The organism is Mesorhizobium montanum (genome assembly GCF_033977145.1).
GTDB classification, from domain to species: domain Bacteria; phylum Pseudomonadota; class Alphaproteobacteria; order Rhizobiales; family Rhizobiaceae; genus Mesorhizobium; species Mesorhizobium montanum.
Genome location: NZ_JAVIJF010000005.1, coordinates 115,344 through 170,803, shown reverse-complemented (window position 1 = coordinate 170,803; position 55,460 = coordinate 115,344). Strand labels below are relative to the sequence as shown.

Sequence of the window (55,460 nt, the reverse complement as noted above, 5' to 3'; positions counted from 1 at the left end):
AATCGCGGACCGACAGCGACTTCTCGGTGGTCCTGAAGCCGTAGTCGCCGAGCAGGCTGATGGTGCGCGCACGGGTGATGCCCGACAGGAACGTGCCGTTGGCGGCCGGCGTCATCACATGGCCGTCCTTGACCAGGAAAATGTTGGAGGTTCCGGTCTCGGCGACATTGCCCAGCATATCGAGCACCAGCGCATTGTCGAAGCCACGGTTCTTGGCCTCCAGGATGGCGCGGCCATTGTTGGGATAGAGGCAGCCGGCCTTGGCGTTGGTCGGCATTGTCTCGATGGTCGGGCGCCGGAACGGCGAGACGCCGATCGAAAAGCCGGAAGGCGGGATCATCGGCGATTCGTAGAGGCAGAGGCAAAAGCGGGTCGAGGCCGGGTCGGCCGGCACGCCCATATAGCCGCCATGCTCGGCCCAGTACATCGGCCTGATGTAGACGGCGGTCTTGCCGTCGAACTTCTTCAGCCCGTCCCAGGTCAGCCCGAAGATCTCTTCGGCGGTCATGGAAGGCTTAAGCCCAAGCGCCGTCGCCGAGGCATTGACGCGCGCGGAATGAAGCTCGAGGTCGGGCGCCACGCCCTCGAACCAGCGGCCGCCGTCGAAGACGCTGGTGCCGAGCCACATAGCATGGCTGCGCGGACCCAGTATCGCGACATTGCCCTCGTACCAGTCGCCGTCCACATAGGTCCAAGTCGCGGTTTGCGCCGCTGCAGCCAGTGTCATGTTCACCGTCCAGATCGATGATTTGATGCCGTCATTGGACGATGCTTTGGCGGCCGGCGTCAACCGACATGGCCAAAAATCGTTGAGGCCAGCGGTACTTAAGTGCAATCAGCGCTTGCGCGGCGCGCCGGCGCACCGCAAAACTCAAGCTATGCACCACGCGGCTTATGTCTTCGACGCCTATGGCACGTTGTTCGACGTGCATGCCGCCGTGCGCCGCCATGCCGGCGAGATCGGCCCGGACGGTCAGCTGCTCTCCGAAATCTGGCGCGCAAAGCAGCTCGAATATTCCTGGGTCCGGACGCTGATGGGCTCATATGCCGATTTCTGGCAACTGACCGAGCAGTCGCTCGACTTCGCGCTGCGCAAGGTGCCCTCGGCCGACCCGGCGCTCAAGGCCAGGCTGCTCGAAGCCTATTGGCGGCTCGACTGCTACCCGGAGGTGCCTGCCGTGCTGAAGGCGCTCAGGGCTTCGGGCGCGAAGCTCGCAATCCTGTCCAACGGATCGCCGGAAATGCTCAACGCCGCGGTCAAATCAGCCGCCCTCGACCAAATCCTCGACGACGTGTTCTCGGTCGATGCGGTGCGTAAGTTCAAGACCGACCCGTCGGTCTATGACATGGTGGTCACCGGCTGGCGGCTCTATCCGGGCGCGGTGTCGTTCCAGTCGTCGAACCGGTGGGACATAGCGGGCGCCACCAAATTCGGCTTCCGCACGGTCTGGATCAACCGGACCAACCAGCCGGACGAGTACCGCGACTTCCCCCCGGGGCTGATCCTGCCTTCGCTCGATGGCCTGCTGGCCGGCGCCTGACACAGCTGTTGCTGCAGCGCAACAGCTGTGGCGCGGTCACAGCTTCGCCTTTTTCTGTCCACCCTCAGGCCAGAATTGGAACCGCCTATCGCCGCCGACTGTTATGGATGCCGCCGGCGATGTGCCAACGGGTTCATGCTTTCTTGCGAATTAAGACCTAGAAAAGGCAACCATGTCAGACGCTTCCTTCCGCCTCAGCCGCCGTGGCTTCCTCAATTTCACAGCCCTTGGCGCTGCTTCGGCCGCCGTTTCCGCCTGTTCCACCACCGGTCCAGGCCCTGCCCCCATCCAGCCGCCACCGCCGGCCTCTGTCGAGCCGCCGCTCGGCGATTACGAGACGATGTATGGCGCGATGTCCGACAATGGCTTCGACCTGCCGGCCATTCCGGTGAACAAGATCGACCACAGATTCTTGCGCCAGATCGTTCCCGATCCGACCGGGCAGCGGCCAGGCACCATCGTCGTCGATACCACCGGCCACTTCCTCTATCTGGTGCGCGAGGGCGGCCAGGCGATCCGTTACGGCGTCGGCCTCGGCCGCGCCGGCTTCGAATGGTCGGGTGACGCGGTCGTGCAGTGGAAGCAGAAGTGGCCGAAATGGACGCCGCCGGACGAGATGGTCGCCCGCCAGCCGGAACTGACGCAATTCAGCGCCAAGAATGGCGGCATGCCGGGTGGCCTGAAGAACCCTCTCGGCGCCCGAGCGCTCTACCTCTTCCAGGGCAACCAGGACACGCTCTACCGCCTGCACGGGTCGCCCGAATGGTGGTCGATCGGCAAGTCGGTGTCCTCGGGCTGCGTGCGCCTGATCAACCAGGACATCATCGACCTCTACGACCGGGTGCCAACCAAGACGCCGGTCGTCGTGACGGCCAATATCGGCGCGCCGGAAGAGGACATGCCGGAGCGCAAGGCCATCCCGATCGACAACGGCGTGCCGACGGGCTCGATCCTGCTCGGTCCGGTGAAGAAGCTCACCAACGAGATTTTCTAATCTGCAGGGGCGTCGGTTGGCGGCGACAAGCCGTCCTCTGCGTGCATGTCGTTATCCCAAAACCGCTGCGCACTTTTGGGCGACATTGCATTAGCTCCGCAACGCCTCACCGACGGCATCGTCGAGGCGCTCGACGATGGCGTCGATGGCCGCGACGTCGCATATGAACGGGGGCGCCAACAAGACATGGTCGCCGTTGGCCCCGTCGATCGTACCTCCCATGGGGTAGACGAGAAGGCCGTTCGCCATAGCGGCCTTCTTGATACGCGCATGCAGCTTCCGTTTCGGATCGAAGGGCTGCTTCGTCGAACGGTCCTCGACCAGCTCGACACCCATGAACAGGCCGCGCCCGCGAATATCGCCGATGTGGGAATGGTTGCCAAAGCGCTCGCCGAGCCGGCGCGCCAGATGCGCGCCCATGGCTTTTACATTGTCGAGCAGCCTGTCGCGGGCGATGACCTCCTGAACGGCGAGCGCCGCAGCACAGGCCATCGGATGGCAGATATAGGTGTGGCCATGCTGGAAAAGGCCCGAGCCATTCGAGAAGGCGTCGAATATCTTCTGGCTCAGCAAGACCGCGCCGATCGGCTGATAGCCGCCGCCCAGCCCCTTGGCGATCGTCATCAGGTCGGGCGCGACGCCATCCTGCTCGCAGGCATGCAGCGTTCCGGTGCGGCCCATGCCGCACATCACCTCGTCGAGCATCAAGAGCACGCCGTGGCGATCGCAGATCTGGCGGATGCGACGTAGGTAATCCGCTACCGGCGGCACCGCGCCTGCCGTCGCGCCGACGACCGTCTCGGCAACGAAGGCCATGACCGTTTCTGGTCCGAGTTCGAGAATCTTGTCCTCGAGCGCCTGGGCCGCGCGGGCGGCATAGTCCTCGTCCGACTCGCCGGCCTCCTGGAAGCGATAGGCAAAGCATGGATCGATGTGATGCGTCTCGATGAGCAGCGGCCGGAATTGGGCGCGGCGCCATTCGTTGCCGCCGGTCGCAAGCGCGCCGAGCGTGTTGCCGTGGTAGCTCTGCTTGCGCGCAATGATGTTGCGGCGCTGCGGTTGGCCGATCTCGACGAAATACTGCCACGCCATCTTCAGTGCTGCCTCGACCGCCTCCGAACCACCGGAGACGAAATAGCAATGGCTGATGCCGGCTGGCGCGTCGGCGACGAGCCGGTCGGCCAAGGCTTCGGCGACGTCGCTGGTGAAGAAGCTGGTGTGGGCATAGGCCAGCGTGTCGGCCTGCCGGTGCATGGCGGCGATGACATCGGGATGGCCATGGCCGAGGCAGGAAACGGCGGCGCCGCCGGACGCGTCGATATAGGCACGCCCGGTGGTATCGAAGAGCTCGATGCCCTTGCCGCCGCTGGCGACCGGAAGCACGGCTTTGATCTGGCGATGCAGGATATGGGTCATGATTTCCTCCGGCCGCGCGGCGGCAAGATGTGGATGTCGAGTTGGGACAATTGGTCCTCGGTGCGGCGGATGGCGGCAAGCGCCTTTTCCCCACCCTTGCCGGCGATCAGCGCCGCGAGGATTTCTCCGACGACGAAGGCCGGCGACATGGCATGGAAGAAGGACGGACTTTCCGTCGGAACCAGGACCGCGAGCGCGGCCAAGCCAACGAGCGGGGATACGACGCTGTCGGTGAGCGCGATTACCGGCACGCCGTTAGCCGCGGCGCGGCGGGCGAGATCGATGGTCAGCCTGGTGTAGGGCGCGACGCTGACCACAAACAGCACGTCCTCCGCGGTCGCCAGACGGATGGCGTCCGTGCCGGTTCCCGACGCGCCATCCAGCATCACCGCCTTCTCGCCGAGGAAGGACATGACGTACCCGAAATGCGCGACGACCGGATGGCTGGAGCGCAGTCCAAGGCAGAATATCCGGCGCGCGGCGTGGAGCCGCTCGGCCGCCGCGGCAAGGGTATCGAGCCGCTCGGGTTCGCCCAGTTGGGCGATCTGCTCCGACAGCGACCTTACCATCTCGCCAGCCAATGCCCGGTCGCCGACCTCGCACTGGCGGGCAAGCTGCTTGCCGGCCTTGCCGGCAAAGCCGAGCTCGCCCTGCCGCATTGCATTGGCGTAGAGCGAGCGCAGCGGCTCGTAGCCGTCAAAGCCAAGCCGCTTGGCCAGGCGCACCATCGTCCAGGGCTGCAGGCCGGCGCGGCGCGCCTGCTCGCGCATCGACAGCAGCGCGACGTCCTCGGGATTGTCGAGGAGATAGCGCGCAGCGTCCTGGAGTTGCGAAGGCAGCGTGTCGAAGACTTCGACGATGGCATCGGTGAGCGGCGCGCGGATCATGCCGCAAACCATAGACGCGAATGCGCGATCATGCAATATATGTTGCAAATACTTCATTATTGCACCAAATGGAGCTGTCCATGCCGAACCAAAATCGCGTTGCGATCGCCGTGGCGCCAAATGGTGGCAGACGGACAAAGGCCGACCATCCTGCCTTGCCGATTGCCCCGGACGAATTGGCACGCGTAGCTGCGGCCTCACTCGAGGCCGGCGCCGCCATGATCCATGTCCATGTCCGCGACCGCGACGGACAACACCTGCTCGACGCTGAGGCCTACCGGGCCACGACCGCGGCGATCAGGGCAAGCGTCGGCGAAAGGCTTATCGTCCAGATCACCAGCGAGGCACTGGGTATCTATCGGCCCGAGCAGCAGATGCAGGTGGCGCTGGAAGTCCGCCCCGAAGCGGTTTCGCTGGCCTTGCGCGAACTCGTGCCCGACCAGACGCATGAAGCGGCTTTCGCCTCGTTCCTCGAAACGTTGCGAGCGGAGAAGGTCACGCCGCAGATCATCCTCTATACCCCCGAGGAGGCGACCTATCTCGCAGCGCTCGCCGGTCGCGGCCTCATCCCCTTCGACAGTCTGCCTGTTCTCTATGTGCTCGGCCGCTACACGGTTGGGCAGACATCCCGACCCGCAGACCTGCTGCCGTTCCTGGCGCCCGACACTCCGAGCTTTGGCCATTGGATGGTTTGCGCCTTTGGCGGCCAGGAGACGGCATGCGTGACGGCGGCCGCGCTGCTTGGCGGGCATGCGCGCGTCGGATTCGAGAATAATCTCTTCCTGCCCGGTGGTGCCTTGGCTTCCGGAAACCAGGACCTCGTCGCGGCCACCAGGCGGGCAGTCGAAGCCTGCGGGCTCACCCTCGCCAATGCGGACACGCTTAGAGGCCAGTGGGACGGTGCCTGAAGCATCTGAATTTCGCTGACGGGCATCCCCGTCAGGTTCAATCATTGCCGCATGATGCAAATATCAAATGCATTTTACTATTAGATGCAGTTTTGATTTGCGGTACCGGATCGACGGTGCTAGTCTTCCCGGGCAATTCCAACAAAAAGGGGAACCCGAAAATGAAGTTCACACTTGCAAGCCTCACCGCCGCCGCTGCCGTCGCAGCAACGCTCGCTCTCGGACAGCCGGCCTTTGCCGACGACCTGATCGTGGCGACGGACACCGCCTTCGTTCCGTTCGAATTCAAGGAAGGAGACAAATATGTCGGCTTCGACATCGACCTGTGGGCCGCGATCGCCAAGGATATCGGCGTGACCTACACGCTGCAGCCGATGGACTTCAACGGCATCATCCCGGCGCTGCAGACCAAGCAGGTCGACGTCGGGCTGGCGGGCATAACCATCAAGGACGAGCGCAAGAAGGTCATCGACTTCTCCGACGGCTATTACGACAGCGGCTTCCTGCTCATGGTGCCGGTCGACAGCACCATCAAGGGTCCGGAGGATCTCGTCGGCAAGACGCTTGCCGTGAAGACCGGCACGTCGGCGACCGACTACGCCAAGGAACATTTCAAGGGCACGGAGCTGCGCCTGTTCCCGAACAGCGATAACGCCTATCTCGAGGTCGCGACCGGGCGCGCAGATGCCGCCATGCACGACACCCCGAACGTGCTCTACTACATCAAGACCAACGGCCAGGGGAAAGTGAAGACCGTCGGTCCGCAGATGATGGCCCAGCAATATGGCATCGCCTTTCCGAAGGGCAGCGAGCTCGTCGCCAAGGTCAATGCCTCGATCGCCAAGCTGAAGACCAACGGCACTTACGCCGACATCTACAAGAAGTGGTTCGGCGCCGAGCCGCCGAAGAGCTGATCACCGGGGTTCCCTCGATATCCTGGCACGCCGGCATGCCGGCGTGCCTTCCCTGAAGGATGGCTCTCATGGATTTCGACTGGTCCGTCATCTGGCAGGCCTTGCCCGAGTTGTTGAAGGGCGCCCGCCTCACCGTGCTGATCGCGCTCGCCGGGCTTGCCGGCGGCCTTGTCATCGGCTTCGCCGCCGGGCTGGCGCGCGCCTACGGCAACATCGTGCTGAACGCCATCGCCATGATCTACATCGAGATCATACGCGGCACCCCGATCATCGTGCAGGTGATGTTCATCTATTTCGCGCTGCCGATCCTGGCGGATATCCGGATCAACCCGCTGGCGGCGGCAATCATGGCGATCATCATCAATGCCGGCGCCTATATCGCCGAGATCGTGCGCGGCTCGTTTCTCTCCGTCCATCGCGGGTTGCGCGAAGCCGGCCTGGCGCTCGGCCTGCCGTTCTGGAAGGTGCTTGTCTACATCATCGGCCCGCTCGCCTTCCGCCGCATGATCCCGGCGCTCGGCAACCAGTTCATCGTCAGCCTGAAGGATACTTCGCTGTTCATCGTCATCGGCGTCGGCGAACTCACCCGGCAGGGCCAGGAAATCATGGCGGCCAACTTCCGCGCCGTCGAAATCTGGTCGGCCGTGGCGACATTCTACCTGGTCATGACCGGCACGCTCACCCTGATCCTCAGATTGACCGAAAAGAGGATGCGCATCCTGTGAGCATCGTGGAGTTCAAAAAGGTCACCAAGCGCTTCGGCCAGGTCACGATCCTCGACCAGGTCGACCTGTCGATCGAGCCCGGCGAGAAGGTCGTTCTGATCGGGCCCTCCGGCTCCGGCAAATCGACGCTACTGCGCTGCATCAACGCTCTGGAGGAGATCAACGGCGGCGACCTCGTGGTCGACGGCATCAGCGTCAAATCCGGCGGCCGCAAGGTCCGCCTGATCCGCCAGGAGGCCGGCATGGTCTTCCAGCAGTTCAACCTGTTTCCGCAGATGACGGCGCTCGAGAATGTCGCCTTCGGTCCGCGCCGCGTGCGCGGCGAAACGCGGCAGGAGGCACGCAAGCAGGCACTGGAAATGCTGGCCAAGGTCGGCCTCGCCGACCGGGCGCATCACTATCCGAGCGAGCTCTCCGGCGGCCAGCAGCAGCGTGTGGCGATCGCCCGCGCGCTTGCCGTCAAGCCGAAGCTGATGCTGTTCGACGAGCCGACCTCGGCGCTCGATCCGGAACTCAGGCACGAAGTGCTGCGCGTGATGCAGGCGCTGGCGGAGGAAGGCATGACCATGATCGTCGTCACCCACGAGATGGCCTTTGCCCGCAAGGTCGGAACAAGGCTGATCTTCATGGAAGGCGGCAAGATCGCTGTCGACGGCGAGCCGCGGGAACTGCTTGCAAACCCGCAAAACCCTCGCTTGAAAGAGTTTCTCCAGCATGTCGCATGATGCCGGCCGCCGGCTTTCCTTCATCGATGTCGCGGGGTCGCCCCATGATGTCGGAGCCGCCCTCGGGCGCTTCGGCCAGGCGGCGCTCAACGACCATTTCCGAACGTCCGGCGCATGGCGCGAGCTCAACACGCGCCGCGCCGATCCCCGCATCGGCGCGATGGCGGCGATCGTGCGGGAGCGGTTTCCGCGATACTGGGCCGAGTTGCAGGGCCTCGCCGCCGGTCTCGAATTGGCTTTCGACGATGTCTTCCTGTGGAACTGTCGCGGCGACATCTGGGCAATGGCGCCGGATGGCTGCACGACAGTGCAATTGCCTGGTTCCCCGCATGTCATCGGTCATAACGAGGACGGCGACCCGGATTTTGCCGGCGATTGCGCGCTCGCCCATGTCGCATCGGAAGGCGGGAACGAATTCACCGCCTTCGTCTATCCCGGCTCGCTGCCCGGCCATACGTTCGCGGCAACGTCGAAAGGGCTGGTGCAGACGGTCAACAACATCAGGCCGCTGGCCGGCGGCGCGGGAACCCCGCGCATGGTCCTCGCCCGTGCCATACTCGATGCGCCCGATCTGGATGCGGCGTTGGCTGTGCTCAGATCGGTGCCGCGTGCCGGCGCCTTCCACCTGACCCTGGCGCAAGCCGCCGACGAGCGGCTGCTCAGCGTCGAGTTTACGGCGCAAGCGCTGTCGGCCGATCAAGTCGAAACGGCGCGTGTCCATTCGAACCACCTCATCCATGCCGACACCGGCCGCATGTCGCAGATCGTCACCGGTTCGTCCGGCGTGCGCCAAAGGCGAGGCGAACTGCTGCTCGGCCTGACACCCCAGGCGGAACCGAAAGGCCGGGCGCTTGGCATACTTTGGGACGCGGCCGACCCGGAGCTACCGATCTACCGCACCGATCCGGCCGACAGCGACGTCGAGAACACCATGGCAAGCGCTGTCTTCCGCGTCGGGGCTGACAAGGTCGAGTGGGCTGTCTACGATGGACAGCACGAAGCGGCTCGCTTCGACATGCGGGATGGGCTGGTCCCTGTCGCGAGGTGAACAGGAACGATGCCAGAGGAAGCCGTCGCGGAGCCGCCGCGCACCATCGAGGACCTGAGAGCGCTCGCGCTCTCGGTCGGCCGCGACGAAGCAGGGTTTTCGCTGGGCTCCAAGGCGCATGACGTGTTCGCCAAGCTGGTGGAGGCGCCAGAACAGTCGGCCGTCCGTTCAATCTCGGAGCTTGCCAACCAGTTCGGCATCAATCCGTCGACGCTGACCAGATTGGCGAAGCGTCTCGGCTTCGAAGGTTTCAGCGATTTCCAGGCGGTCTTCCGCAAGGCCATCGCCAATGACCAGCAATATTTCTACAGCCGACAGGCGGGACGGCTGATGACGACGCCATCGATAGGTGGCGCCGAAGTCGAGGTCTTCGAGCAGTTGGCGCGGGAAACCGCGGCGAATGTCGACGGCTTCCTCGGCCAATTGGACGGCACCTCGCTGAAGGGCGCGACCACGCTGCTGGCAAGCGCGGGGCGCGTGCGCGTGCACGGGGTTCGCCAGTTCCATTCGCTGGCGAGCTTCCTAACCTATTGCCTTGGGATGGTGCGCTCGGATGTAGCGCTTCTGGATGCGCCGCGCCTCGGTGTCGCCGAAGCGTTGTCGCAGCTCGACCGGGGCGACGTGGTCATCGTCGCAAGCTGCGCGCCCTACACGCGCAGCGTCGCCGAGGTAGGCCGAATCGCGGCGGCGAACGGCCAGAGCGTGATCGCGATCACGGATTCACGATCTTCGCCGCTCGTGCCTCCCGCCGAGCATGCATTCTTCATCCCGCACGCCAGCAGTTTCTACTCGAACAGCATGGGCGCCTATGTCGTCTTTTGCGAAGCGCTGCTCAATCTCGTTGCCCGCGAACTGGGCGACAAGGCGCTGAACTCGCTCGCCGGGCGCGAGCGCCTGATCGCGGAGATGAACATCGAAGTGGGCTGACGCATGGCGGTCTGCTGAGGCTTCAGATCGTCAGCGGTGCTCGCCGAGTATCGTTGCCAGCACCGCAACGCCGCGTCGCAATGCCTCCGCATCAAGCGCGGCGTAACCCAGAATGAACCCGGCTTCGTGCGGTCGGGAGTCGGCCGGATCGTAGAGTGTCGATACGGGATAGAGACCAACCCCGGCGGCGCGCGCCGCCGCGATGATCGCCTCCTCGTGTTCGGCGGCTATACCCTTCATCCAGACAACGACATGCAGGCCAGTCTCGGCGCCCTCGACGACGACCTTCGGACCGAGACGATCAGCCAAGGCCTGCAACAGTACCTGCCTTCGCTCGGCATTCCTTCTGCGGATGCCGCGCACATGGCGCTCGTAGCCGCCGCTCGCCAAAAGCTCGGCCAGCGTGTCCTGCTCCAGCATCGGGGCATGCCGGTCGGTCAAGCGTTTCGCCTCACGGAAGGCCCGGGATAGACCGGCGGAGACGACGAGATAGCCGAGCCTCAAGGTGGGCGACAGCGTTTTCGACAACGTGCCGACATAGACGACGGACTCCGCGTCGAGGGTCTGCAGAGGGGGAATGGGAGCGATGTCGTGACGATATTCGCCATCGTAGTCGTCTTCGACGATACAGGCGCCTCCCGCCCTGGCCCAGGCCAGCAGCGAACGCCGCCGCGTTGCCGAAAGCACGCCGCCGAGCGGAAACTGGTGCGAAGGCGTCACGTAAGCCAGACGGGCCGGCAGCAACGTATCCGTCCTTAGACCGTCCCCATCGACCGCGACCGGCACGGCGACGCCACCTGCCGCCAAGAAAGCATGGCGTGCGAGCACATAGCCCGGGTTCTCGATCACGAACCGGTCGCCGGGGTCGAGCAAAAGCCGCGCGCATAGGTCGAGCCCTTGCTGCGAGCCATTGACGATGACGATCTGGTCCGGTGCGCAGCTGATGCCACGAGCCCGCCAGAGATAGGCCTGGAGCGCATTGCGCAAAACGGAAGAACCCTGCGGGTCGCCATAGCGCAGCCGCGCGGCGCGGCGCAGAATGGCCTTGTTCGACGCGCGACGCCAGGCCAGCACCGGGAAGTCCGCCCCGGACAGGTCGCCATAGCGGAAATCCGCAATCTTGGCCGGCTGATGTTGCGTCGGCGAAGGCAGAGCCAGCAGTCGCCGCGCGAATGCCGAGAGGTTCAGTGGTGAAGCACTCGCGACCGGCGCCTCGCCTGACGCCCTCTCCAGTCCCGCAGCCACGATCGCCCGTGCGCCGTGCCGGATGATCAGATAGCCTTCGGCATTGAGCTGGCCATAGGCAGCCATCACTGTCGTGCGCGACGCGCCCCACTCGGCGGCAAAGGCCCGCGTCGAAGGCAAGCGGTCGCCTGGCCGGTAGGCGCCGCCGTGTATCTGCTCCTTGATCGCCACGATGATCCGTCGCGCGACGCCATCCTGCTGCAACTGGACCATAGAAAACCTACGAAACTGGATATTCTAAGCAAGCCAGATTTCGGGCATTTTCACAAGCAAAGCAAGGAGTTTTGCCATGTACACACCCCCCGCCTTCCGCGACGAGGACAAGGAGAGCCTCAGGGCCACGATCCGCGCCGCGCGGCTGGCAATTCTAGTCACCGCCACGGCGGAAGGCCCGCTGGCAACGTCCTTGCCGCTTTTTCTCGACGAGAGCGAAGGTGAGCATGGCGTGATCTACGGCCATGTCGCAAAGGCAAACCCGCAATGGCGCGTGCCAGTGCTGGGCGATGGCCTGGCGATGTTCATGGGGCCGGATGCCTATGTGACGCCGGCCTGGTATCAGACCAAGCAGGAGAGCGGGAAGGTCGTCCCGACCTGGAACTATGTCGCCGTCCACGCCCATGGCCCGATCGAATTCTTCGAGGATGCCGACAGGCTGCTCGAGGTCGTGACCCGCTTGACCAACCTGCATGAAGGCGAGCGCATGGCCCCCTGGGCCGTGTCGGACGCACCGGCGGATTTCATCCAGTCGCAGCTGAAGGGCATTGTCGGACTGCGCATGCCGATCGCGAGGCTCGAAGGCAAGCGCAAGATGAGCCAGAACCGCAACGCAGCCGATCGCGCCGGGGTGCTGGCCGGCCTGGCGGCAAGCGATCGGCCGTCCGACCGCGAGGTTGCGCCGCTCATTCCGGTATGAAGGGCGCGCCGATTGGGACAGCGTCCTTCTCCGCACCGTTGAGGCGGTGAGGATCGTCGACCGCTATCGAGCTGGTCAGTTCAACGACCCCGAACTGGTAGAACTCCCTGGCCGGGCGCGAGCGGCTGATCGTGGAGATGAACGGTAGGCCGATCGCCGCGGCCGCATGAAGCCAGCGGCAAAGTCAGGTGCAGACCCACTCGCGGATCTTGCACTCCTTCTCCTTGCCGCCACAAAGGGTCAACGCCTTGTCCTCCGCTTCGCGGCGGGTAATGGCCGACGCTGCACCCCAGAATGGCTTGCCGGCGGAAGCATTCTTGCCCACCGAGAGCGCCGCGCAATGCTCGTAGGGAAAGCCGGTGCCGTCGTCATCGTCCCAGTGGCGATGGTTGCGGAACACCTCGACGACCTCGCAACCGGCGCCATCCGCATTCTCGCAATGCTTGAGCGCGATGTCCTCCGCCTCGTCACGCTTGTCGGCGCCCCAGAAGAAGCCGTGCCGTCCGTCGGCCGGTGAAAAGGCGATCGCTCCCCAAATGCCTTTTTCCTCGCCTGTCTGCGTCGGCTCCGGCGCCACCAGGTCCGCGGCGTGGCTCGCAATCGTAAGTCCGGCGAGCGTCGCCAGCAGCGAGAAGGAAAGGCGACGGTTGATCAGCATTTCGTGGCTCCCGATTGCAGCTATTCAGAATCGATGACCGTGCCCGGCCGCTAGAGCGTTTCACCATTTCACCGAAACGGCGAACCGCTCTATCCCTTTGTTTTGACGCAATTCCGGACGGAAAACCGCTCACACTTTTCCTGGAATTGCTCTAACCGCCCATGTGCGCGACCGAGACGACGATGCAGGTGTTGCCCGTGGGGACCAGAAGGGCCTGGCCGCCATTGTTGGCCAGGTTGAAAAGCATCGTGTTCGAAAGATTGTCCGCCAGAAGACTGCCCTTCGGGAGCGTGGCAGCGACATCCTGACAAGAATGCTGGAACGGCGCCACGCGCACGAAGCCGCCCTCGCAGGTCTGGCCGACGGGCGAGGCAAAGACGACGCCGGCGGCTTGCGTTTTATAGTCCGGCAGGTCGTAGCTCATCCCGGCAACGGCTTGCACGGCGTGGGTATCGGGCGAGCCGTTGTCCCATTGTGTCTGGATCGCATAGGTCGATCCCGCGGTCAGAGCCTGCCCGAGCGTGGCAAAGAGATTGGCGCAGGTGCGCAGGCCCGCCTGGCTCACATGCGCCTGAAACGGATTCTTGTTCGCCGAAGCATCCGCCGACATGGGCTTGGCCTCCGCTGGCTTGGCCTCCGCTGGCTTGCCTTGGGCGGGCGCTTGTGCTTGTGCCGAGGCGGTCCCGGCGACGAACGTGCCGAGCGCGGGCGAGAGGCGAAACGAGATGATGACCGCCGCGGCGACCAGGACGGCGAACGCGCCAAGCAACGCGGTGTTTCGCACCAGCCGCCAGGCCGAAGAGCGCACCGGCAGCGAGCCGGCGGGCGGTTCCGGGAGCGGAGCGGACTGGGAGCGCGTCAGGATTCTGTCTTCGATGGATTGGCGGGTCATCTGCAAGTCTCTCTAGTTGATGGCCGACAGCGCGGTCTTGAGCCCCTTGAAGGGGGCATCGAGGCTGACGGTCGCCCCGGAGGGCAAGGAATAGGAAACCTGGACGGTGGTCTCCTTGCCGATCTGCTCGCGAAGCACCGGGCCGACGGGAAGATAACCGACGCAAACCGACGCGTCGCAGGCCTGCAATTGAACGTCCACCGGCTGCTTGCGGCCGGCGAATTTGAGCGAGAGCCTGCTGCCTGCGCCGATCGCGCTGGGGGTCCGCAATATCATGAAGGGCTTGCCCTTCTCGTCAGCCGCCAGCGACCAACTGAAGACCAGCGCCTGGCCCTGATCGATAAAGGACTGGCTGATGTTGCAGACCTTTTTCCTGGCCTGCAGGTTCTCGTCGCAGATCAGCGTCCAGTTCTCGAACGGACGTGTGGTCCGCTGATATTCGCCGAGCTTCACGTCGGGAGGCACAGCGACGTCCGAAGGCTTTATCCGATAGGCGGACGGGACCGCCTCCTGTCCGGCCGCGCGCGGCCCGGACAGGAGCAGGCAGGTCATGCCTATCGCAAAGGCAGAGACTGCTTGCCTGGTCATCGATTCAGTTCAAGGTAAAGCTGACGCCCGCGCCGACACCCCAGTGCCCGCCCGCCGTCGTGCCGGACAGGTTTGCCCGGGCTCGCCCATCCTCGCTGGTATAGCCGGCGCCGAACGCAACGGCGCCCTCGCCGCGCCAGTAGCCGCCGCCGGCTGCCACGCTCAGCTTGCCGGGACGGTCGTCGTAACGCAGCGAAGCAGCCGCTAGTCCGATCGCGGCGGCCTGACGCGCCTCGCCCCGGGCCTCGCCCATGTCCATGTTGAGCTGGCTGAGCTTGGAGTCCGTATAGGCATTGGCCTGCTGGAGCGTCGTGGTCGCCACCTGGTTGGTGTAGGTCTTGGAGTCCGCCAGGTTGAGCGACAATCCATCGGTGAGCTGCTTGACGTTGACCGCGTCGGTGTCGGCGGTGCCGGCGCCGATATTGTGGATGACGACGGGCGCATTCACGTCGCCGCCGACGAGCGTCAGCGAGTTGGACTTGGTGCCGTCCGGGTTCTTGTCATACTGGACGGCGAATTCGTTCAGATCGCCGACACTGCCCTGCACAGCTTCGACGGCCTGGTTCGTGGCGTAGAGCTGGCTGCCGTTGATGGCGTCAGTCGAAGTCTGGCTGATCCGTCCCGCCGCCACATTGGTGACGGTGCGCTCGTTGCCGACGTCGCCGACGCTCACCGTGCTCGTCGGGGTGGTTCCGGCGAAGGTGTAGGCGACGCCGTTTATCGTCGTGCCGGTGGTGGCGACCGCCGCCGCCGTCGTCGAGCCCGCGCCGAGCGCGACACTGCCCGGCTCGTTGGCCGTGGCGCCGGCGCCGAGCGCCATCGACTGGGCGCCGTTGGCGGTCGAGTTCGTGCCTAGCGCGATGCTGTCTGCCGCATTGACCGTCGAGGTCTGGCCGATCGCGATGCCGCCAGGCGCCGTCTGCTGGACGATGGCGCCGTTGCCCATGCCGATGCCGTTGTCGCCATTGACGGTGGTGCGCGGACCGATCGCGACGGAATCGGTGCCGACCGCAAGCGAGTCCGAAGCCGTCGAATTAGCGTGGAAGTACTGGGTCCCGGTCACCGCGAAGGAACTCAGCGCGCCCTTCAACTGACGGAGCGTGACCGCATCCTGGTCCTGCGTGCCGTCGGCCACGTTGATGATCTGGCGATAGGAGGTGGAGGTGCCCACCGAGACGGCGCCCAGCAGGGTCATGTCCGTGGTGTTGTAGGGCACGAGGCCAGTGCCGGAGAGGATCGATCCCGATACGGGCGCGACCGCACGGTCCGAGACGGAGCCGGCGCCGAGCGCCACGCTGCCGAGCACAGTGGCCTGAGTTGCCCGGCCAAGCGCCAGCGCATCGCCAGCGGAGGCGGTCGCCTGGTAGCCGAGGGCGGAGGAGCCGACGCCTTGCGCGAAGGCATCGGTAACAGGCAGCGTGCTGTCGTTGGTGCGCACATAGCGGATGCCTTCGCCATTCGCGTCGGTATAGGCGGTCGAGGTGTCGCCGGCGATGTTGTTGATCGCGTTGCCGAGATTGGTGATGTCGACCGTATTGGCGGCGATGTCGGCGGTGTTGGCGGCGATGTCGGTGGTGTTCTGCGTCACCTGCTGGTTGGTGGCGAAGAGTTGCGAGCCGTTGACCGCGTCGGTCGACGAGCCGTTCAACTGCCCCGCCGCGACGTTCTGGATCTGGCGCTCCGCGCCCACCGAGCCGACCGAGAACGCACCGGCCGGGGTGGTGCCCGCAAAGGTGTAGGTCGTGCCGCCGATGACCGTGCTGCCGACGGCAGTTGTCGTGCCGGAAACCGCGTTGAGACCGATAGCAACATCGCCGGCATTGGTGGCGACGGCATTGGGGCCGATGGCGACCGAATCCGTCCCCAGCGCCTGGGAATCCGCCAGCGTCGAATTGGCATGGAAGTATTTGATGCCCCCGCCGGTGTTGATGTTGTTGATCGTATTGCCGAGAGTGGTGATGTCGGCGGTGTTGGCGGCGATGTCGGTGGTGTTCTGCGTCACCTGCTGGTTCGTCGCGAAGAGCTGCGAGCCGTTGACAGCGTCGGTCGAGGCGTTGCTCAGCCGGCCTGCCGCGACGTTCTGGATCTGGCGCTCGGCGCCCAGCGAACCGACCGAGAACGCGCCGGCCGGCGTGGTTCCGGCAAAGGTATAGTTCACGCCGCCGATCGTCGTGCCGCCGACCGCCGTCGTGGTGCCGGACACGGAATTCAGGCCGATCGCCACGTCGCCGGCGTTGTTGGCCACCGCGTTCGGGCCGATCGCAACAGAATCGGTCCCGAGAGCCTGGGAATCGGGCAGCGTCGAGTTGGCGTGGAAATACTTGATGCCGCCGCCGGTGTTGATGTTGGTGATCGTATTGCCGAGATTGGTGATGTCGGCGGTGTTGGCCGCGATATCGGTGGTGTTCTGCGTCACCTGCTGGTTGGTGGCGAAAAGCTGCGAGCCGTTGATGGCGTCGGTCGAGGCGTTGCCGAGCCGGCCCGCGGCGACATTGGTGATGGTCCGCTCCGCGCCAAGCGCGCCGACGCTGACGGTGCTCGTCGGATTCGTGCCGGCGAAGCTGTAGGCGACGCCGCCGATTGTGGCGCCGCTGGTGGCGACCGCCACGTCGGTGACCGAGCCCGAGCCCAGCGCGACGTCACCGGAGCTCGCGGTCGCTGTCGCGCCATTGCCCAGCGCGACGTTGCCGACGAAGCCGGCAGCACCCGCGGTGGAGCCGTTGCCCAGCGCCACGGAGCCCTGTCCGATCGCCTTGTTGTTGTTGCCGATGGCGACGGCGCCTGCGGCCTGGTTGGCAGCGGTGGCGGTGGCCGTGCCGTCGCTGTTGGCGATGTTGTTGGCGCCGCTGGTGACGGCGCCGGTGCCGCTGGCATAGCTCGGATCGCCGATCGAAACCGCGCCATTGCCATAGGCGGTGTTGCCCGAGCCGATGGAGACCGCCTTGCCGCCGGTCGCAACCGCATTTGTGCCCATGGCGACAGCCTCGGCGGCATCGGCCTTGGCGTTGTTGCCGACGGCGATGGCGCTCGCCGCCGACGCATTGGCGCTGATGCCTAGTGCGGTGCTGGCGATTCCGCTGGCGCTGGCGCTGACGCCGGCAGCGAGAGAATTGTCTCCTGCCGCACTCGCTCCAGATCCGAATGAGGAGGCATTTGCGCCGCTTGCAACGGCGGTGTTGCCAACCGCTGTACTGGCGGCGCCGCTCGCAACTGACGTAGCACCCATCGCGGTGGCGAAGGCGCCGGAAGAGAGTGAATTGGTGCCGATCGCGATACTATTGGGCAAGGCTGTGTTGGCTTGAACGCCCGCCTGCGCGCCCACGCCGAATGCGATGGACTGGTTGCCCCAGGCGCTGGCTGTGTTGCCCATCGCCGTTGCGCCCGTTCCCGTTGCTTTGGTGAGAACGCCTATGGCAACGGTTCTTTGCTGAGATGCCAACACATCCGTGCCAAGGGCGATGGCACCCTGCGCCAGCGCACCTGTTCCCGCGACAGTGCGCCCGCCAATATTGATGGCGTTGATATCGGACGCGACCGCCTGGAAGCCTATTGCTATCGCATTTTGGTTGCTTGCGCTGGCCGAGTTGCCCTGAGCAAACGCATCCAATCCGGACGCGTTCGCCCCGTAGCCGAGGGCAGTGGCACGCAGCCCGCTCGCCACGGATACATAGCCGAACGACGCCGAATTCAGTCCGCCGGCACTCGCGGCCAGGCCAAGAGCGGTGGCGCCTTGGCTCGCAGACGAGTTGACGCCAATGGAGGTTGCTCCGTCCGCGTTGGCATGGGCATTCCCGCCTAACGCGAGAGCATTGACGCCGGTCGCGTTCGCGAAGACACCTATGCCTATGGCGTTGAGGCCATTGACCCCCATCGCATAGCCGATGGCGATCGAAGCATTGCCCGTTGCGGTGACACCGGTGCCTAACGCCACGCCGTCGTTGCCGTTCACTTGGGCGCCATCGCCGATGGCGGTTGAGGCGGAGCCGGTGGCGGTGCTGGCACAACCGATGGCTACGCTTTGTACCCCTGCAGAAGGACTCGTGCAGTTCGCGACGTTGGTCAGAACGCCGTTACCAATGACAACCTGCGCGAAAGCTGCCTGCGGGATCATGATCCCCACGACGGCAAGCTGTGCCCCGAGCACCCGACCGGCGCCGATCATCCCATGCCCCAGCCGGTTGCGCTTCAGGCCGAGCACGCGATGCGCGTTGCGCAGCGCCGCCATCAGGCGCCGACGGAGCGAGCGGCTGCCGGCAGCGCCGGAGACCCAGTTTCCAGCGAAGCGCGCCGACCCGCGCCGTGTGGTTCGTCCTTGCCTGGGGGTCATTGCGAAAGTGCCTCCTTTGGTAGGTCGCTCTCGATGGCAGGTTCCGCCGACCCTGCCACTGACGCGTGTCTGCTCGAAAATGGAATGATCACATCGGCACCGCGCGCCAGCAGCGCATGGCCCTGTTTTTCGCCGATCGCCTCGACGCGATCGAGCGTGTTTTCAAGCCACGCGTCGCCTTCCTCGGGCACGGTCTGGAGCGCTCTTGCGACCCGCTCGTCCGGAATCAGCCGCCCGAGATAGGACCGCACGGCCGCCAGATGGGCGGCAGGCGCATCGCCCGCATGGACAACGGCGGTGAGGCCGTAGAGATAATGAGCCAGCAGCATGTCCTGCTTTGCCATGGGCACGCCGTTTCCGTAGCGCTTCTCGAGCGTCTTCGAGGCCGACTCCAGCCAGTAGCCGATCTCTTCGGATAGGCTGCGGCCGATGGCCGTATCGTCGCTCATGCCCCCTCGCGGTCAAATCAGAATCCGGGACAGCCGGAATTTGCTTCCAAGAGGCCATGCTTTTTGACTCGGGTATTTCAATAAATTGCTGTTCTATCAAAAAATAGTACGTCAAATATCAGTAGTTAACGACGAGTTACTTCAGGAATAGCTTTAATTAGCGGCCGTTCAACTTAGATAGTCGCTAAATTAGAGGGACCTTAATTTTCAGATTTCCGGCGCCGCTGCCTTGTCCGCACCTGTTGAGGTGTCACGTGGCGATACTTCCTCATCACGGTGGTGAAGTGGCTCTGGCTCGAAAATCCGCTCAGATCGGCAATGTCCGTGATCGACATGCGGCTGCCGGCAAGCAGTTTTTCAGCAAGGTCCAGGCGAAGAACCAGAACATACTGATAAGGCGACACACCGAACGTCTTCGAAAAAGCACGGGCGAAATGGTAGGGGGACAAGTCGCATACGGCCGCCATCTCCGCCAGAGACAGCTTGCGCGAGAAGTTCTCTTTCAGGAATTGCTGGATTTGGTGGGTGTGCCTGACCGACAATCCACCCTTGGCGTTTGGCAAGGGAGCCCTGTCGGAAGCGATCTCCGAAAATACGGCTGGCAGATGATCGTCGCGCCGCAACTCGGTCTCCTGATGCCGGCCCCCCCGCCAGTCCTAGTCCAACCTCGACACGTGTGTCCGGTTCCCCAGGCAAAACAATTGTGATCGTGCGTTTGGTTGGTAGCGCCGTCCGGTTTGACCCAACGACACGCACGCCAAGAGCCATGATTTGGGGCATTCGGTATTTCACGAAATTGCGGTTCGACGAGGAAAAACTTCTCTCACGAAAACTTTAGATGATGCTGCTGCTATCCGATTGTTCTCAAGTAAGATTTTTTCGTCGTGAGGTAACAAGGACAGCCTCTGACGCGTCAGGGTGCCATGCAAATTCGCTTGGCGTGGCGAGCGGGAGATCCAACACGCCGAATGCGGAAGTGACTCGCCCGCTACGGCGACCACTACTGCAACGGGACGGACGCCCGTTTGATCTGGCGGGCCAAGAAGCGGACGGCCGCCGCCCCGCGCTACCGCCCCCGAGCCAGGCTCCCCAGGATGCCACGCACGATGGCGCGGCCGACCGATGAGCCGACCGAGCGCACCACCGACTTGATGGCGGCTTCGGCGACGGTCTGGCGGTTGGAAGACCGCCGATTGCCAGACCCCAAGACATCGTCGAAGCCCGGAATGGTCCAGCGCGAGCCGCCGCTGTTTTGCTGCTGCGCCTGGGCCTCGGCGTCCTGCGCCTCCTTGGCCTTTTTCTGCAGGATCTCGAAGGCCGATTCGCGGTCGACGACCTGGTCGTACTGGCCGGTCACCGGGCTCCCGGCGATGATCTTGCGGCGCTCGTCCGGCGTGATCGGGCCGAGCCGCGATGACGGCGGCCGGATCAGCGTGCGCTGGACCATGGCCGGCACGCCCTTGTCCTCCAGCATCGAGACCAGCGCTTCGCCGGTGGCGAGCTGGGTGATGGCGGTGGCGCAATCGAAATCGGGATTGGGCCGGAACGTGTCGGCCGCAGTCCGCACCGCCTGCTGCTCGCGCGGCGTGTAGGCGCGCAGCGCGTGCTGGACGCGGTTGCCGAGCTGGGCCAGCACCTTTTCCGGGGTATCGAGCGGGTTCTGGGTGACGAAATAGACGCCGACGCCCTTGGAGCGGATCAGCCGCACCACCTGCTCGACGCGGTCGATCAGCACTTTCGGCGCGTCCTCGAACAGGAGATGCGCCTCGTCGAAGAAGAAGACCAGCTTCGGCTGGTCGAGATCGCCGACCTCCGGCAGTTCCTCGAACAGCTCCGACATCAGCCACAGCAGGAAGGTGGCGTAGAGCCTGGGATTCATCATCAGCTTGTCGGCGGCCAGAACGCTGATCGCGCCGCGGCCGTCGCGCGTGGTGCGCATGATGTCGGCGATGCGCAGCGCCGGCTCGCCGAAGAAGTTTGCCGCGCCTTGGCTCTCCAGCACCAGGAGCGTGCGCTGGATGGCGCCGACCGACGGCCTGGTGACATTGCCGTAGCGCGCGCTGAGTTCGTCGGCGCGGTCGGCGATGTTGGCGAGCAACGCCTGCAGGTCCTTCAAATCAAGCAGCAGCAGACCCTCCTCGTCGGCGATGCGGAAGGCGATGTTCATGACACCTTCCTGCGCCTCCGTGAGGTTCATCAGCCGCGACAAAAGCAGCGGCCCCATCTCGGAAATGGTGGCACGGATCGGATGGCCCTGCTCGCCGAACAGATCCCAGAAGATGACCGGGAATTCCTGGAACTGGTAAGGATCGAGCTTCACCTCTCCGGCGCGCTTGACCAGGAAATCCTTGGCCTCGCCCATCATGGATATGCCGGAAAGGTCGCCCTTGATGTCGGCGCAGAAGACCGGCACGCCGGCATTCGAAAAGCCTTCGGCCAGGATCTGCAGGCTAACCGTCTTGCCGGTGCCCGTGGCCCCGGTGACCAGGCCGTGGCGGTTGCCGTAGCGCAGCAGCACCTCTTCCGCGCGCTGGTAGGAATCGTCGGGCTTGCGGCTGGCGCCGATGAAGATGCTGGTCTCGTCAACCATGTCCGGTCTCCGCAATCTGTTCCGCTCAAAGGCCTCACCCGAGGTATAGTAACGCCAGCGGCAGGCGGCAATGGCCAGTATCGAGTTTGGGGGCCGGCTCCGAATTCGGCCTTTGGCGCTTGCGGATTTTGCGCATGTTTGGCAATCGGTCAGCTGGCCGCAAGAAAACCCGGCCGGATGACGCATTGTGATATCAGGTTGCTGACCTTAGATTGGCTGGAGCCGGCCGATGCGGCCGAGAAGCGAGGAGAGCGATGGGCGCCGGCGCCTTGACCAGGGATGTCGACCTTCCGAATCCGGACGCCAAGCGTTGGCGGACGCTGGCGGAGAAGGCGCTTGCCGGCGGTTCCTTCGAGGAAAAGCTGGTTTCCCGCACCGATGACGGCATCCGCATCGAACCGCTCAGCCAGCGCTCGACGACCGCAGAGCCGCTACCGCGCACAAATCCGACAGCACCGTGGATCGTCAGCCAGCGCGTCGACGACCCGGACATTGCCCGGGCGAGCGCGCAAGCCCTGGAAGACATCGCCCAGGGTGCGACCGGCCTGTCGCTGGTCTTCGAGGGCGCGCCGAATGCCTTCGGCTACGGCCTGCCGCGCACCGCGGAAGCGCTGGAAACGGTGCTCGACGGGGTGCCGCTCAACCGCGTGCAGGTGCGCATCGACGCGCATCCGTGGAGCCGCGCCGTGGCCGACTGGTTGCTCGCTTTCTTAAGCCGCCGCCGCTCCGATCCGACCAAGCTCAACCTCTCTTTCGGCATCGACCCAGCGGCGATTTTCGCCGGCACCGGGCGGCTGCGCACCTCGATCGAGGCGCTGCAGGAATCGATGCCGCAGTCGCTGGCGCATTTCTTTTCGATGGGCGTGCCGGGCGTGCTGCTCGAGGCCGACGGCCGCGTCTTCCACAATGCCGGCGCCACCGAGGCGCAGGAGCTCGGCACGATGATGGCCTCGGTCGTGTCCTATCTGAGGATGTTCGAGAAGGCGCGCCAGCCGCTGGTCTATGCAGCACCCTATATCGGCTTCGCGCTCAGCGTCGACCAGGACCAGTTCCTGTCGATGGCCAAGCTGCGGGCGTTGCGCAAGCTCTGGGCGCGCCTCCAGGAGGCCTGCTCGATCCCGGCCTCGACCGCCAGCATCCATGCCGAGACCTCCCATCGCATGATGACGATGGCCGACCCGGAGACCAATATCCTTCGTACGGCGATCGCGGCCTTCGCGGCCGCAACCGGCGGCGCCGATTCGATCTCGATCCTGCCGCACACGATCACGCATGGGCTGCCGGCCGGCTTTGCCCGCCGCGTTGCCCGCAATGCGCAGTTGATCATGGCCGAGGAGAGCCATATCGGCCATGTCGCCGACCCCGCCAGCGGCTCGGGCGCGGTCGAGACGCTGACCAACGATCTTTGCGCAGCCGCCTGGGAGGAGTTTCAGCGTATCGAGGCCGAGGGCGGCGTGCTCGCCAGCCTGCAGCAGGGCTATATCCAGAACCGCGTGCAGACGGCCGCCGCCAAGCGCAACGGCGCCTATCGATCTGGCGAACGCGGCATTGTCGGCACGACGCTTTACCGCGCGCCGAACGAGCGGCCGGTCGAGACACTTTCGGCGGAACGGCGGCCGGCGCTGACGGAGGGCGTGGCGACTTGCGAGCCGCTGTTTCCGGTGCGCATCGATCAATCGATCGGAGCCGGATCGTGATCCCGGATTTCAGCCAGATCGGCTGGTCGGCGCCGCGTCACTCTCCCGCGGAGGCCACAGGCCAGCGGATGACGCCGGAAGGCATCGCCGTAAAGCATCTCTATACGCAGGGCGACCTCAAGGGGCTCGCCAATCTCGACACCTATCCGGGCATGCCGCCCTTCGTGCGCGGCCCCTACCCGACCATGTATGTTCAGCAGCCCTGGACGATCCGCCAATATGCCGGTTTCTCGACGGCGGAGGAATCCAACGCCTTCTACCGGCGCAATCTCGCCGCCGGTCAGAAGGGTCTGTCCGTCGCCTTCGATCTCGCCACCCATCGCGGTTATGACAGCGACCATCCGCGCGTCGCCGGCGACGTCGGCATGGCGGGCGTGGCGATCGATTCCATCCTCGACATGCGCCAACTGTTCGACGGTATCCCGCTGAACGAAATGACGGTGTCGATGACGATGAACGGCGCGGTGCTGCCGATCATGGCCCTCTTCATTGTCGCGGCGGAGGAACAAGGCGTCGCCGAGAAAAATCTCGCCGGGACCATTCAGAACGACATCCTGAAGGAGTTCATGGTCCGCAATACCTACATCTATCCGCCGAAAACTTCGATGCGGATCGTGTCGGACATCTTCGCCTATACCTCCAGGCATATGCCGAAGTTCAACTCGATCTCGATCTCTGGCTACCACATGCAGGAGGCCGGCGCGACGGCCGACCTCGAGCTTGCCTATACGATCGCCGACGGCATCGAATATGCGCGCGCCGGCGTCACCGCGGGCCTCGACATCGACCGCTTCGCGCCGCGCCTTTCGTTCTTCTGGGCGATCGGCATGAACTTCTTCATGGAGGTCGCCAAGCTCAGGGCCGCAAGGCTGTTGTGGTCGAGCCTGATGAAGAAGAATTTTTCGCCGAAGGACGAGCGCTCGCTGTCCCTGCGCACCCATTGCCAGACCTCGGGCTGGTCGCTCACGGCGCAAGACCCCTACAACAACATCACCCGTACGATGATCGAGGCGATGGCGGCGACGCAGGGGCATACGCAGTCGCTGCACACCAATTCATTCGACGAGGCGATGGCGCTGCCGACCGACCATTCGGCGCGGATCGCCCGCAACACGCAGCTCATCCTGCAGAAGGAATCCGGCACCACGCGGGTGATCGATCCGTGGGGCGGCTCGGCCTATGTCGAGCGACTGACGCATGATCTGGCGGCGCGCGCGCTTGCCCATATCGAGGAAGTCGAGAGCCTCGGCGGCATGGCTGCGGCGATCGAGAAAGGCATTCCTAAGCTGCGCATCGAGGAAGCCGCCGCCCGCACCCAGGCGCGCATCGATTCCGGCGAGCAGGTGCTGGTCGGCGTCAACGCGCATCGCCCGGAAGTCGATACCGAGGTCGACGTGCTCAAGATCGACAATGCCGAGGTGAAGGCCCGGCAGTTGGCGAAGCTGCAGCGGCTGAAGGGCACACGCGATGTCGCCGCCCTGGAGGACTCGCTAGCGGCGCTGACCCGTGCCGCGGAGGGCGACGAGAACCTGCTCGAATTCGCGATCCGTGCCGCGCGCGCCAATGCTACGGTCGGCGAGATTTCGCTGGCGCTGGAAAAAGTCTTCGGCCGTCATACGGCCACGGTGCAGATCATCTCCGGTGTCTATCGCGACGCGCTCGGCGACAATCCGATTGCCGATCGGCTCAAGGAAAAGATCGAAGCGTTCGAGAAGAAATCCGGCGGCAAGCCGCGCATCCTGGTCGCCAAGATGGGCCAGGACGGCCACGACCGCGGTCAGAAGGTGATCGCCAGCGCCTTTGCCGATCTGGGCTTCGACGTCACCGTCGGACCGATGTTCCAGACGCCGGACGAGATCGCAAAGCTGGCGGTGCAGCACGATGTCGACATCATCGGCGCATCCTCTTTAGCCGCCGGGCACCTGACGCTGATCCCCGAGCTCAAGGACGCGCTGAAGAAGCTCGGCCATGGCGACATGCTGATCGTCGCCGGCGGCGTCATCCCGCCGCAGGATTATGATGCTGTGCTGGCGGCGGGCGCCGCGGAGATCTTCCCGCCGGGCACGGTGATTCCGGAAGCGGCAAACCGGCTGATGGATCGGTTGCTGGCGGCTAGCTGACGTCGTTATAATTCCTGTTGCAACATACGATGCTAAGCGTTATAATTAGCGTTGCAACAGGATATTTCTGCCATGAACACCACCATTCGCAAGATCGGCAATTCCGAAGGCGTGATCCTGCCTAAGGATCTCCTCGACCGCATGAATATGAAGGCGGGTGACCAGCTTCAAATCGTCGAGACGGACAAGGGCATCGCTCTTGAGCCGGTGGATGACAGTTTCGAGCGGCAGATGGAAGCTGCCCGTAAGGTCATGGACAAGTACAAGGTCGCGCTTCAGAAGCTTGCCGAATGAGCTGGCAGTTTCTGTCGCGTCGCGCTGTCGAGGCGATGCATGCCGAGCAGTTGCGCCGACATGGCGGCGCACAGGGCTTGAGGGATGAGAACGCCCTCGAATCCGCGCTTGCCCGCGCTGAAAACAAGGCCAACTATGGCGATTCGTCGATCGAGGATCTGGCCGCAGCCTACGTCTTCGGTATTGCCAGGAATCATGCCTTTGTCGACGGTAACAAACGTACGGCCATGGTTGCAGCCGGTGCGTTCCTGATCTTCAACGGCTACGACCTCACGGCGGACAATGGCACGATCTACGAATTTGTCATGGGCGTCGCCGCTGGTGAAATCGACGAGGCCGGCGCCGCGGCATTCTTCCGCGACCATACCGCCAAGCTTGAAGGCTAGTTCTCAGCCTTGTCCGAGAGCTTGACGATCTCCCATTCCTTGCCGTTGACGGCGACAATCTCGCCGACCTTCTTGCCGAACAGAGCCATCGCCATCGGCGAAACGTGCGAAATGCTGCCCTTCGACGGGTCGGCTTCGTCCTCGCCGACGATGCGCCAGTGCACCTTCTTGCCGTCATCGCCTTCCAATGTGACGCCCATGCCGAAGCGCACCACGTCGCTGCCCGGTTCCGGCACCGAAAGCTCGGCGTTCTCGCGCCGCGCTGTCCAGTAGCGCAGGTCGCGCGACACGACCGCGAGGCGCTCGCGATCGCCGCGCCGTTCGGCCTTGGCCATCAGGTCACGCAGGTCGGCGAGATTCTCCTCGATCATCGCCAAGCCACGCTCCGTCACCAGGTTGCGGTGCGTGCTGACTGGACGTTCGCCGACGCCCGCAATGGCGTTTTCGCTGTCTTCCTCGCGGGTAAAAGCTCTGCTCATCCAACGAACTTAGGCTTGGCGAGGCGACTGCACAAGCGGTTTGCCGGCGAGCCTATTTTGGCACGATTCCTGCGAAGGACGAGGCGAAACGCCAGGATCTGTGCCGATGTTGAACAGACGAACGCTGCTTGCCCGGACCGCCGGCTTCGCCGTCGCCGGCCTATTCGCCGGCAGGGCATCGGCGAAAACGCTGCCGGGTATCGAGATGGCCGCGATGCGCGGCTCGATCAACGCCACCGAGGTCGGCGTGCAGCCGGGCGCGGTCGACGACCAGAGCAAGGTTTTCGCCAAGCTGCTGGCTGAGGCCAGCGACCGCGACCAGCCGGTGTTCCTGCCGCCCGGTACCTATCTCGTCTCGAACCTGAAGCTGCCTGCCCGCGTACGCCTGTCGGGCGTGCCGGGCGCGACGCGCATCGTGTATGGGGGCAATGGCCATCTGATGATGGCCGAACAGGCCGAGCACCTCGAATTGAGCGGGCTGGTGCTCGACGGCGCCAATCGCTGGCTGGCCGACTACACGCAAGGATTGCTCGATCTGCGCCGCGTCGCCCATCTCGTCATCGACAATTGCCAGGTGACCGGCAGCGGCAAGAACGGATTGGCGCTCGAGCATGCCGTCGGCCGCATCAGTCGCTCCGATATTTCAGGAGCGGCGGATGCCGGCATTTATTCGGTCGAGGCCGGCGGGCTGGAGATTTCCGGCAACAGCGTGTCCGATTGTGCCAATGGCGGCATCCTGGTGCATCGCTGGCAAGCGGCGGAGGACGGCACCATCGTCAGCGGCAATCGCGTCCAGCGCATCGGCGCGCGGAGCGGCGGCACCGGCCAGAACGGCAACGGCATCAACGCCTTCCGCGCCGGCAATGTCATCATCTCTGGCAATGTCGTCTCCGATTGCGCTTTCACCGCGGTCCGCGCCAACAGCGCCAGCAACCTGCAGATCAGCGGCAACACCTGCTCGCGCTCGGGCGAGACCGGGATCTATTCGGAATTCTCCTTCGAAGGCGCGATCCTCAGCAACAATCTGGTCGACGGCGCCGCCAACGGCATCTCGATCGTCAACTTCAACGAAGGCGGCCGCATGGCGGTCTGCTCGAACAATATCGTGCGCAACCTCTCGACGGCCGGCCCCTACACCGCCGATCCGCCGGGCTTCGGCGTCGGCATCAGCGCCGAGGCCGACACGACGGTCTCGGGCAATGTCGTGGAGAATGCGCCGCTCTACGGCATGCAGCTCGGCTGGGGGCCGTATCTGCGCAATATCGTGGCGACGGGAAACATCATACGCCAGGCAGGCACCGGCATCGTCGTTTCGGTCGTCGAAGGCTCCGGCACCGCGGTCATCTCGGACAACGTCATCGATGGCGCGAAAAACGGCGCCATCATCGGCCAGCGCTGGGCCGATCCGGTTACCGGCGATCTATCCCAGTCAACCGATACCGGCTACGCGCATCTCACCGTCGAGCGAAACAAGGTGAGCTAGATGTGAGCATTTTGCAGCCAGGCGGAATCGCTTGGCGTCGCACAAATGCGGCTAAAACAAAGAGATAGAGCGGTTCTCCGTGAAACGGTGAACCGCTCTACGCCGCGGCCACGATAATGTGCGCCTGGATCTTGGCGGCCACTTCGCCGCGGCCATGCCTGTCAGCGATTGCGGATTCGGCATAGTCGGTTGCGGATGCCAACCGTCCGGCCTCCCTGGCCTCGATCTCGTTGCGAAGAAGTGTTCCCTGACAATAGGCAACGGCCGGAACGCGCGGCGAGGATGCACGGCTTTGCTCGGCTATTGTATCGATCGTCACATCGGAGAACCCGGCGGCCGACAGATCGCGACGGATCAGGTCCTTGTCGTGGTAGCCATGCGGCGTGCGCGCCAGGAAACGCGGCGGATCGTGCGGAAAAATCGTGGCGAGAGCATTCGTCACGTCGTCGGCGAATACATTCTCCTCGATGCGATCCCACACGCTGAACAGGAAATGTCCGCCAGGCTTCAGGACCCGCTTTGCCTCGCGATAGGCAGCGACGCGGTCGGGAAAGAACATCGCGCCGAACTGACAACAGACGAGGTCGAAGGCGGCATCTGCGAATGGCAATTGCAGGGCATCCGCCTGGCGCCATGTGATGCGGCTGTCGGGGCCTTGGCGCGAAGCCGCATAGTCGAGCATCGGCTGGTTGAGATCGGTTACGGTGTAGCTGGCGTCGAGAGAGAGTTTCGGCGCCAGGGCGCGGGCGACGGCCCCGGTGCCCGCGGCGGTTTCCAGAACAGCCAGGGGTGAGAAGGACGCCGCCCGCCGTGCGAGATCCGCGGCATAGGCCTCGAAAATCAGCGGCACCATATGGCGATCGTAGTTTTCCGGGATCGACCCGGCAAACACCTTGTCCGTTTCCAGCATGGTCAGCGTCTCGCCGTTTGATTGATGGAGGAGACTAGCAAAAAAACATGAACTCGTTGCTGTTCAGTTTTGTCGTGGAACGGCGTTTTCCGGGTCGTCATCAGCCAAAATGGCGGCTCCAGAATTAGATACACATTGTGTATGCGAAAATGCTATATCTGTAACGGAAGGATTTTTTTGCCATGGCCACCAAAAACCAAGACACCCACGCCAAGGCCGTTAATCTGCGCATCCGCGAGGATGTCCGCATCCTGATCGACCGCGCCGCGAAGATACGCGGGAAGACCCGCTCCGACTTCATGATCGACGCCGCTTACCGCGCAGCCGAAGACACGCTGCTCGACCAGACGCTCGTCAAGGTCGATGCCGAGAGCTATCAGCATTATCTCGATATCCTCGATCGGCCACCGAGCAGCGAGGGATTTGTCCGCCTGATGAATGCGCCCAAACCCTGGCGGGACTGATGCTTTCGGCACCAATCCTTCTTGCCGATAGTCACGAACTCGACCTTTTTCAAAGCGGAACCGACAGCCTGGATCAATGGCTTCGACGGCGGGCACGCGCCAATCAAGTCAGCGGCGCGTCCAGAACCTATGTGATTGCAGAAAGCACGCGCGTTGTCGGTTATTACTGCCTTTCATCAGGCGGACTTGACCTGGCGGATGCTCCCGGTTCGATCCGTCGCAATATGCCCGACCCCGTGCCCATGGCTGTACTTGGCCGTCTGGCTGTCGATGCAAGCTGGCAAGGCAGGGGCCTGGGCGTCGCTCTGTTGCAGGACGCGGTACTGCGGACCGGTCAAGCGGCAGCCATTCTCGGCATTCGCGGTCTCTTGGTTCATGCCATATCGGATGAGGCCAAAGCGTTTTATGAGCACTATGGCTTCCAGGCTTCCCCCAAAAATCCGATGACCCTGATACTGTCGTTGAAGATAGCTCAAAAGGAGGAATCTACGCGCTAGGCGAGCGCCGCCGTCGGCCGCAGCAAACCGACCTTGGCGCCGACGCGGCTTTCGATTGCGGGACGGGCCAGTTTGCCGAGCCTTGCCGCAACCGCTTCATCCGCGCGAAGCAGCTTTGCCAGCATCGCGGCGATCATCACCTCCGCCGCCCTGCCGGCGCCGTCATCGCATTTCAAGGCGATGCCGAGGCCAAGTTCGGGCAGTGCCGCGCAATAGACGCCTTCGGCGCCGGTCTTGACGAAGATGCGGCCGGGCGCGGCCTGCATCAGCGCGACATCGGCCTTGCCCATGCCGGCGACGAGGAACGGCTCGGCCATGCAGGCCGAAAGCAGCCGCTTCGCCGCCTTGGCGCGTTCAGGTGAAAAGCCCCTGCCCGTCGCCATGCGGGCAAAGCCCCGCGCGAAGCTCTTCAACGGCACGGCGTAAGTGGGGATAGAGCAGCCGTCGGTGCCGCAGTGGCCGACGTCATGCGCCGCGCCTGTCACGGACTGCATGGCGTCGCGCACCATCTCCTGCATCGAATGGCCGGCCTTGACGTAGCCACCATGGGCGATGCCGGCGTGGACGCAGGTGCAAAGGAAGCCTGAATGCTTGCCGGAGCAGTTGTTGTGCAAGGCGTTCGGAACGCCGCCGGCGCGGGCGAGCGCGATGGTGGCGTCGTGGCTCGAGGGCCAATGCGCGCCGCATTCCAGCGCCGTCTTGTCGAGGCCTGCCTTAGCGAGCATGGCCGTAGCCAGTTCGACATGGGCCGGCTCGCCCGAATGCGATGCGCAGGCCAGCGCCAGTTCGCGGCTTCCGAAGCCATAGGCGTCGGCAGCACCCGATTCGACCAGCGGCAACGCCTGGATCGCCTTCACCGCCGAGCGCGGGAACACCGGATGTTCCGTATCGCCGATCTCGAAGACAGGCTTGCCGTCGGCGTCGAAGACGGAAACCACGCCGCGATGGGCGCTCTCGACCACCGCGCCGCGCGTGACTTCGATCAGAACCGGATTTGTCATATTGCCTCCCGCACGCGCGCACCCAGGGGCGCGCCGCTTGAATGCGGGCCGCTTCTACCTGATCCGGTCGAGGATGGAAACGTAATTGGCGACGGCAGCACCACCCATGTTGAAGATACCGCCGAGTTTTGCGCCCGGCACCTGGATGCCGCCCGCCTCGCCGGTGAGCTGCATGGCGGTCAGCACATGCATCGACACACCGGTGGCGCCGATCGGATGGCCCTTGGCCTTCAGGCCGCCGGACGGATTGACCGGGAGGCGCCCGTCCCTGGCGGTCGTGCCGTCGAGCGCGAGCTTGGCGCCCTCGCCGGGCTTGGCCAGACCCATGGCCTCATATTCGATCAATTCGGCGATGGTGAAGCAGTCATGCGTCTCGACGAAAGAGAGATCGTCGAGGGTCACGCCGGCCTTCTTCAGCGCCTGTTCCCAGGCCCGCTCGCAGCCCTCGAAGGAGAGGATGTCGCGCTTCGACATCGGCAGGAAATCCTGGACATGCTCGTTGGCGCGGAAGGTCACGGCGCGGCGCATCCTCAGCGCCGTCGCGGTGTCGGTGAGCACAAGGGCGGCCGCTCCGTCCGAGACCAGCGAGCAATCGGTGCGCTTCAGCGGACCGGCGACAAACGGGTTCTTCTCGCTTTCCTGGCGGCAGAACTCGTAGCCGAAATCCTTGCGCATCTGGGCGTAGGGGTTGTCGACACCGTTCTTGTGGTTCTTGGCGGCGATCATGGCGAGCGCGTCGGACTGGTCGCCGTAGCGCTGGAAATAAGCCTGCGCGATCTTGCCGAAGACGCCGGCGAAGCCCGCCGGCGTGTCGCCATCCTCAGGCAGGTAAGACGCCTTGAGCAGGTTCTTGCCGATTTCGGGACCAGGCGTGGTCGTCATCTGCTCGGCGCCGACCACCAGAACGATGCGGGCGGCGTTGGCGTCAATGGCGCGGATGCCTTGCCGGACAGCGGCCGAGCCGGTGGCGCAGGCATTCTCAACGCGCGTCGCCGGCTTGAAGCGCAGCCGGTCATCGGCCTGCAGCACCAGGCTGGCAGTGAAATCCTGCGGCGAGAAGCCGGCGTTGAAATGGCCGAGCACAATCTCGTCGACGTCATCCGGACCGATGCCGGCATGGTCGAGCGCCTCGACGGCGACCTTGGTGATCAGGCCTTCCAGCGTCTCGCCTTCGAGCTTGCCGAAGCGCGAATGCGCCCAGCCGACGATGCATGCGGTCATAACAGCCTCCATTCGCGCCGCAGCCTAGCACGATCGCGCGCGGCACGTGATTCAATATTGTTCAACGATGAACCGTTTTCCAGACCTTGGGATAGGCCAAGTCCACACGATCGGTTGATCCCAGCCTTGATTTTTTATTGATTGATGCGTCAATAAAAAATAAACTCCCCGTCGAACCGGATCCCAAAATGCCAAAAATCGGAATGGAACCAGTGCGCCGCAAGGCGCTGATTGACGCGACGATCTCGGCGATCGGCGAGCGCGGGTCGCTGGACGTGACGATGTCCGAGATCGCCGGTCGCGCCGGCGTGTCGTCGGCGTTGGCGCATCACTATTTCGGCGCCAAGGACGAGCTGCTGTTTGCGACGATGCGGCATATCCTGGCCGAACTCAACATCGACACGCGGCGGGCGCTGCGCCTTGCCATGACGCCGCGCCAGCGCGTCTCGGCAGTCGTTGCAGTCAGCTTCTCCGACGACCAGTTCCAGCCCCAGATCATCGCCGCCTGGCTCGCCTTCTATGTCGAGGCGCAGAAATCCTCCGACCTGCGGCGGCTGCTGCGCATCTATGCACGGCGGCTGCATTCGAACCTGATGAGCGGGTTGACCGGCATTCTGCCCAGAGCCGAGGCCGACCGGGTCGCCGAAGCGACCGCGGCGCTAATCGACGGGCTCTATATCCGGCGAGCGCTGAAGGACGGCGTGCCCAACGCGCAGACCGCTATCGAACTCATCGAGGATTATCTCGAAACCAAACTGACCGGACGGAGCCTGCCTTGACGAGCCGACGACCCAATTTCCTGATCGTCATGGTCGATCAGCTCAACGGCACGCTGTTCCCCGATGGACCAGCCGACTTCCTGCATGTCCCGCATCTCAAGACACTGGCCGCGCGCTCGGCGCGCTTCGCCAACAACTACACCGCCTCGCCGCTCTGCGCGCCCGGCCGCGCTTCGTTCATGAGCGGCCAGTTGCCGTCGCGCACCGGGGTCTACGACAACGCCGCGGAGTTCACCTCCTCGATCCCGACCTTCGCGCATCACCTGCGCGCCGCCGGCTACTACACCTGCCTCTCCGGCAAGATGCATTTCGTCGGGCCGGACCAGTTGCACGGTTTCGAGGAGCGGCTGACCACCGACATCTATCCCGCCGATTTCGGCTGGACGCCGGATTACCGCAAGCCCGGCGAGCGCATCGACTGGTGGTACCATAATCTGGGCTCGGTCACCGGCGCCGGCGTCGCCGAGACCACCAACCAGATGGAATATGACGACGAGGTTGTGTTCCTGGCATCGCAGAAGCTCTACCAGCTTTCGCGGGAACAGGACGACGCGGACCGCCGGCCCTGGTGCGTCACGGTTTCGCTTTCGCACCCGCACGACCCTTATGTCGCGCGCAGGCAATACTGGGATCTCTACGAAAATTGCCAGGCGCTCGATCCTGAAACGCCATTCATCTCTCATGACGAGCAGGATGCGCATTCGCAGCGGCTCTACCACGCCAGCGACTATCAATCCTTCGAGATCACACCTGAACAGGCGCGCCGTTCCCGGCGCGGCTATTTCGCCAACATTTCCTATGTCGACGACAAGCTTGGTGAGTTGCTGGATGTTCTCCAGCGCACCCGCATGCTCGACGACACGATCATCCTGTTCTGCTCGGACCATGGCGACATGCTTGGCGAGCGGGGCCTGTGGTTCAAGATGAGCTTCTTCGAGGGTTCCGTCCGCGTGCCGCTGATGATCGCCGGCAAGGGCGTGCCGGCCGGCCTCATCGAGGCGCCGGTTTCCAATCTCGATGTGACGCCGACGCTTTGCGACCTCGCTGGCATCGACATCGCGGCGATCGCGCCGTGGACCGATGGCCAGTCGCTGCTGCCGCTGCTCGATGGCAAGCCGCACACAGCGCCGGTGTTGATCGAATATGCAGCCGAAGGCTCGTATGCACCGCTGGTCGCGATCCGCGACGGCAAATACAAATTCGTCCATTGCGAGCTCGATCCGCCGCAGCTGTTCGATCTCGAGGCAGATCCGCTCGAGCGCGACAACCTTGCAGAGGATCCGGCGAATGCAGCCCTGATTGCGGCGTTCATGGAGAAGGTCCGGGCTCGCTGGGACATGGCGGCTTTCGACGCCGCCGTGCGCGAAAGCCAGGCGCGCCGCTGGGTCGTCTACCCGGCGCTGCGCAACGGCGCCTATTACCCGTGGGATTTCCAACCGCTGCAGAAGGCGTCGGAGCGCTACATGCGCAATCACATGAACCTCGACAATCTCGAAGAGAGCAAACGGTATCCGAGAGGCGAATGATGGCAGACGTTCTCGTTCCTACCCTTGATCATCTGAAGCAGGCCTATGCCGTCACCTCGACGGCCACCCAGGTGACGCCACTGCTGGAGTCGGCGGCACTTGCCAGGGAGACGGGTGCCGCGCGCGTCTTCGTCAAGCCCGAGTCGCTGCAATGGGCCGGCTCCTTCAAGGTGCGCGGCGCCTATTGGCGGCTGAACCGGCTTTCGTCGGATGAAGCGAAAAAGGGCGTCGCGGCCTATTCCTCCGGCAATTTCGCGCAAGGGCTGGCGGCCGCCGGCCAGGCGCTGGGCATTCCCGTCACCATCGTGATGCCGATCGACGCGCCGGCAGCCAAGCGCGATGCCACAGCCAGCTATGGCGCGCGCGTGGTGCTGACCGACCATGGCGAGCGCGCGCGTGAGGAAGTGGCGGCCGCCAAGGCGCGCGAGATCGCCGAGACCGAGCACCTCACCCTGCTTCATCCCTTCGACGATCCGGAAATCGTCGCCGGCCAGGCCGGCGCCGGGCTGGAAGCGCTCGACCAACTGGCCGCCAAGAAGGCGCATGCCGACCTGGTGTTCTGCTCGGTCGGCGGCGGCGGGCTGATCGGCGGCGTCTCGCTCGCCTTCCACTATCTGTCGCCGAGGACCGAGATCATCGCCGTCGAGCCGGAGGGATTCAACGGCATGGGATCGTCGCTGGCGCATGGCGCGATCGAAACCATGCCGATCGGACCGAAATCGATCTGCGACGGGCTGATGGCGCGCAAGCCCGGTGACGCGCCTTTCGCGGCGGTGAGCGCCGCCGGCGCGCGCGGCGTCACCGTCGACGATGCCTCGGTGCGGCGTGCCATGAAGATCGCCTTCGAGCGCATGAAGCTGGTGCTGGAGCCCTCGGGCGCGGCATCGCTCGCGGCGCTGCTGGGCGGCGAGGTGGATATGGCGGGCAAGACCGTCCTCGTTGTGGCTACCGGCGGGAATGTCTCGCTCGCCGATTTTATGGCGCATATGAACAATGCTTGAAGCGGATTTCGTCATCATTGGCTCCGGCTCCGCCGGCTCGGCCATAGCCTACAGGTTGTCGGAGGACGGCAAGCATTCGGTGATCGTCATCGAGTTCGGCGGCACCGACATGGGTCCGCTGATCCAGATGCCGTCGGCGCTGTCGATCCCGCTCAACATGAGCCTCTACGACTGGGGTTTCGCCAGCGAGCCGGAGACGCATCTCGGCGGCCGCGTGCTCGCCACCCCGCGCGGCAAGGTCATCGGCGGCTCGTCCTCGATCAACGGCATGGTTTATGTGCGCGGCCATGCGCATGACTTCGACCACTGGGCCGAGCAAGGTGCTGCCGGCTGGGGGTTCGCCGACGTGCTTCCCTATTTCAAGCGCATGGAGGATTCGGACGGCGGCGAGGATGGCTGGCGCGGTCACGGCGGGCCTCTGCATATCCAGCGCGGCACGCGCAAGAATCCGCTGTACGGCGCCTTCCTCGAGGCCGGCCGCCAGGCCGGGTTCGAGCTCACCGACGACTATAACGGGTCGAAGCAGGAAGGCTTCGGCCCGATGGAGCAGACCATTCTGGGCGGCCGCCGCTGGTCGGCGGCCAATGCTTATCTGAAGCCGGCTCTCAGACGCGGAAATGTTAGCCTGCTCAAGGGTTTCGCCCGGCGCGTGGTGATCGAGAATCAACGCGCCGTCGGTGTCGAGATCGAAGCTGACAAAAAGATTCAGGTCGTTAAGGCGCGACGTGAGGTGATCGTCGCGGCATCGTCGATCAATTCGCCGAAGATCCTGATGCTTTCCGGTATCGGCCCGGGCGCGCATCTCAAGGAAAACGGCATCCAGGTGATCGCCGACCGGCCGGGCGTCGGCGCCAATCTGCAGGACCATCTTGAACTCTACATACAGCAGGAAGCGACCAAGCCGATCACGCTGAACTCGGTGCTCAATCCTTTCTCCAAGGCACTGATCGGCGCGCAGTGGCTGTTCTTCAAGACCGGCCTCGGCGCCACCAACCATTTCGAGGCGGCGGCCTTCGTGCGCTCGCAGGCCGGCGTCGACTACCCCGATATCCAGTACCATTTCATCCCGGCGGCGGTGCGCTATGACGGCAAGGCGGCGGCGAAGTCGCATGGCTTCCAGGCGCATGTCGGGCCGATGCGCTCGAAGTCGCGCGGGTCGGTGACGCTGCGCTCGCCCGACGCCCGCGCCAAGCCGGTGATCCGCTTCAACTACATGTCGCATCCGGACGACTGGAGCGAGTTCCGCCACTGCATCCGGCTGACGCGCGAGATTTTCGGCCAGAAGGCCTTCGACGGTTTTCGGGGCAAGGAGATTTCGCCGGGCAGCCACGTGCAGTCGGACGACGAGCTCGATGCCTTCATTCGCGATCACGCCGAAAGCGCCTATCATCCTTGCGGCACCTGCAGGATGGGCCGCGCCGACGATCCGACCAGCGTCGTCGATCCGGAATGCCGGGTGATCGGTGTCGAGGGCCTGCGCGTCGCCGACTCCTCGATCTTCCCGCGGGTGACCAACGGCAACCTCAACGCGCCCTCGATCATGACCGGCGAGAAGGCTTCCGATCATATCCTTGGCCGCACGCCGCTGGCGCCATCCAACCAGGAGCCCTGGATCAATCCGCGCTGGCAGGTGGCCGACAGATAGGCCATCATCCGGCGGGCGCCCTCCCCCGCCCAGCGACCATGAATGGAGAAAAACCATGCGCGCCCAGCCAACGGCATCGCATTATGTCAACGGCCGCTACATCGAGGATGAAGGCGGCGCGCCGCTGCCGGTGATCTATCCGGCGACGGGCGAGACCATCGCCACGCTGCATTCGGCGACGCCGAACGTGCTGGAGCTGGCCATCGAGGCGGCGCGCGCCGCACAGCCGGCCTGGGCGCGGATGAAACCGGTCGAGCGCGGCCGCATCCTGCGCCGCGCCGCCGACATTCTTCGCGCGCGCAATGCAGATCTGGCGCGGATCGAGACGCTCGACACCGGCAAGGCGATCCAGGAAACGCTGGTGGCGGATGCGCCTTCGGCCGCCGACTGCCTGGAATATTTCGCCGGCGCGGTCGCCGCCTTCAACGGCGAGATGATCGATCTCGGCGGACCCTTCGCCTACACGCGGCGGGAGCCGCTCGGCGTCTGTGTCGGCATCGGTGCCTGGAACTATCCGATCCAGATCGCCGGCTGGAAATCGGCGCCGGCTTTAGCCATGGGCAATGCCATGGTGTTCAAGCCGTCGGAGAACACGCCGCTGTCTGCCCTGGCACTGGCCGAGATCTACAGCGAAGCAGGTTTGCCCGATGGCCTGTTCAATGTCGTGCAAGGTTATGGCGACGTCGGCGCCGGTCTCGTGGGCCATGATGTCGTGGCAAAAGTCTCGGTGACCGGCTCGGTGCCGACCGGCCGCAAGGTTCTGTCGCTCGCAGGCTCGAAGATGAAGCATGCGACGATGGAACTCGGCGGCAAGTCGCCGCTCATCGTCTTCGACGACGCCGATCTCGAGAACGCCATCGGCGGCGCGATGCTCGGCAACTTTTACTCCACCGGCCAGATCTGCTCCAACGGCACGCGCGTCTTCGTACAAAACGGCCTTTATGACCGCTTCGTCGAGCGGCTGGTCGAGCGCACCAAGAAAATCCGCATCGGCGATCCGCTCGATCCCGAAACGCAGATGGGACCGCTGGTCAACAAGGCGCAACAGGACAAGGTCGTCTCCTACATCGCCGCCGGCAAACAGGACGGTGCGAGCCTCGCCTGCGGCGGCAACGTGCCGTCGCTGCAGGGTTTTGACGGCGGCTTCTTCATCGAGCCGACGGTGTTCACCGGCGTCACCGATTCTATGCGCATCGCACGCGAGGAGATTTTCGGGCCGGTGATGAGCGTGCTGAGATTCGACAGCGAGGACGAGGTGATCGACCGAGCCAACGACACCGAATTCGGCCTGGCGGCCGGTGTATTCACACGCGACCTGCCGCGCGCGCACCGGGTGATCGCCGAACTGCAAGCCGGCACCTGCTGGATCAACGCCTACAATCTGACGCCGGTGGAAATGCCCTTCGGCGGTGTCAAGCAGTCCGGCATCGGCCGGGAGAACTCGCTGGCGGCGCTGTCACACTATTCGCAGCTGAAGGCGGTCTATGTCGAGACCGGGGATGTGGCGGCGCCGTATTGACTTGGCAAACTGGCTTGGCAAACTTATCATAAATTGATAAGAATGGATAAGTCGATCCAAAGGTGATGCGATGCCTTCCAGCTACAATATCGGCTCCCGCTACGAGGCATTGGTGCGTGAACTTGTCGAAAGTGGCCGCTACGCAAGCGCGAGCGAAGTCGTACGCGACAGCTTGCGTCTGCTCGAGGAGCGCGAGGAGCAGCGGCAGGCGAAGCTTACTGCCTTGCGTGAAGATATCCGCAAGGGGAAGGAAAGCGGCCCTGGCATCCCGGCGTCGGAGGTTCTTGATCGGCTGGAAGCGAAGTACCGCGATAAAAGCCACAGGTAATGGCCGTCACGTTCTCACCCGCTGCCGCCAGAGATGTCGAGGAAATCGGCGACTATATCCATAGCGAAAATCCAGCGGCTGCCCGACGATTTGTGGCCGCACTCAGAGCGCGGTGCGATCGCATCGCCAACGCACCACGCGGCGGCGCGCCTCGATAGTCCTTGTCACCGGACCTACGGTCTGTGCCGTTCCAGCACTATGTAGTCTTCTACGTGGCTGAAGCTGGCGATGTGCGGATTGAACGAGTTGTGCACGGCGCTCGCGATATCGATGCCATTTTCGAGGCAGACGACGACGCTTAGCGCGCTGGCATCGACCTTACCCCTTCTGCGACGTTCCATCCAGATACTGCGTCAGCGCATAGACCAGATGGTAGAAGATGCTGGCGGGCACGTCGGTCGCCAGCGAGCGGCCGCGCTCGTCGATGCGGTCGATCCAGAGGCCGAGCGGCGCCGGATCGATGTGCCAGCGGAACAGGCGGCCGACGCGCGCTTCGATCTCCGGCTTGAGGTCCGGTCCGCCCGAGCCGTCAAGCGCGATCGCCGCCTTGATCGCCTCGGCCTGCGGCCAGCCGCGCGACACGCGATCGAGCGGCAGGCCCTGGCGTGACACGGCGCCATAGGCGAGGCCGGTGGCGCGGTTGAGGCCGTTGGCGATGGCCGAGGCATAGAGCTTGCGGGCGAAGGCCGTGAGTTCGCTCTGGCCGCTGCGGGCGGCGAAATCGACAAGCAGCGAGGCCCATTCGAAGTGATGGCCAGGCTCGGTCCAGGTCCCCTTCTCGCCCGCCGCCGGCTTCCAGCCCTCGTCGAAATATTCGCCCAGCGTCCAGCTTTCGGCGTCGAAGAAATGACTGCGGAAAAGGTCGATGATGCGGGCGGCGCGGCGCAGATAGGCCCGTTCGCCGGTCGCCTTGTGCCAGGCAAGGAAAGCTTCGAGCAGGTGCATGTGCGGGTTGGAGCGCCGGTCCTCCGCGCCGTCGGAGGTTTCCAGAAAGCCGGTCATGCGGCTGTCTTCCAGATGCGCATCGAGGAAGGCAAACGTCTCCTCACCGAGCCGCAGCGCGTCGGGATGGCCCGAGATGTGAGCGTGCGCCAGCGCCAGGAGCACGCAGGAATGGTCGTAGGCGTCCTCCACCGGATCGGCGACCGAGCCATCGATGTTGAGCGTGCGCACCCAGCCGCCGCGGTCGGTGCGGCCCTGACCGGCCATGAAGTCGATGCCGTGCGCAATCAGCCGGTCGGCCGGGCCGTCCCAGCCCCGTTCCTTGGCAACCGCGAAGGCATAGACCTGGCGTGCCTGCGTGCGCATGCGCTTGGGTTTCATCAGCGGCGCGGCATCGAAGCCGAGCGCCTCGTGGAAGCCGCCATAATGCTCGTCGACGCCCGATGTCGACCACAGCGGCAATGTCTCGTCGAACAGCCAGTGATGCACGCGCCGCCGCCAGGCGCCGCTCTCGATGACGCGGTCGGGCGCGGGGGTGAACCTAGTCTCCAGCCGACCGGATTTTTCCAGCTGCTCGACGATCTTCTTGACGTGCTGGCTGTGGCTGACAGGGGCGACGAAAGTGGCATCGGCGGTGGAGACGACGGCCACGTCCTTCATGCCGATCGCCGACAGCAGGCGACCTTCGCTGCGGATATAGGAGTTCTCGCAATCGATGGCGACGACGTCGCCGACGATCACGTTGCCCTGCCCGTCGGATGGGCCGACATCGAGCAGCGACTGCCAGGAGCCGAGATCGTTCCAGCGGAAGCCGGCGGGCACCATGGCGATGTCTTTCGCGCGCTCCATGATGGCGTAATCGATCGAGGTCGACGGGATCGCGGAGTAAAGTTCCAGCGGCATATAGAGGCCCGACAGATCGCTGGTCGCGGCCTGGTAGGCTGTCTCGGCGGCCTGCCAGATATCGGGCGCGAAGGCGGCGAAAGCGTCGCGCATGGCGCCGGCGCGGAACAGGAAGATGCCGGTGTTCCAATAGAAACTGCCGGCCTCCAGATAGGCCTGCGCGGTGATGAGATCCGGCTTCTCGACGAAGCGCGAGACATCGAAGACGCCGTCCCTGTCGGCCCCGACCTCGATATAGCCATAGCCGGTCTCGGGCTGAGTCGGCTTCAGGCCGAACACCACGAGCCGGCCGGCATTTGCCGCCGCGGCGCCCGCCTCGATGCTTTGCCAGAACTGACGAGGCGTCGAAATCTCGTGATCGGACGGCACCGCCAGAACCAACTCGTCGCCATATTCGGAAAGGGTGCGCAGGCTGGCAAGCGCCACGGCGGCCGCCGTGTTGCGGCCCGTCGGCTCGAACAGCGGTCCGCCGCCGCCGAGATCGAGACCGGCAAGGTCGGCGTGGACGCGCTCGGCGTGACGCTCCGAGGCGATCAGGAAGATCGGCGTCTCGCCTTCGGGCCGCGCCGCCAGCCGGCGCAAGGTCCTGGCCAGCATCGAGCCATCGCCCGAGAAGTCGTGAAACTGCTTGGGATTGTCTTCGCGCGACAGCGGCCACAGCCGCGAGCCGACGCCGCCACTCATAACGAAACTGACGATGCGCTCAGTCATTCGGGTCTTATGCTCAGAGTTGATGGACAAGCGGCCGCCGGATATGCCTTTAGCCGGTGTCGAGCCGATTGGAAATCCGCTCGGCCGCCAGATCGATGAAGGCCTTGACCAGCGGTGAAAGATGTCGGCTGCTCGGGTAAAGCACATAAAGGCCGCTGGCCGGCATGGTGTAGTTTCCTAGAACGCGGCGCAGCCGCCCCTCGCGTATGAGCGTGTCCGCCATCGCGTGCGGCATCTGGGCGATGCCGTAACCCGCGACTGCCGCGGCAACAACCGCCTGCATCTCGTTGGCGGCAAAGCGCCCCGTCACCGTGACCGCCTCCTCGCCATCCGGCCCCTCCAGCACCCAGTGGGCGCCAACGGTCGAAGGACCGGCAATGACGCAGTGATGATCAGCCAGATCCGCCGGCTTTTCAGGCGCTCCATGGCGCAAGAGATAATCCGGACTGGCGCAGAGCTGACGATGTGTCGAACCGAGCTTGCGCGCGATCAGCGTCGAATCCTGAAGAACGCCGGTGCGGAAAGCGAGATCGATACCGTCTTCAACAAGGTTAAGCCTGTCGTCCGTAAGGCGCAGCTCGACCTTGGTCTTCGGATACATCGCCAGAAACTCGACCACCGCACGGTTGAGGAAATAGGCGCCGAAGCCGACGGGAGCGGAAATGCGGATCGTGCCTGTCGGTTCCGCCCTCGCCTCGGCAAGCTGCTGATTCGCCTCCTCGATCGCCCGCAGCGCCCGGCTGCTTTGCTCGTAATAGAGGCGTCCGGCGTCGGTCATGTTGAGGCTGCGCGTCGTGCGCTGCAACAGGCGCACCCCGATCTCCCGCTCGAGTGCCGCGACACGGCGGCTGACCGTCGTCTTGGGCATGGCAAGCAAGCGCGCGGCAGCGGTGAAGCTGCCCGCCTCGACCACGCGGGCGAATACGACAATATCGTTGAGGTCGAACATTATATCCATCAGTGGGACAAAGTTTTTCAATTATAGGCAATTATGCATCAATTCGACAATGCATAACTGTGCTGCGCCAACAGCAAGGAGCAAATGAGATGACGATCAAGAGAGAAATTCTGGTGACTGGCGCCACGGGCCAGCAAGGCGGCGCGGTCGCGCGTGCCCTTCTTTCGAAGGGCCATAAGGTGAAGGCGTTGACACGCTCGCCCGACGGCAAGGCCGCGCGGCAGCTGGCATCGGCCGGCGCTGAAATCGTGGCCGGCGATCTATCCGATTCAGTCTCGATCGCAAAAGCCGCGAGCGGGGCCGATACGATGTTCCTGATGGGCACCATGACCGAGGCCGGCATGGAAGAAGAGACCCGCCAGGGCATCCTTGCCGCCGACGCGGCGAAGGCGGCGGGCGTCGGACACCTCATCTATTCGTCGGTCGCCGACGCCAACAAGAAAACCGGCATCCCGCATTTCGAAAGCAAGTACGGCGTCGAGCAGCATATCGCGCGGCTCGGCATCCCCTATACGATCAGCGCCCCAGTCGCTTTCATGGAGAACTTCGTCGCGCCGTGGTCGATCGGCGCGTTGAGCCGGGGTACGCATGCCTTCGCCTTGCCCGCCAAGCGCCAGTTGCAACTGGTGGCGCTGGCCGATATCGGCGCCTTCGTCGCCGCGCTCGCCGAACGGCGCGAAAGCGTCTTCGGCAAGCGTTTCGATTTTGCAGGCGACGAATTGTCGGGCGAGGACCAGGCGAAAGTCCTGTCGCAGGCCATCGGCCGCCCGATCCGTTACCAGGAAATTCCGATCGCCGTCGCTCGCCAGCAGAGCGAGGATGCGGCGCTCATGTTCGAATGGTTCGATCGCGTCGGTTATGACGTCGATGTCGCTGCCTTGCACAAGGAGTTTCCTGAGGTCCGCTGGCACAGCTTTGCCGACTGGGCGAAAGAGTTCGACTGGAGCGTCCTCGGACAGCCGGCCGCCTGAGCACGGCGGGCGACGGAACCCGAAAGGAAAGCCGATCGGCGTATCCAAAAGCACTGGTCCGCTGCCTATTTGACGCGGCGGACCAACGTGCTCAGCCGCAACGTTCAAGGTGCCTGCGGCGAAAGCGACGAAATGCGACGGAAGTGCAACCATTGCCGCTTGCAGGATCGAAGGGCGGCGGCTATAAGCCCGCGGTCTGGTCACGGAGTGTAGCGCAGTCTGGTAGCGCACCTCGTTCGGGACGAGGGGGTCGCAGGTTCAAATCCTGCCACTCCGACCAGAAAAAACAAGCACTTGGCTTTTCCCGAAAATTGCCGCCCGCCTGAAATCAGGATTGCCGCTAGTCGTCGCCGTAACGCGTCGGCAGGTGGCGCTGTAGTTCCATCGCGTCGTGAAGAACGCGGCCAATTCCGGTGACCTCGGGCGTCATCCGATAGAGCAGGAAATGACGGGGTCGCACGACAATGCCATGTTCGGTCCGCGCGCGGTCCCGACTGTAGCGCAGGTGATGGCTAGGGATCTTGTTTCCCAACTCCGTGCGGGCGATGCTGCCCAGCCGTTCGGGGTCGGTAGCAATGTCGCGCAGAGCCGCGATCAGCAACCGTTCGTAACGGGAACGTGCGATCTCGCCGAAATTGACTTCCGCGTGTGCGAGTATCTGGACGATATCTTCTTTCGCGGCCGCGGAAAGCCGGTACAGGACCATGGCCTTACAAGCCGGTTTTTTTCGCGCGTGCGCTTGCCAATTGTCCCAGGCCACTCATGAATTTTTCAAGGCCGTCTTCAGTAATATCGTCGAAACGACCTTGTTCGATGTTGTGGAAGCCGATGGCGGTCGCTTCCTTGAGCGCCACGAGCTTCGCGGCTTCCCTCGCCTCGCGCTGCTCGACCAGTCGCAAGCCGTCGCGCAACACCTCGCTGGCGTTCTGATAGCGCCCGGTTTTCACCAACCTATCGATCACCTCTTCGAGATGTTCCGTCAGGACAACATTGCGCGTCGGCATCGCGATATCTGCTCCAATTTAACTGGGATTATATAGGAGCATGGCATATTATGCCAATGCTAACTATGGTCGGTCGGCACCGTCGTTCGGATGGGGCTGATCTTACGAATCATCCGACAATGCTCGACAACAGGTTCTCACTTTGACCTAATGGCAACTCCACCCCCGATTTCGGAATGCGCGGGACTGTGGCCGGCGAAGCAAGGTTGGGAGTATGAAGTTCACGCCGACGGGCATTTTACCGATGACTGCGCTCCTGCTGTCCGCAGCAGGCTGCTCGTCGACCGTCGCGTCGATCAGCCCGGCGAAATACGACAAAATGAGCTGCAGCGAGCTAAACAGCGAGCTCGGCGACACCGCCACCGATATTTCGCGCACAGCAATCGCCCGCGGCAAGGTCGCCAGCACCAGCGTGCCAACGTGGCTGCTCGGCGGCGAGCGCGTGAAGACGGTGGTTGCCAATCGCGAAACGGCGAAGATCGAACGGCTGCAGCAACAGCAGCAGGCGATCGTCGCGACGCGGAAACAAAGGTGCGCTTCAGCACCGTGAGGCAAGCCTGATCAGGTTCGCCTGGCTTCAAGCGCTCATGCGGAACCGCGTTACATCGATCGCCGCGTTCATCAGGGTCTGCGTGTAGGCCTCGCGCGGATTGCCGAAGATCTCTTCGGTCGGTCCTTCCTCGACGATCTTGCCCTGCTTCATGACGATGATGTAGTCGGCCATGGCGCGCACCACGGCAAGGTCGTGGCTGATGAACAGGTAGGACAGTTCATGGTCGGCCTGCAGCTTGCGCAGCAGCTCGACAATCTGCTTCTGCACGGACCGATCGAGCGCCGAGGTCGGCTCGTCGAGCACCACCACTTTCGGCTTCAGGATCATAGCACGGGCAATGGCGATGCGCTGGCGCTGGCCGCCGGAGAATTCGTGCGGGTAGCGGTTGCGGGCATTGGGGTCGAGGCCGACCTCGCGCAGCGCCTCGACGGCGCGATGGTCGCGCTGCTTGCCCGTCAGCGAGGGCTCGTGCACCAGCAGTCCTTCGGTGATGACCTGGCCAACCGTCATGCGCGGCGACAGCGAGCCGAACGGATCCTGGAAGACGAGCTGCAACTGGCGCCGCAACGGCCGCATCGCCTGGCGGTCGGCATCGGAAATGTCGCGGTCGCCGAAGCGGATAACGCCGTCGCTGGGCAGGAGCCTGAGCAGCGCGCGGCCGAGCGTCGACTTGCCCGAACCCGATTCGCCGACGATGCCGATCGTCTGGTTGCGCTTCAGCCGAATCGAGATCTTGTCGACCGCGCGCAGCATCAGCGGCTCGCCGCCGAGGAAGCCGCCGCCGATCCTGAAGATGACCTCGACATTGCGGCCTTCGAGCAGAACCGGCGCATTGGCAGGCGCCGCCGCCTTGGTGCCGGTCGGCTCGGCCGCGAGCAGCATCTTGGTGTAGGCATGTTGCGGGTTGGCGAAGAGCGCCTCTGTTTCGCCTTCCTCCACCACCTCGCCCTGGCGCATGACATAGACGCGATCGGCGAAGCGGCGCACGATGCCGAGGTCGTGGGTGATGAAGACGATGGCCATGCCGAGCTTGCGCTGCAGCTCGGCGAGCAGCATCAGGATCTGCGCCTGGATGGTGACGTCGAGCGCCGTCGTCGGCTCGTCGGCGATCAGGATGTCGGGATCGTTGGCCAAAGCCATGGCGATCATGACGCGCTGGCGCTGGCCGCCCGACATTTCGTGCGGATAGGATTTCATCCGCCGCTCGGGATCGGGTATGTGCACCAATCTCAGCAACTTCAGCGCCTCCTCGCGCGCCGCCTGCGCGTTCATGCCACGATGGCGGCGGATCGGCTCGATCAGCTGGTTGCCGATGGTGTAGAGCGGATCGAGCGATGTCATCGGCTCCTGGAAGATCATGCTGATCTTGCGGCCGCGAACCTTGTTGAGCTCGCTCTTCGACATGGTCAGAAGGTTCTTGCCGCGATAGTCAACGGCGCCTGTCGCCTCGCCGTTGGACGAGAGCAGGCTCATCGCCGCCATCATCGTCTGGCTCTTGCCGGACCCGGATTCGCCGACGACGGCGACCGTCTCCCCGGCATTGACCTTGATGTTGACGCCTTTGACGGCCTCCACCGTGCCGTCGAGGGTCTGGAAGCGGACGCGCAGGTCCTTGACGGTGAGGATCGTTTCGGAAGCCATGTCAGCGATCCCCATCTTTATCGATCTTTTGGGTCGAGCGCGTCGCGCAGGCCGTCGCCGACGAAATTCAAGGCAAATAGCGTCGAGACAAGGAAAAAAGCCGGGTATAGAAGCAGCCAGTTGGCGTAGCCGATGTTCTTGGCGCCGACGGAGATCAGCACGCCCCAGCTGGTCATCGGCTCCTGCACGCCGAGGCCAAGGAAAGAGAGGAAGCTCTCCAGGATGATGACCTGCGGCACCAAAAGCGTCATGTAGATGACCACCGGGCCGAGCAGATTGGGAATGACATGGCGCAACAGGATGCCGCGCTGGCCGACGCCCATGGCCTCGGCCGCCTGGACATATTCCTGCCGGCGGATCGACAGCGCCTGGCCGCGCACGATGCGGGCCATATCGAGCCACAGCACCGCGCCGACCGCCAAAAACATCAGCACGAAGTTGCGGCCGAAGAACACCACCAGCATGATGACGAAGAAGATGAAGGGCAAGGAATAGAGCACGTCGACGATGCGCATCATCACCTCGTCGACCTTGCCGCCGGAAAAGCCCGCGGTCGCGCCGTAAATGACGCCGATGACGCCGGCGACGACGCCGGCAAGCAGGCCGATGGCTAAAGATATCCGCCCGGCCATCAGCGTGCGCGAGAGCAGGTCGCGGCCGGTGTTGTCGGTGCCGAAGAGGAAATATTGCTGCTTCACGGCCGAGCTCATCGTCAGTTCGAGACCGTCGGCCGACTTGTTCTCTATTTTGGTATCGTCGAAGGCGTCGGAGCGGTCGAGATAGCGGATGTTGCGGTCGTCGATCGGCTTGGTCGAGGTGACGGTAACGATGACGCGGTTGCCGTCCTGGTGCCATTCCTTGATGTCGGCGCGCATGCGCTTGATGGCGTCGCTCAGCGCGCCCTGAAGCATGTCCGGCTTCGGATAGGCCGAAAGGCTCGGCGGCGTGCGGACATAGTCCCCATAGATGGTCGTGTATTCGTGCGGAACGAGCGATGGGCCGAACACGCTGATGACGGCGATCAGCGCCAGATAGTAGAGGCTAAACATCGCGGCGCGGTTGCGCTTCAGCCGCGCCCAGGCATTGCCCCAGAGCGAGCGGCCGACGATAGGCTCGGGTACGGCGACGGCAAGATCAGTCATAGCGCACCCTCGGATCGACGACCGCGTAGAGAAGATCGACGATCAGGTTGAAGACGATGGTGAAGAGCGCGATCACCACCACGGTTCCCATGACCAGCGTATAATCGCGGTTGAGCGCGGCATCGACGAAGTAGCGGCCGACGCCCGGAATGGAAAAGATCGTCTCGACGATGATCGAGCCGGTCAAGAGCGCGGCCGCCGCCGGGCCGGTGAACGAGACGATCGGCAGCACGGCGCCGCGCAGCGCGTGCTTGACCACCACCGACCAATCCGACAGGCCGAGCGCGCGGGCGGTGCGGATATGGTGCGAGCGCAGGCTCTCGATCATCGAGCCGCGCATCAGGCGGGCGACGATGGCGATCTGCGGCAAGGCCAGCGTCAGCACCGGGCCGACCTTGTTGATCAAGGCGCCGTCGCCCCAGCCGCCGATCGGCAAAAGCTTCCAGGAGAGCCCGAAGACGAGTTGGATCACCGGCGCGATGACGAAGGTGGGGATGGTGCTGCCGGCCGTGGCCAAAGCGATCACCGAATAGTCGGCTATCTTGTTCTGGTTGAGCGCCGCGATCGTGCCGAGGATGGAGCCGAGCAGCAGCGCCAGGATCAGCGCCGACGAACCGATCTGGATGGAGATCGGCAGGCCCTTGGCGAAGAGCTCGGTGACGGTGAAGTCCGGCAAATTGTAGCTCGGACCGAAATTGCCGCGCAAAAGATTGCCGAGATAGTGGACATATTGCAGCCAGAGCGGATCGTTGAGGCCGAACTGGGCTTCGAGATTGGCCCTGATCTCGGGGCTCAACCCCCGCTCCTGGTTGAACGGGCCGCCCGGCGCGACACGGATCAGGAAGAACGCCACCGTCACGATGACGAATAGCGTCGGGATGGCGGTCAACAACCGCCGGAAGATATAACGCAGCATCGGCGCCCCGCTTCAGCCAGGGCGACAGCTCTCAGACGAGACCGTGGCGCGCTGGCATCTCTGATCTTCGCACCGGCATGCCCGAAAATCCAACCCTGACTTTCGGACCGGCACGACGACAGACCGCAACCGCCGCTGCCCAAAATGGGAGCGGCGGCACGGCCAAGGTTTCTTGTCAGTCCTTGGAGATGAAGCGGGACGGATGGATGTCCATCACATTGTCGTCGAAGCCATGCAGCTTCGAGGAAACGATGTCGTGGTAGCTGTAGTAGAGCAGCGGGATCTCGCCGACGTCGTCGACGAGAATGCGCTCGGCCTCGGCGAGGTCTTTCATGCGCTCCTCGGGCTTGCCGCCGGCGGCGGCTGCCTTGTCCATCGCGGCCTCATAGGCCGGGCTGTTGTAGCTCGAGTAGTTGTTGCCGCTCGCCTTGCGCGAGATGCCGAGGAAGGTCTCCGGATCCTTGTAGTCGGCGATCCAGGCGGCGCGGGCGACGTCGTAGTTACCCTTCTGCTCGAGGAAGCTGTAATGGGTCTTGGTGTCGGTATTGAGCAGCGTCACTTCGACGCCGAGCGGCTTCAGCTGTTCCTGGATGGCGACCGCGGTGTTCTTATGGTTCTCCGAGGTGTTGTATCGGATCTCCATCTTCAACGGATGCTCGGGTGTATAGCCGAGTTTCTCGAGGATCTTCTTGGCAGCGTCCTCGCGGTCGATCTGCGACATGTCGGCGTATTTGGCCAGTGCCGGCGTGTAGCCCTCGACGCCCGGGGGCACCATCGAATAGCCGGGCAGCATCGAGTTCTGCCAGACCTTCTCGGCGAGGAAGTCGCGATCGATCGCCATCGAGATGGCGTTGCGTAGCTCGACATTGTTCCACGGCGCCTTGTCGGTCTTGACCGCATAATAATAGGTGCCGAGATATGGCCCGACACGGACCTGGTCGCCGAATTTGGTCTTGAGATCGGCGAGCTGTTCGGTCGGCAGGTCACCATAACTGTCAAGTTCGCCGGCCTCGAAGCGCTTCATCGCCGACGAGCGATCCTCGGTCGGGATGTAGTTGACCGTGTCGATCTTGACGCTGCCGGCGTCCCAGAACTTGGGGTTCTTGACCAGTTTCATATGGTCGTTGGGCACCCACTCCGCCAGCGTATAGGCGCCGTTGGAAACCAACTTGCCCGGCTTGATCCAGTCGGCGCCAAGCTTGTCCATGGAGGCCTTGTTGACCGGATAGGTCGCCTGATGGGTCAGCATCTCCAGAAAGTAAGGCGTCGGCGCCTTGAGCGTGACCTCGAGGGTATTTGCGTCAATCGCCTTGACGCCCATATCCTCCGGCTTGCCCTTCTTGGTGTTGAAGTCCTCAGCGCCCTTTACCGGATAGAGCATGGAAGCGTATTCGGCAGCGGTGGCCGGATCTTCCAGCCGACGGAACGAAAAGACGAAGTCGTCCGCCGTCACCGGGCTGCCATCCGACCAGAGGCCGTCCTTGCGCAGCTTGAAGGTGTAGACAGTGCCGTCGTCGGACACCGTCCAGCTTTCGGCAGCGCCTGGAATGAGGTTCGTCTTCTGGTCATGCATGACGAGGCCCTGGAACAGGTCGCGTATGATATCGGCTTCGTAGACCGTCGACGTCTTGTGCGGATCGACCGTCTCCGCCTCGGCGGCGGATCCGCGGTTGTAGACGGTCTCGGCGAAGGCCGGCGTGTAGAAGGTGCCGGCGGCCAAGGCCATGGTGGTGGCGAACACGGTCGCCTTCAGCAGATTTTTCAGCATGAAGTTCTCCCTTTGGACGCGGCCCCTCAACCACGCCCTTCAAGTGTTGACGCCCCGGAACCGTTCGACGGGCTCCTTTTGAGCGTGCCGCCGGTCCCTTCCGGCGGCTGGTGGCGGCGAGACTAGACACAGCGAAATCTTATTTCAACCGCCCGCTGCTTGACGTTGAGTGAGCAGCGCCTCGCTAAAACAGCGTAATCTAAAGCTAAGACCCTCCGTTCAACTTGGTGCATCTTTTGGTTGTTCCAGCCGTTTTCTGTTTTTGCAGGCAGGTCTTGGCATTCTCCGGACCATGCTGAAGAACCGAAGAATCCTTGCTCCTTGGTCTCGTTTCAGGGCGGACGCCACGGGCACGTCGGCAATCGAATTCGCCATGCTGGCGCCGATCTTCATCCTGCTTCTGCTCGGCATGGTTGCATACGGAATCTATTTCGGCGCCAGCCATTCGGTGCAACAGATCGCCGCCGATGCGGCGCGAACGGCGATTGCCGGCCTCAACCAGGCCGAGCGGCAGGCACTGGTTACCGATTTTATCGCTCACGACGTCGCGGGCTATCCATTCGTGGATCCCAACAAGCTGACCGTCAACGCGCAGGACAGCGCCGCCGACGGCAGCCAGTTCGTCGTCTCGGTCAGTTATGACGCGCGCAACCTGCCGATCTGGAACCTGTTCCGGACGCTGCCGCTGCCGGGTACGACGATCAAGAGTCAATCGACGATCCGCGTCGGAGGCATATGATGCCCGCCAAGGGTGATTGATGGCGGCGACGCGACGGCTGCTCGCCGACCGGAGCGCCAATTTCGCCATCATGACGGCGCTCTGCACGCCGGTGGCGCTGGCGCTGACCGCCTTCGCGATCGATGAGGGCTCGCTTTACAACGAACGCCGGGCCGCTCAGTCGATCGTGGACCTTGCCGCCATCACCGCTGCCTCGAACATCACCAATGCTCAGCAGGCGGTGCTGACGACGCTCGGCGACAACGGCACCACCTCCGTCGCCGTGCAGCAACAGGGCACGACCGTGGCGCCAACCGCCACCAAGGCCGTCGTCCAGGTCGTGCCGGGGCGCTACACGGGCGTTAGCAGCATTGCCGCCGGCAGCCGGTTCGAGGCAGGCAAGCTGCCCTACAATGCCGTGCAGGTGTCGCTGAAGAAGCAGGGCACGCTCTATTTCGCCGGCTCGATCATGTCGCCGCCCACCATCGGCACGACCGCCATCGCCGGCGCCCAACCGCAAGCGGCTTTTTCGGTCGGATCGCGGCTTGCCAGCCTCAATGGCGGTCTTCTCAACGCGCTCCTCGGCGGCCTTCTCGGCGGCAACATCTCGCTCAGCGTGATGGATTACAATTCGCTGATCTCAGCCGATGTCGATGTTCTTTCCTTCACCGATGCGCTGGCGACGCAACTGCATCTGACTGGCGTGAGCTATTCCGACGTGCTCGCCTCGAAGGCAACCGTCGGACAGATCGCCACCGCCATGGCCAACGTACCGGGGTTGGACCGCACGGCCAAGATCGCCTTGCAGACCATGGCCTCCAGCGCCACCAGCACCGTCAAGTTTCCGCTCAGCAGTCTCGTCGACCTGGGCTCGGTGGGCAGCCTCGGCTTCGGGCAACAGCCCGCCGGGCTGTCGGTCGATGCCAGCGCGCTCAGCATGCTGACGGCGGCGGCAGCACTCGCCAACGGCACGAACCAGGTCGCGGTCAACCTCGGCGCCACCGTACCCGGGCTGACATTGACGACGCTTGCCATTGCCATCGGCGAGCCGATGCAGAACTCGCCCTGGCTGGCGGTGGGCGAAGCGGGCACCGTGGTGCGCACCGCGCAGACGCGCATCAAGCTCAACGCCAGCGTCACCGCTGGCACGCCTAACCTTGGCGGCGGCATCAAGCTACTCGCGGTCAACCTGCCGCTCAATGTCGAGGTCGCCTACGCCGAGGCGAAGCTGACCGACATAAGCTGCCCGACAGGCGCGGCCAGCATCAAGGTCTCGATCGCCGCTCAGCCCGGTGTCGTCGAGGCGCATCTCGCAAACAGCAATGCCAGCGGCTTTGCCGACTTCACGCAGCCGCAGTCCTTCTCCAACGCCGACATCGCGGACTTAAGGCTGGCGCTCATTCCGCTGCTGCAGGTGACTGGCTCCTCTGCGTTCTCGGTCACCAACATGGCGCCGACGAACCTGACCTTCAGCGCTACCGACATCACCAACAAGACGATCAAGACGGTGTCGACGAAGAACCTGACGCAGTCGCTCACCACGTCGCTGGTCAACAACCTGTCGCTGACGGTCAACGCGCTCGGTCTCGGCATCGACCTCACCGCGTTGCTAGGCACGGTGAAGCCGGCGGTGACGACGCTGCTCAACAGCGTGACCGCACCGGTCGACGACCTGGTCTACGATGTGCTTGGGGCACTTGGCGTCCATGTCGGCGAGGCCGATGTGAGGGTCACGGGCGCGACCTGCGGACGTTCGGTGCTCGTTCAGTAAGCAATCCGAGCGAGGAAACAACCGAGCGGCGGCAAGATGAGCGCTCCCTCCTCGGGAAAGCCGGACGCATCGACCGCAAGGTCTATCGCTTCGATCTGTCCGAACTCCGCCGGCAGCGTCCAGCCCGCCGGTTCGCCGGCGAAGTTGAAGACGCAGAGCAGCTTTTCTCCGCCGCCCTCACGGACAAAGGCCAGCAGATCGCCTTCGGCATCAAGGAACCGGATCGAGCCACCGATCAGCGCCGGATGGCGCTTGCGCAGCGCCAGGATCGAGCGATAGGCGGAAAGGACCGAGCCATCCCGACCATCCTGAACGTCTACCGCACGCGCACGATGCACTTGCGGTACCGGCAGCCAGGGCTTGCCGGTGGAGAAGCCGGCATTTTCCGCCTCCGCCTGCCAAACCATCGGGGTGCGGCAGCCGTCCCTGCCCTTCACACCCGGCCAGAAGCGGATGCCGACAGGGTCGCGCAAGTCCTCATAGGCAAGCTCGGCCTCATCGAGGCCGAGTTCCTCGCCCTGGTAGAGGCAGATCGAGCCGCGCAGGCAGGAAAGCAGCGCGATTGCGAATTTCGCCACCGTTTCGGGATTTCCGCCTGGCCGTGTCCAGCGGCTGACATGGCGCACGACATCATGATTGGAGAAGGCCCAGCAGACCCAGCCGTCGGCGACGGCGTTCTCGAACGCCTCGACGCAGCCGCGAATATGGGCGGCGGAAAATTGCGGGCTGAGCAGGTCGAATGTGTAGCACATCTGCAGTTTGTCGCCGCCGGAAACATAAGCGGCGAGCGTCTGTAGAGAACGCTCCTCGTCACCCACCTCGCCGACCGCGGCGCGGTCCGGATATTCGTCGAGCAGCCCGCGGAAACGTTTCAGGAAATCGAGGTTTTCGGGACGCGACTTGTCGAAGAGATGCTCCTGGAAGCCATAGGTGGTGGCCGAATCGTTGGTGCCGGCGACGCTTGACGCTAAGGGCGGGTTGTCGCGCAGCCAGCGGTCATGGACATAGTAGTTGACGGTATCCAGCCGAAAGCCGTCGACGCCGCGCTCGAGCCAGAAACGCACCGTGTCCAAAAGCGCGTCCTGAACATCCGGATTGTGGAAGTTCAAGTCCGGCTGCGCGGCGAGGAAGTTGTGCATGTAATATTGGTGACGCGTGGCGTCCCATTCCCAGGACGGTCCACCGAACACCGACAGCCAGTTGTTGGGGGCATTGCCGTCGGGTCTGGCGTCGGCCCAGACATACCAGTCGGCCTTGGCATTGTCGCGGCTGGCGCGGCTTTCGACGAACCATTCATGCTTGTCGGAAGAATGCGAGATCACCTGGTCGATGATGAGTTTCAGGCCGAGCCGATGCGCCTCGGCGATCAGCGCGTCGAAATCCTCGAGCGTGCCGAACATCGGATCGACGTCGCGATAGTCCGACACATCGTAGCCCATGTCGGCCATCGGTGACTTGAAGAAGGGCGACAGCCAAATGGCGTCGACGCCGAGAGACGCGATATGGGCGAGCCGCGCGGTGATGCCCTTCAAGTCGCCGCTACCGTCGCCGCTGGTATCCTGAAAGGAGCGCGGATAGACTTGGTAGATGACGCAGCCGCGCCACCATTCGGCCCTCTGTTCCGGGTTCTCGCGGGCCATCACAAACCCTTCCTGCTGCGCGATTTAGCGGCACGCCGCTCGATCATGAAACCGACGCTGCGACCAGGCAAAGGCCGCGAGAGGTCGACCTGCTGCGTCTCGATCGCCGGGCGCCATTCAAATCCGTCCCGCGCCGGTAAGGTGAAGACGCATTGCCGGCGATCGCCATTGATCACAACCGCCAGCCGGCCGCCTCCGGCATCGCCGAGCAGCATGACGAGGCGATGCCGGCCGGAATCGTTCCAGTCGGACTCGCCGAGCGGCGCGCCGGTCTCGGTCAGCCAGGCTACGTCGGGGATGTCCGATCTGTCGGCGGGCTCGCCGGTCAGGAAGCGCGTATCCGCCAGCGCCGGAAAGGCGCGGCGTAGCGCAGCGAGCGAAGATGCGTATTGCTCCAGCGCCCGATCGCGGCCGGCCCAGTCGAGCCAGGTGATGGCGTTGTCCTGCGCATAGGCGTTGTTGTTGCCTTTCTGCGTGCGGCCGAATTCGTCGCCGGCGGTCAGCATGATGGTGCCGCGCGAGGCAAAAAGCGTCGCCAGCAACGCGCACTGGTCGCAGAAGCGGGTCCTGGCGATCGCCTCGTCGTCCGTTTCGCCCTCGGCGCCGTTGTTCCAGGACAAATTGTCGTTGTGGCCGTCGCGGTTCTGCTCGCCATTGGCCTCGTTGTGCTTGCGCTCATAGGCGACGATGTCGGTAAGCGTCATGCCGTCATGCGCGGCGATGAA

At 64.0% G+C, this 55,460-nt stretch carries 53 protein-coding genes and 1 tRNA gene (2 of these 54 cut by a window edge); 28 read left to right on the top strand and 26 right to left on the bottom strand.

From position 1 onward, the window contains the following. Positions 1-727, bottom strand: the 5' portion of a protein-coding gene (locus RFM68_RS08670; protein WP_320232310.1) for a branched-chain amino acid aminotransferase. The gene continues 152 nt to the left of window position 1, outside the view; the window shows 727 of its 879 coding nt (coding positions 1-727); it begins with the start codon at positions 725-727; the stop codon falls past the left edge of the window. Positions 728-878: 151 nt separating this feature from the next. Between RFM68_RS08670 and RFM68_RS08665 the strand changes: the two genes are divergently transcribed. Together RFM68_RS08665 and RFM68_RS08660 are read left to right on the top strand one after the other, a co-directional pair. Beyond that, on the top strand, positions 879-1,541 hold the full coding sequence (locus tag RFM68_RS08665; RefSeq protein ID WP_320232309.1) for a haloacid dehalogenase type II: 663 nt from the start codon (positions 879-881) through the stop codon (positions 1,539-1,541). A gap of 172 nt (positions 1,542-1,713) precedes the next feature. Then, positions 1,714-2,535 (top strand): L,D-transpeptidase, encoded by an 822-nt coding sequence (locus RFM68_RS08660; protein ID WP_320232308.1) that lies wholly within the window; start codon positions 1,714-1,716, stop codon positions 2,533-2,535. 90 nt (positions 2,536-2,625) lie between these two features. Here the strand turns inward: RFM68_RS08660 and RFM68_RS08655 are convergent, their stop codons facing one another. Together RFM68_RS08655 and RFM68_RS08650 are read right to left on the bottom strand one after the other, a co-directional pair. Beyond that, positions 2,626-3,951 (bottom strand): aspartate aminotransferase family protein, encoded by a 1,326-nt coding sequence (locus tag RFM68_RS08655; RefSeq protein ID WP_320232307.1) that lies wholly within the window; start codon positions 3,949-3,951, stop codon positions 2,626-2,628. Next, positions 3,948-4,838 carry a MurR/RpiR family transcriptional regulator gene (locus RFM68_RS08650; protein WP_320232306.1) on the bottom strand — a complete coding sequence of 297 codons (891 nt, stop codon included), beginning with the start codon at positions 4,836-4,838 and terminating at the stop codon, positions 3,948-3,950. The genes RFM68_RS08655 and RFM68_RS08650 overlap by 4 nt, the downstream gene beginning before the upstream one ends. An 80-nt stretch (positions 4,839-4,918) precedes the next feature. Here RFM68_RS08650 and RFM68_RS08645 point away from each other — a divergent pair, with 80 nt between their 5' ends. The 6 genes from RFM68_RS08645 to RFM68_RS08620 all read left to right on the top strand — a co-directional run bounded on the left by RFM68_RS08645 (position 4,919) and on the right by RFM68_RS08620 (position 10,085). Beyond that, positions 4,919-5,746: a beta-keto acid cleavage family enzyme gene (locus RFM68_RS08645; RefSeq protein ID WP_320232305.1), complete on the top strand. Its 828-nt coding sequence runs from the start codon at positions 4,919-4,921 to the stop codon at positions 5,744-5,746. Between the two features lie 161 nt (positions 5,747-5,907). After that, on the top strand, positions 5,908-6,660 hold the full coding sequence (gene glnH, locus RFM68_RS08640) for a glutamine ABC transporter substrate-binding protein GlnH (RefSeq protein ID WP_320232304.1): 753 nt from the start codon (positions 5,908-5,910) through the stop codon (positions 6,658-6,660). Between the two features lie 68 nt (positions 6,661-6,728). Then, positions 6,729-7,385: a glutamine ABC transporter permease GlnP gene (gene glnP, locus RFM68_RS08635; protein WP_320232303.1), complete on the top strand. Its 657-nt coding sequence runs from the start codon at positions 6,729-6,731 to the stop codon at positions 7,383-7,385. Continuing rightward, positions 7,382-8,110: a glutamine ABC transporter ATP-binding protein GlnQ gene (glnQ, locus tag RFM68_RS08630; protein ID WP_320232302.1), complete on the top strand. Its 729-nt coding sequence runs from the start codon at positions 7,382-7,384 to the stop codon at positions 8,108-8,110. The genes glnP and glnQ overlap by 4 nt, the downstream gene beginning before the upstream one ends. Continuing rightward, complete coding sequence (locus RFM68_RS08625) at positions 8,100-9,158, top strand: C45 family autoproteolytic acyltransferase/hydrolase (protein WP_320232301.1); 1,059 nt, start codon at positions 8,100-8,102, stop codon at positions 9,156-9,158. Before glnQ ends, RFM68_RS08625 begins: the two co-directional genes overlap by 11 nt. Positions 9,159-9,167: 9 nt before the next feature. Then, positions 9,168-10,085 (top strand): MurR/RpiR family transcriptional regulator, encoded by a 918-nt coding sequence (locus tag RFM68_RS08620; protein ID WP_320232300.1) that lies wholly within the window; start codon positions 9,168-9,170, stop codon positions 10,083-10,085. 30 nt (positions 10,086-10,115) lie between these two features. Here RFM68_RS08620 and pdxR read toward each other — a convergent pair whose 3' ends face one another. Further along, positions 10,116-11,543 (bottom strand): MocR-like pyridoxine biosynthesis transcription factor PdxR, encoded by a 1,428-nt coding sequence (pdxR, locus tag RFM68_RS08615; protein ID WP_320232299.1) that lies wholly within the window; start codon positions 11,541-11,543, stop codon positions 10,116-10,118. A gap of 76 nt (positions 11,544-11,619) precedes the next feature. Between pdxR and RFM68_RS08610 the strand changes: the two genes are divergently transcribed. Continuing rightward, complete coding sequence (locus RFM68_RS08610) at positions 11,620-12,243, top strand: FMN-binding negative transcriptional regulator (RefSeq protein ID WP_320232298.1); 624 nt, start codon at positions 11,620-11,622, stop codon at positions 12,241-12,243. A gap of 184 nt (positions 12,244-12,427) precedes the next feature. On the opposite strand, the gene RFM68_RS08605 is transcribed toward RFM68_RS08610, so the two are convergent. From RFM68_RS08605 to RFM68_RS08575, 7 genes are all read right to left on the bottom strand, one after another. Next, positions 12,428-12,901, bottom strand: a complete 474-nt coding sequence (locus tag RFM68_RS08605; protein ID WP_320232297.1) for a DUF4189 domain-containing protein — start codon at positions 12,899-12,901, stop codon at positions 12,428-12,430. A gap of 151 nt (positions 12,902-13,052) precedes the next feature. Then, positions 13,053-13,799: a hypothetical protein gene (locus tag RFM68_RS08600; RefSeq protein ID WP_320232296.1), complete on the bottom strand. Its 747-nt coding sequence runs from the start codon at positions 13,797-13,799 to the stop codon at positions 13,053-13,055. Positions 13,800-13,805: 6 nt separating this feature from the next. Then, a complete protein-coding gene (locus RFM68_RS08595) occupies positions 13,806-14,381 on the bottom strand; it encodes an invasion associated locus B family protein (protein ID WP_320232295.1) in 576 nt (191 codons plus the stop codon). A gap of 4 nt (positions 14,382-14,385) precedes the next feature. Then, positions 14,386-18,708: a YadA-like family protein gene (locus tag RFM68_RS08590; protein WP_320232294.1), complete on the bottom strand. Its 4,323-nt coding sequence runs from the start codon at positions 18,706-18,708 to the stop codon at positions 14,386-14,388. Further along, the gene (locus RFM68_RS08585; RefSeq protein ID WP_320232293.1) at positions 18,705-19,157 is read right to left on the bottom strand and encodes a hypothetical protein; all 453 of its coding nucleotides are present in this window, start codon (positions 19,155-19,157) and stop codon (positions 18,705-18,707) included. Before RFM68_RS08585 ends, RFM68_RS08590 begins: the two co-directional genes overlap by 4 nt. A gap of 200 nt (positions 19,158-19,357) precedes the next feature. Next, positions 19,358-19,780 carry an AraC family transcriptional regulator gene (locus tag RFM68_RS08580; RefSeq protein WP_320232292.1) on the bottom strand — a complete coding sequence of 141 codons (423 nt, stop codon included), beginning with the start codon at positions 19,778-19,780 and terminating at the stop codon, positions 19,358-19,360. A gap of 443 nt (positions 19,781-20,223) precedes the next feature. Further along, entirely contained in the window at positions 20,224-21,747 is a 1,524-nt protein-coding gene (locus RFM68_RS08575; protein WP_320232291.1) for a helicase HerA-like C-terminal domain-containing protein, read from the bottom strand. A gap of 254 nt (positions 21,748-22,001) precedes the next feature. On the opposite strand from RFM68_RS08575, the gene RFM68_RS08570 reads away from it, so the two are divergent. The 4 genes from RFM68_RS08570 to RFM68_RS08555 all read left to right on the top strand — a co-directional run bounded on the left by RFM68_RS08570 (position 22,002) and on the right by RFM68_RS08555 (position 26,244). Then, positions 22,002-23,444, top strand: coding sequence for a methylmalonyl-CoA mutase subunit beta (locus tag RFM68_RS08570; protein ID WP_320232290.1), 1,443 nt, complete (start codon positions 22,002-22,004; stop codon positions 23,442-23,444). Then, positions 23,441-25,564, top strand: coding sequence for a methylmalonyl-CoA mutase (gene scpA / locus RFM68_RS08565; protein ID WP_320232289.1), 2,124 nt, complete (start codon positions 23,441-23,443; stop codon positions 25,562-25,564). Before RFM68_RS08570 ends, scpA begins: the two co-directional genes overlap by 4 nt. Positions 25,565-25,636: 72 nt before the next feature. Continuing rightward, the gene (locus tag RFM68_RS08560; RefSeq protein WP_320232288.1) at positions 25,637-25,858 is read left to right on the top strand and encodes an AbrB/MazE/SpoVT family DNA-binding domain-containing protein; all 222 of its coding nucleotides are present in this window, start codon (positions 25,637-25,639) and stop codon (positions 25,856-25,858) included. Then, positions 25,855-26,244, top strand: coding sequence for a type II toxin-antitoxin system death-on-curing family toxin (locus RFM68_RS08555; protein WP_320232287.1), 390 nt, complete (start codon positions 25,855-25,857; stop codon positions 26,242-26,244). The genes RFM68_RS08560 and RFM68_RS08555 overlap by 4 nt, the downstream gene beginning before the upstream one ends. Here RFM68_RS08555 and greA read toward each other — a convergent pair. Then, positions 26,241-26,723: a transcription elongation factor GreA gene (gene greA / locus RFM68_RS08550; protein ID WP_320232286.1), complete on the bottom strand. Its 483-nt coding sequence runs from the start codon at positions 26,721-26,723 to the stop codon at positions 26,241-26,243. The two genes, RFM68_RS08555 and greA, sit on opposite strands and share 4 nt — an antisense overlap. 106 nt (positions 26,724-26,829) lie before the next feature. On the opposite strand from greA, the gene RFM68_RS08545 reads away from it, so the two are divergent. Then, positions 26,830-28,206 carry a TIGR03808 family TAT-translocated repetitive protein gene (locus RFM68_RS08545; protein WP_320232285.1) on the top strand — a complete coding sequence of 459 codons (1,377 nt, stop codon included), beginning with the start codon at positions 26,830-26,832 and terminating at the stop codon, positions 28,204-28,206. A gap of 97 nt (positions 28,207-28,303) precedes the next feature. Here the strand turns inward: RFM68_RS08545 and RFM68_RS08540 are convergent, their stop codons facing one another. Further along, the gene (locus RFM68_RS08540) at positions 28,304-29,116 is read right to left on the bottom strand and encodes a class I SAM-dependent methyltransferase (protein WP_320232284.1); all 813 of its coding nucleotides are present in this window, start codon (positions 29,114-29,116) and stop codon (positions 28,304-28,306) included. 182 nt (positions 29,117-29,298) lie between these two features. Between RFM68_RS08540 and RFM68_RS08535 the strand changes: the two genes are divergently transcribed. Both RFM68_RS08535 and RFM68_RS08530 read left to right on the top strand, forming a co-directional pair. Beyond that, positions 29,299-29,580 (top strand): type II toxin-antitoxin system TacA family antitoxin, encoded by a 282-nt coding sequence (locus tag RFM68_RS08535; RefSeq protein ID WP_320232283.1) that lies wholly within the window; start codon positions 29,299-29,301, stop codon positions 29,578-29,580. Next, positions 29,580-30,077, top strand: coding sequence for a GNAT family N-acetyltransferase (locus RFM68_RS08530; RefSeq protein WP_320232282.1), 498 nt, complete (start codon positions 29,580-29,582; stop codon positions 30,075-30,077). The genes RFM68_RS08535 and RFM68_RS08530 overlap by 1 nt, the downstream gene beginning before the upstream one ends. On the opposite strand, the gene RFM68_RS08525 is transcribed toward RFM68_RS08530, so the two are convergent. Both RFM68_RS08525 and RFM68_RS08520 read right to left on the bottom strand, forming a co-directional pair. Continuing rightward, on the bottom strand, positions 30,074-31,078 hold the full coding sequence (locus RFM68_RS08525; RefSeq protein WP_320232281.1) for an asparaginase: 1,005 nt from the start codon (positions 31,076-31,078) through the stop codon (positions 30,074-30,076). The genes RFM68_RS08530 and RFM68_RS08525 overlap by 4 nt on opposite strands. A gap of 54 nt (positions 31,079-31,132) precedes the next feature. Continuing rightward, positions 31,133-32,299, bottom strand: coding sequence for an acetyl-CoA acetyltransferase (locus RFM68_RS08520; protein WP_320232280.1), 1,167 nt, complete (start codon positions 32,297-32,299; stop codon positions 31,133-31,135). A gap of 188 nt (positions 32,300-32,487) precedes the next feature. On the opposite strand from RFM68_RS08520, the gene betI reads away from it, so the two are divergent. The 7 genes from betI to RFM68_RS08485 all read left to right on the top strand — a co-directional run bounded on the left by betI (position 32,488) and on the right by RFM68_RS08485 (position 39,255). After that, positions 32,488-33,078, top strand: coding sequence for a transcriptional regulator BetI (gene betI, locus RFM68_RS08515; protein ID WP_320232279.1), 591 nt, complete (start codon positions 32,488-32,490; stop codon positions 33,076-33,078). Beyond that, positions 33,075-34,604 (top strand): choline-sulfatase, encoded by a 1,530-nt coding sequence (betC, locus tag RFM68_RS08510; RefSeq protein WP_320232278.1) that lies wholly within the window; start codon positions 33,075-33,077, stop codon positions 34,602-34,604. Before betI ends, betC begins: the two co-directional genes overlap by 4 nt. Continuing rightward, on the top strand, positions 34,601-35,605 hold the full coding sequence (locus tag RFM68_RS08505; RefSeq protein WP_320232277.1) for a threonine/serine dehydratase family protein: 1,005 nt from the start codon (positions 34,601-34,603) through the stop codon (positions 35,603-35,605). Before betC ends, RFM68_RS08505 begins: the two co-directional genes overlap by 4 nt. Beyond that, positions 35,598-37,250: a choline dehydrogenase gene (gene betA, locus RFM68_RS08500; RefSeq protein ID WP_320232276.1), complete on the top strand. Its 1,653-nt coding sequence runs from the start codon at positions 35,598-35,600 to the stop codon at positions 37,248-37,250. The genes RFM68_RS08505 and betA overlap by 8 nt, the downstream gene beginning before the upstream one ends. 55 nt (positions 37,251-37,305) lie before the next feature. Next, positions 37,306-38,769: a betaine-aldehyde dehydrogenase gene (gene betB, locus RFM68_RS08495; RefSeq protein WP_320232275.1), complete on the top strand. Its 1,464-nt coding sequence runs from the start codon at positions 37,306-37,308 to the stop codon at positions 38,767-38,769. A gap of 70 nt (positions 38,770-38,839) precedes the next feature. Continuing rightward, positions 38,840-39,097 (top strand): type II toxin-antitoxin system ParD family antitoxin, encoded by a 258-nt coding sequence (locus RFM68_RS08490; RefSeq protein ID WP_320232274.1) that lies wholly within the window; start codon positions 38,840-38,842, stop codon positions 39,095-39,097. After that, the gene (locus RFM68_RS08485; protein WP_320232273.1) at positions 39,097-39,255 is read left to right on the top strand and encodes a type II toxin-antitoxin system RelE/ParE family toxin; all 159 of its coding nucleotides are present in this window, start codon (positions 39,097-39,099) and stop codon (positions 39,253-39,255) included. Before RFM68_RS08490 ends, RFM68_RS08485 begins: the two co-directional genes overlap by 1 nt. Positions 39,256-39,270: 15 nt before the next feature. Here the strand turns inward: RFM68_RS08485 and RFM68_RS08480 are convergent, their stop codons facing one another. Genes RFM68_RS08480 through RFM68_RS08470 form a run of 3 tightly spaced genes read right to left on the bottom strand, consistent with a single transcriptional unit; the run spans position 39,271 to position 42,602 of the window. Further along, complete coding sequence (locus RFM68_RS08480; protein ID WP_320232272.1) at positions 39,271-39,438, bottom strand: hypothetical protein; 168 nt, start codon at positions 39,436-39,438, stop codon at positions 39,271-39,273. Next, on the bottom strand, positions 39,416-41,653 hold the full coding sequence (locus RFM68_RS08475; protein ID WP_320232271.1) for an AGE family epimerase/isomerase: 2,238 nt from the start codon (positions 41,651-41,653) through the stop codon (positions 39,416-39,418). Before RFM68_RS08475 ends, RFM68_RS08480 begins: the two co-directional genes overlap by 23 nt. Positions 41,654-41,702: 49 nt before the next feature. Further along, positions 41,703-42,602: a LysR family transcriptional regulator gene (locus tag RFM68_RS08470; protein WP_320232270.1), complete on the bottom strand. Its 900-nt coding sequence runs from the start codon at positions 42,600-42,602 to the stop codon at positions 41,703-41,705. A gap of 98 nt (positions 42,603-42,700) precedes the next feature. Between RFM68_RS08470 and RFM68_RS08465 the strand changes: the two genes are divergently transcribed. Both RFM68_RS08465 and RFM68_RS08460 read left to right on the top strand, forming a co-directional pair. Continuing rightward, the gene (locus RFM68_RS08465) at positions 42,701-43,582 is read left to right on the top strand and encodes an NmrA/HSCARG family protein (RefSeq protein WP_320232269.1); all 882 of its coding nucleotides are present in this window, start codon (positions 42,701-42,703) and stop codon (positions 43,580-43,582) included. Between the two features lie 203 nt (positions 43,583-43,785). Then, a tRNA-Pro gene (locus RFM68_RS08460) sits at positions 43,786-43,862 on the top strand. 60 nt (positions 43,863-43,922) lie between these two features. Here the strand turns inward: RFM68_RS08460 and RFM68_RS08455 are convergent. Together RFM68_RS08455 and RFM68_RS08450 are read right to left on the bottom strand one after the other, a co-directional pair. Beyond that, positions 43,923-44,288, bottom strand: coding sequence for a type II toxin-antitoxin system RelE/ParE family toxin (locus RFM68_RS08455; RefSeq protein ID WP_320232268.1), 366 nt, complete (start codon positions 44,286-44,288; stop codon positions 43,923-43,925). 4 nt (positions 44,289-44,292) lie between these two features. Further along, positions 44,293-44,586, bottom strand: a complete 294-nt coding sequence (locus tag RFM68_RS08450) for a type II toxin-antitoxin system ParD family antitoxin (RefSeq protein WP_320232267.1) — start codon at positions 44,584-44,586, stop codon at positions 44,293-44,295. A 214-nt stretch (positions 44,587-44,800) separates the two neighbouring features. Between RFM68_RS08450 and RFM68_RS08445 the strand changes: the two genes are divergently transcribed. Continuing rightward, complete coding sequence (locus RFM68_RS08445) at positions 44,801-45,136, top strand: hypothetical protein (protein WP_320232266.1); 336 nt, start codon at positions 44,801-44,803, stop codon at positions 45,134-45,136. Positions 45,137-45,163: 27 nt separating this feature from the next. On the opposite strand, the gene RFM68_RS08440 is transcribed toward RFM68_RS08445, so the two are convergent. From RFM68_RS08440 to RFM68_RS08425, 4 genes are all read right to left on the bottom strand, one after another. After that, on the bottom strand, positions 45,164-46,780 hold the full coding sequence (locus tag RFM68_RS08440; RefSeq protein ID WP_320232265.1) for an ABC transporter ATP-binding protein: 1,617 nt from the start codon (positions 46,778-46,780) through the stop codon (positions 45,164-45,166). A gap of 17 nt (positions 46,781-46,797) precedes the next feature. Further along, a complete protein-coding gene (locus RFM68_RS08435; RefSeq protein ID WP_320232264.1) occupies positions 46,798-47,922 on the bottom strand; it encodes an ABC transporter permease in 1,125 nt (374 codons plus the stop codon). Then, positions 47,915-48,838, bottom strand: coding sequence for an ABC transporter permease subunit (locus RFM68_RS08430; protein WP_320232263.1), 924 nt, complete (start codon positions 48,836-48,838; stop codon positions 47,915-47,917). The genes RFM68_RS08435 and RFM68_RS08430 overlap by 8 nt, the downstream gene beginning before the upstream one ends. A gap of 175 nt (positions 48,839-49,013) precedes the next feature. Continuing rightward, positions 49,014-50,606 carry a peptide ABC transporter substrate-binding protein gene (locus RFM68_RS08425; protein WP_320232262.1) on the bottom strand — a complete coding sequence of 531 codons (1,593 nt, stop codon included), beginning with the start codon at positions 50,604-50,606 and terminating at the stop codon, positions 49,014-49,016. Positions 50,607-50,775: 169 nt separating this feature from the next. Here RFM68_RS08425 and RFM68_RS08420 point away from each other — a divergent pair, with 169 nt between their 5' ends. Together RFM68_RS08420 and RFM68_RS08415 are read left to right on the top strand one after the other, a co-directional pair. Further along, on the top strand, positions 50,776-51,345 hold the full coding sequence (locus tag RFM68_RS08420; RefSeq protein ID WP_320232261.1) for a TadE/TadG family type IV pilus assembly protein: 570 nt from the start codon (positions 50,776-50,778) through the stop codon (positions 51,343-51,345). A 19-nt stretch (positions 51,346-51,364) separates the two neighbouring features. Further along, positions 51,365-53,095: a TadG family pilus assembly protein gene (locus tag RFM68_RS08415; protein WP_320232260.1), complete on the top strand. Its 1,731-nt coding sequence runs from the start codon at positions 51,365-51,367 to the stop codon at positions 53,093-53,095. Here the strand turns inward: RFM68_RS08415 and bglA are convergent. Both bglA and glgX read right to left on the bottom strand, forming a co-directional pair. Then, positions 53,089-54,735 (bottom strand): beta-galactosidase BglA, encoded by a 1,647-nt coding sequence (bglA, locus tag RFM68_RS08410; protein ID WP_320232259.1) that lies wholly within the window; start codon positions 54,733-54,735, stop codon positions 53,089-53,091. The two genes, RFM68_RS08415 and bglA, sit on opposite strands and share 7 nt — an antisense overlap. Beyond that, a protein-coding gene (glgX, locus tag RFM68_RS08405; protein WP_320232258.1) for a glycogen debranching protein GlgX crosses the window boundary here: on the bottom strand, positions 54,735-55,460 show its final stretch. Its footprint extends 1,275 nt past the window's final position; the window shows 726 of its 2,001 coding nt (coding positions 1,276-2,001); its start codon lies beyond the right edge, outside the window; the stop codon is at positions 54,735-54,737. The genes bglA and glgX overlap by 1 nt, the downstream gene beginning before the upstream one ends.

What these genes read in the sequence shown, in the direction of transcription:
- RFM68_RS08530 (WP_320232282.1), top strand. Translation starts at nt 29,580, where the DNA reads ATGCTTTCGGCACCAATCCTTCTTGCCGATAGTCACGAACTCGACCTT.
- RFM68_RS08475 (WP_320232271.1), bottom strand. Translation starts at nt 41,653, where the DNA reads ATGACTGAGCGCATCGTCAGTTTCGTTATGAGTGGCGGCGTCGGCTCG.
- betA (WP_320232276.1), top strand. Translation starts at nt 35,598, where the DNA reads ATGCTTGAAGCGGATTTCGTCATCATTGGCTCCGGCTCCGCCGGCTCG.
- RFM68_RS08430 (WP_320232263.1), bottom strand. Translation starts at nt 48,838, where the DNA reads ATGCTGCGTTATATCTTCCGGCGGTTGTTGACCGCCATCCCGACGCTA.
- betI (WP_320232279.1), top strand. Translation starts at nt 32,488, where the DNA reads ATGCCAAAAATCGGAATGGAACCAGTGCGCCGCAAGGCGCTGATTGAC.
- RFM68_RS08470 (WP_320232270.1), bottom strand. Translation starts at nt 42,602, where the DNA reads ATGTTCGACCTCAACGATATTGTCGTATTCGCCCGCGTGGTCGAGGCG.
- RFM68_RS08545 (WP_320232285.1), top strand. Translation starts at nt 26,830, where the DNA reads ATGTTGAACAGACGAACGCTGCTTGCCCGGACCGCCGGCTTCGCCGTC.
- RFM68_RS08660 (WP_320232308.1), top strand. Translation starts at nt 1,714, where the DNA reads ATGTCAGACGCTTCCTTCCGCCTCAGCCGCCGTGGCTTCCTCAATTTC.
- RFM68_RS08535 (WP_320232283.1), top strand. Translation starts at nt 29,299, where the DNA reads ATGGCCACCAAAAACCAAGACACCCACGCCAAGGCCGTTAATCTGCGC.
- RFM68_RS08560 (WP_320232288.1), top strand. Translation starts at nt 25,637, where the DNA reads ATGAACACCACCATTCGCAAGATCGGCAATTCCGAAGGCGTGATCCTG.
- RFM68_RS08620 (WP_320232300.1), top strand. Translation starts at nt 9,168, where the DNA reads ATGCCAGAGGAAGCCGTCGCGGAGCCGCCGCGCACCATCGAGGACCTG.
- RFM68_RS08520 (WP_320232280.1), bottom strand. Translation starts at nt 32,299, where the DNA reads ATGACCGCATGCATCGTCGGCTGGGCGCATTCGCGCTTCGGCAAGCTC.
- glnP (WP_320232303.1), top strand. Translation starts at nt 6,729, where the DNA reads ATGGATTTCGACTGGTCCGTCATCTGGCAGGCCTTGCCCGAGTTGTTG.
- RFM68_RS08525 (WP_320232281.1), bottom strand. Translation starts at nt 31,078, where the DNA reads ATGACAAATCCGGTTCTGATCGAAGTCACGCGCGGCGCGGTGGTCGAG.
- RFM68_RS08435 (WP_320232264.1), bottom strand. Translation starts at nt 47,922, where the DNA reads ATGACTGATCTTGCCGTCGCCGTACCCGAGCCTATCGTCGGCCGCTCG.
- RFM68_RS08575 (WP_320232291.1), bottom strand. Translation starts at nt 21,747, where the DNA reads ATGGTTGACGAGACCAGCATCTTCATCGGCGCCAGCCGCAAGCCCGAC.
- RFM68_RS08465 (WP_320232269.1), top strand. Translation starts at nt 42,701, where the DNA reads ATGACGATCAAGAGAGAAATTCTGGTGACTGGCGCCACGGGCCAGCAA.
- RFM68_RS08625 (WP_320232301.1), top strand. Translation starts at nt 8,100, where the DNA reads ATGTCGCATGATGCCGGCCGCCGGCTTTCCTTCATCGATGTCGCGGGG.
- RFM68_RS08590 (WP_320232294.1), bottom strand. Translation starts at nt 18,708, where the DNA reads ATGACCCCCAGGCAAGGACGAACCACACGGCGCGGGTCGGCGCGCTTC.
- RFM68_RS08650 (WP_320232306.1), bottom strand. Translation starts at nt 4,838, where the DNA reads ATGATCCGCGCGCCGCTCACCGATGCCATCGTCGAAGTCTTCGACACG.
- RFM68_RS08440 (WP_320232265.1), bottom strand. Translation starts at nt 46,780, where the DNA reads ATGGCTTCCGAAACGATCCTCACCGTCAAGGACCTGCGCGTCCGCTTC.
- RFM68_RS08455 (WP_320232268.1), bottom strand. Translation starts at nt 44,288, where the DNA reads ATGGTCCTGTACCGGCTTTCCGCGGCCGCGAAAGAAGATATCGTCCAG.
- greA (WP_320232286.1), bottom strand. Translation starts at nt 26,723, where the DNA reads ATGAGCAGAGCTTTTACCCGCGAGGAAGACAGCGAAAACGCCATTGCG.
- RFM68_RS08595 (WP_320232295.1), bottom strand. Translation starts at nt 14,381, where the DNA reads ATGACCAGGCAAGCAGTCTCTGCCTTTGCGATAGGCATGACCTGCCTG.
- glnH (WP_320232304.1), top strand. Translation starts at nt 5,908, where the DNA reads ATGAAGTTCACACTTGCAAGCCTCACCGCCGCCGCTGCCGTCGCAGCA.
- RFM68_RS08505 (WP_320232277.1), top strand. Translation starts at nt 34,601, where the DNA reads ATGATGGCAGACGTTCTCGTTCCTACCCTTGATCATCTGAAGCAGGCC.
- RFM68_RS08415 (WP_320232260.1), top strand. Translation starts at nt 51,365, where the DNA reads ATGGCGGCGACGCGACGGCTGCTCGCCGACCGGAGCGCCAATTTCGCC.
- RFM68_RS08450 (WP_320232267.1), bottom strand. Translation starts at nt 44,586, where the DNA reads ATGCCGACGCGCAATGTTGTCCTGACGGAACATCTCGAAGAGGTGATC.
- betB (WP_320232275.1), top strand. Translation starts at nt 37,306, where the DNA reads ATGCGCGCCCAGCCAACGGCATCGCATTATGTCAACGGCCGCTACATC.
- RFM68_RS08665 (WP_320232309.1), top strand. Translation starts at nt 879, where the DNA reads ATGCACCACGCGGCTTATGTCTTCGACGCCTATGGCACGTTGTTCGAC.
- RFM68_RS08555 (WP_320232287.1), top strand. Translation starts at nt 25,855, where the DNA reads ATGAGCTGGCAGTTTCTGTCGCGTCGCGCTGTCGAGGCGATGCATGCC.
- RFM68_RS08645 (WP_320232305.1), top strand. Translation starts at nt 4,919, where the DNA reads ATGCCGAACCAAAATCGCGTTGCGATCGCCGTGGCGCCAAATGGTGGC.
- RFM68_RS08445 (WP_320232266.1), top strand. Translation starts at nt 44,801, where the DNA reads ATGAAGTTCACGCCGACGGGCATTTTACCGATGACTGCGCTCCTGCTG.
- RFM68_RS08540 (WP_320232284.1), bottom strand. Translation starts at nt 29,116, where the DNA reads ATGCTGGAAACGGACAAGGTGTTTGCCGGGTCGATCCCGGAAAACTAC.
- RFM68_RS08490 (WP_320232274.1), top strand. Translation starts at nt 38,840, where the DNA reads ATGCCTTCCAGCTACAATATCGGCTCCCGCTACGAGGCATTGGTGCGT.
- bglA (WP_320232259.1), bottom strand. Translation starts at nt 54,735, where the DNA reads ATGGCCCGCGAGAACCCGGAACAGAGGGCCGAATGGTGGCGCGGCTGC.
- RFM68_RS08570 (WP_320232290.1), top strand. Translation starts at nt 22,002, where the DNA reads ATGGGCGCCGGCGCCTTGACCAGGGATGTCGACCTTCCGAATCCGGAC.
- RFM68_RS08610 (WP_320232298.1), top strand. Translation starts at nt 11,620, where the DNA reads ATGTACACACCCCCCGCCTTCCGCGACGAGGACAAGGAGAGCCTCAGG.
- pdxR (WP_320232299.1), bottom strand. Translation starts at nt 11,543, where the DNA reads ATGGTCCAGTTGCAGCAGGATGGCGTCGCGCGACGGATCATCGTGGCG.
- RFM68_RS08605 (WP_320232297.1), bottom strand. Translation starts at nt 12,901, where the DNA reads ATGCTGATCAACCGTCGCCTTTCCTTCTCGCTGCTGGCGACGCTCGCC.
- RFM68_RS08585 (WP_320232293.1), bottom strand. Translation starts at nt 19,157, where the DNA reads ATGAGCGACGATACGGCCATCGGCCGCAGCCTATCCGAAGAGATCGGC.
- RFM68_RS08485 (WP_320232273.1), top strand. Translation starts at nt 39,097, where the DNA reads ATGGCCGTCACGTTCTCACCCGCTGCCGCCAGAGATGTCGAGGAAATC.
- RFM68_RS08655 (WP_320232307.1), bottom strand. Translation starts at nt 3,951, where the DNA reads ATGACCCATATCCTGCATCGCCAGATCAAAGCCGTGCTTCCGGTCGCC.
- RFM68_RS08480 (WP_320232272.1), bottom strand. Translation starts at nt 39,438, where the DNA reads ATGGAACGTCGCAGAAGGGGTAAGGTCGATGCCAGCGCGCTAAGCGTC.
- RFM68_RS08425 (WP_320232262.1), bottom strand. Translation starts at nt 50,606, where the DNA reads ATGCTGAAAAATCTGCTGAAGGCGACCGTGTTCGCCACCACCATGGCC.